Source organism: uncultured Murdochiella sp. (genome assembly GCF_902488755.1).
Taxonomy (GTDB): domain Bacteria; phylum Bacillota; class Clostridia; order Tissierellales; family Peptoniphilaceae; genus Murdochiella.
The window spans coordinates 1-57,671 of the sequence record NZ_CABTXF010000003.1 but is presented as its reverse complement, the minus strand read 5'-3'; the positions used below and the strand labels follow the sequence as shown (position 1 = coordinate 57,671).

Sequence of the window (57,671 nt, the reverse complement as noted above, 5' to 3'; positions counted from 1 at the left end):
GAGGTTAGCGGACCGGCGCGTCGGGGGTTATCGGTCGTGTATTCTACCGACACGCGTCCGTGCGCGACCTTGGAGCGGGCAGCAAAGGATTGTGATCTGTTGATTACGGAGGGAATTTACGGCGATCGGGAAAAGACCAAGGGCGCAGAAGAAAAATGTCACATGACGGCGTGGGAAGCCGCAGAACTCGCCGCGCGTGCCGGCGCAAAGGAAACGTGGCTCACGCATTACAGCCCGTCGTTTCGCAATCCGGCGCAATATGCAGACGAGATGGCGAGGAAGAATGCCTCCGTGCGCTTCGCCTCCGATGGTTGGAAGCGCATACTGGATTTCGAGGAAGATTGATTTTCATGTCGTGTGTTATTTCTGTTGTTTTATCTCGGCTTTTCCTAAGCACCAGGGAGAGTGCGTAAAATGCGGTGAGGCAGAAACAGACAATACACAACACGATGTGAAGCGGTAGCGATATTCCACGAAGCGCATGCGGAATACTCGATACCAAAGTAGGAACACCAAGAGAAAACGTCCATGCTATGCTCCTTTCATGGAGGACAAAGCATGAACGTTTTTTTTATTTCCATGGGATGGCTGTTGCCGGCGCTCATCGCGATGGGTGTGTGGGACGAGCGGTATCGGCGCATTCCCAACCGTGTTTTACTGGTGTTGTTGCTGCTCTATTTGGCGGCTTGGCCCGTTCTGGCGTATACGTTGGACAATGTTTCTATAGATGACTATCTGCCACTTTTTTTCAAGCGCCTTGCGGAAGCGGGCGGGGTGCTTCTTGTTTCCGGACTTTTTTCTCTTTGGCGACCGGAAAGTCTGGGGATGGGAGACTGCAAACTGATGGCGGTCGTTGTACTCTATCTCGGTTTCATGGAAGGCATCACGTTACTTTGGCTGGCGTTATTTCTCACCGGATTGCGCGGTCTCGTTCAACGAATCGGACAAAAGGAAAAAAAGATTCGGACATTGGCCTTTGCTCCGCAAGTTGCCGCAGCCGGTATTCTATACTGTCTTCTCCATTTGGCATGGAAGATACCATAGAAATGGGAATTTAACAGAGCCTAACAGAGAAACCGATGCCTCTTCTTACGATTGTCCCCATATATTCCTATACAACATGAATATGTCTTGCGCTATGATTTGCATTGCGTGCGAACCAAAAAAATGACACAATAGTTGCGTATGGTAACGCAAACTAAGGAGGCATTATGATCGAACTGCAAGGCATTACGAAAACATTCGGCGACAAAACCGCCGTTGACCATCTTTCTCTGACATTGGAACCCGGTACCATTACCGGTTTCATCGGCCCGAACGGTGCCGGAAAAACGACCACCATCCGGATGCTTTGCGGCATTCTCCGTCCCGATGAAGGCAAAATCACCATTAACGGCATTGATCTGCAGAAGGATCCGATCAAGGCGAAAGAACAGTTTGCGTATGTTTCAGATGACCCGAATCTATTTACCGCACTTAAAGGAACGGAATACATTAATTTTATATGCGATATCTATCGCGTACCGAAAGAAGAACGTGAAGGACGTCTTCTGGAGCTGTTGGATACGTTTGAAATGCGTGAAGCGATTGGCGATCGCATCTCTTCGTATTCCCACGGTATGCAACAGAAGATTCATATTATTGCGGCGTTAATGCACGAACCGAACATCTGGATTATGGATGAACCCATGACGGGACTGGATCCGCAAGCCTCCTTTCTCTTGAAAAAACGTATGAAGGAACATGCGGCGAAGGGAAATGTCGTGTTGTTTTCCACACATGTCCTGGAAGTGGCGGAGAAACTCTGTGATCGCATTGCCATCATCAATAAAGGGCAGATAAAATACACGGGAACACTCGAAAACCTGCAACAGCAGTATCCGAATCTGACGCTGGAACAAATCTTCCTGCGCGTGACGGAATCCCGTGTTTTGGCAGAAGATGGTCAAGATGCGCAAGACGGTGGAAATCATGCGACGGGGCAAGATGCACAGAACGAACAGGAACCGCAGGAAGGACAGGAAGCATGAGCCGTTTTTGGAGTCTGGTAAAAATCAACGTCATCCTGTCGCTTAACCGCAGCGGCCAGACACTCAACCGCAACAAAAAATCGAAAAGCAACGGCTTGTTAGGAACGATTGCGATCTTCCTTCTCGCTGGCGTAGCGTTCTTTTTTGTCGGTCTCTCGATGGCAAAAGAATATGCGCAACAGGGGCTGATGGCGCCGTATTTCGCTTATGGTTGTGTGATGGGTCTCGCGATGACGACGGCGGTAATCTTTTCTTTTGCCTCCTCAACGCTATTTTATTCGTCGGATGCGCAGGTTTATTTAGCCATGCCTTTATCACCAAGAGAGATTTTAGGCGCTAAGCTCGTCAGTCTCTTGTTGCAATCCTATTTGATGCAACTGCTCGTCTTTTTGCCGTTTGCTCTTGCCGGCATTATTACGGCATTTTCTGTGCAAAGCCTTTTAGCATGGACACTTGTCTTCTTTTTGTTGCCCGTTGTTCCGGTGTGTCTGGTGACCGTTGTCCTACTGCTGCTTTTACAAGTTGCTCCTTTTTTACGGAACGAAAAACGCTTGACGTTTTTTACCGGCATTATCACAATGATTGGTTCTATCGCAGTCTCTCTTTCCATGCAATTTTCTATGCGATTGGCGTATGTAGAAGGCATATCGCAGACGACACCGAAATGGCTTGATTTTCTCTTTCCCATCATCCGTTATGGACAGGATATGGCGTTTGGCGAAGCGCAAGCCGCTGTCGGTGCGTATGGCATGATGTTCCTGACCAGTGTTCTCTGGATGGGCGTGACGTTCGTACTGGCTACGAAATTGTACTTTCCCATTCTCCTTTCCTTGCGAGGAGCAGACCATGGCAAAGCGCTTTCTGCAGACGCTTTGCAAACCTCCACAAGAAAAGAACGTGGCGCATTGCTGAGCTTGGTTTCCCGTGAAGCCAAGGGTATTCTGCGTGTTCCTGTTTTTGTACTCAATGCGGTTATCATGCCCTATGTTATGATCGGGGTCATGGCAGGTGGTGGGATTGTCGGTTTTGCTCGCAGCGGACATTCTGCGGATTTGTCCATTCTCCGTGAGTTGTTTCTCGCCTTTGCCGATACGCCATCAACTGCCTTTAGTATTGGGATTATTGCCGGTCTGTCGATTGCTCTCTTTGGCACCATGGGAGCGCTTGTATCCACGACCATTTCGCGTGACGCGGCGCACTTGGATTTTCTTAAATCGATTCCGGTGCCGGCATTTACGCTTTTCATGGGCAAGTTCCTGGGCAGTGCAATCTTTGGGCTTGTGCCGATGGTCTTTTTGTGGGTTATCTGTTTTGCTCTGTTTCCGTTCGTACCGTTGGTGCATCTTACCCTGGTAATCGTGTCTCTTTTTGCCGGCTACGGAATGCTTATGTGGGATTTATGCCTCGACATCTATTCGCCAAAACTGAATTGGATGGATGAGTTAGCGGTAATGAAACAGAACAAAAATGTAGTCTTTTCCCAAATGAAGTCCTTTGCGTTGATGATGCTGGCGATTCCCTTAATAGCGACTGGTCATTTGCAGGCGGCAGGTGCGGTTTTTGTCGGATTTTATGTGCTCTCCGGCTTGGTCTTGACGATGTGGATGAAAGGAAAAGCCGATAAGTGGCTTATGCGTATCGGCGAAGGAAAATAGGAAAAGCTATAGGAAAGGTTGACACACTAAAAACGAAAAGGGGAGGAGGGGAAGATGCTTTCGGTAATTATTCCTGCATATAATGAACAAGCAGGATTGGCAGTGACGTTTAAGACGCTGGAACAGGTGCTTGCTTCCTTGGATATGCCTTTCGAACTCATTTTCGTGGACGACGGATCCGTGGATAAGACGTGGGAGGTTATTCAGCATCTTCAACCCGTTGACGGAAACAATCGTGTTCACGGCATTCATTTCAGTCGCAATTTTGGGAAAGAAGCTGCCATTTTTGCCGGGCTTGAGGCGGCTAAAGGGGATTGCGTCGTGGTCATAGATGCCGATTTGCAGCATCCTCCCGAAAAAATAGTGGATATGGTTTCGCTATGGAAACAGGGCTATGAAGTCGTAGAAGGCGTAAAGGAAGATCGTGGAGAAGAGACCGGCGTGCACCGTGGCTTTTCCAAGCTCTTCTATCGCCTGATCAGCCGTTTTTCAGGTCTTGATATGGCGGACAGTTCTGATTTTAAGCTGCTGGATCGTAAGGTGGTCGATGCCCTGAATCGTATGCCGGAGCGCAACACCTTCTTTCGCGCATTGTCTTTTTGGGCGGGCTATTCGCGCGCAACGGTACGCTATCGTGTGCAGGATCGCCAATTCGGCAAATCCAAATGGTCAACATTTTCGCTTGTGCGCTATGCGATGCGAAACATTGCCTCGTTCTCCGTTCTTCCTATGCAGCTGGTTACTTTTATGGGGGCTGTTTTCTTTATTTTTGCCGGCATCCTCTCGATTATTGCTCTTGTCCAGAAGCTCTCCGGTCGGGCTCTGGGCGGCTTTACCACCGTCATTATTCTTCTGATGTTTACCGGCAGCATCATCATGTTCAGCCTCGGCATTATCGGTTTTTACATTGCCCAGATTGCCGAAGAGGTTAAGCGACGTCCGCGCTACTTGGTGTCAGAGGAATATACGTCGGAAGAGTAAAAGCAGAGAAGGGTAGTGAAAGGTAAAATTTCGTGTTCCGGTGATAGTTTTTCTTATTGTAATTTGTGCCCCTCCTTTACGCTTGCTCTTCCACGTCACCACAGGGCTACGGCTGTAATTACAAAAAAGGAAGCGACGGTTTCTTGTCGCTTCCTTTTTGATTTACAGGGCGTGTTGCTTTCTTCGTGTTACTTCAACACCGACTTTTCCCAGCAGTCCGGCTTTTCGTAACCCATCAGTTCCACGACGGTTGCGGCGATGTTGGCGAGACCGGCGCGATTGGATACGGATTCGTCGAGCACCACGTCGTTGTCGGGACTGACAACGAGGAAGGGAACGGGGTTCAGGGAATGCGAGGTTTTTGGCTCGACCGTGCCCGATTTGGTTTTCTGGAGCATATCATCGGAGTTGCCGTGATCGGCGGTGATAAGAACGGTATAGCCGTGCGCAAGCGCGACGGGCACAACGCGGGAAAGGGCTAAATCGACACTTTCGATGGCGATTTCGGCTGAACGGAAAACGCCGGTATGCCCGACCATGTCGCCGTTGGCGTAATTGACACGCAAGAAACCGTACTGTTCGCTTTGTATGGCTTGCAGAAGCTGATCCGTCACTTCGGCAGATTTCATCCAGGGACGCTGGTCGAAGGGAACATTATCGGAAGGCACTTCCACCCAGGTTTCCAGCGTTTCGGAAACTTTTTCGGAATTGTTGCCGTTCCAGAAATAGGTAACATGACCGAATTTTTGGGTTTCCGCACAGGCAAATTCGTTGATGCCCTGGGAAACGAGAAATTCCGTCAAGGTATTCGTGATTTTGGGCGGATTGACCAGATAGTGATGTGGAATGTGCAAATCGCCATCGTATTCCAGCATTCCGGCATAATAGACCTTGGGACGGACACCGCGGTCAAAGGCGCTAAAGTCCTCGTCTTCAAACGCCATCGAGACCTCAATCGCGCGGTCGCCACGGAAATTGTAAAAAATCACGCTGTCGCCATCTTGCATGGCTCCGACGGGACGACCGTTTTCGCCAATCACAAAAGCGGGAAGATTCTGATCGACTTCGCCCGTTTCTTTGCGCAGCGTGCGGTAGGCATCCAGGGCGGAAGGGAAGAGCCGACCATCTGCCGTTTTTCCATGTACTTGGGCATTCCATCCACGCTCTACCATGGACCAATCCGCTTTATAGCGATCCATGGTGGTGGTCATACGACCGCCGCCGCTGGCAATCGCTGCGTGAAACGTGTCATCCTGGAGCGTAGACAGGAAATTTTCCAGTTGGGTGAGATAGGTTTCGCCAGACGTCGGCGGCACATCACGACCATCTAACAGCGCGTGAATAAAGACACGCTGAACGCCGGCAGCCTTTGCGGCGGTAATCATCGCCATCAGGTGATCCATGTGGGAATGCACATTGCCATCGGAAAGAAGTCCGATGAAGTGCAATGCACCATCATGAGAAAGCGCATAATCAAGCGTTTCTTTCCATGTATCCGAGGCAAACAAGGAACCGTCGGCAATCGACTGGTTCACGAGCTTTGCCCCCTGCGCATAAATTTGTCCGCAGCCGATAGCATTGTGGCCGACCTCCGAATTGCCCATATCGTCATCGGTGGGAAGTCCGACGGCTACACCGTGCGCACGAAGCATAATCCAAGGATACGTTTCGCGCAGTTGATCCAACACGGGCGTGTTTGCGGCTTTTACCGCATCCCCTTCTTCTTTATCAATAGGACTGATGCCCACGCCGTCCATGACGATAAGCACCACTTTTTTCTTTGGTGATTCCATATGTTGTGGATTCCTTTCTCTCTGTATCGCTGCGCCGCAACGCCAAAATGTAGCGCCTGTAGCGCAAAAACGCCGCGTCATAGCGCCAAAATGTTACACGCCACAGCGCCAAATCATTGCGCCGCGTTGGCACGGCACAGGACTTATTCGCCGATATGGGAATAGTAATGGACGTCATCCGTGTCGGCGTGAGATGCCAGATTATCTGCCATGGCTTGTGCAAGCGCACGCAGTTGGTTGAGCTCTTCTTCCTTTGCAGCGCTCTTCGCTTCGACAACGGGTTCTACAAATTCAAACGGTTGTTTTTCCAGCCACGCCTGCATCTCTTTTACGGCGCCGCCGCTCCAGGAGTAGTTGCCGACGATGCCCATGGTTTTATTCTGCATTTTGTTTTCGGACAAAATATCCAACAAATTGCGCATGGGCAGGAAGAGCGCATTATTATACGTCGGTGCGCAGGTGATGAAACCGCGGTATTTCCATATTTCTGTGGAAATAATCGACGGATGTGTTTTGGTAACATCAAAGAGATGAATATTTTTTACGCCTGCTTCCGACAGGAAGCGCGCCAGCATATCTGCCATGTGTTCGGTGTTGCCATACATGGACCCGAAAGCAATGACGACACCATTCTGGGAACGGCAGTTGGCAAGATTCGAATAGAGCGAAACAATATGCTCCGGATGCGTGCGCCAAATGGGACCGTGGACGGGGCAGATCATGTTGATGGTCAGACCTTCTACCTTTTTCAATGCTTTTGCCGCCATGCGGGAATACTTGCCTACAATATTGGTGTAATAGCGGCAGGCTTCCGCATAGACGCTCTCGATATCGCCGATTTCATCGTCGAAAATCTTGCCATCCAAGGCACCGAAGCCGCCGAAGATGTCCTGCGAGAAGAGAATGCCGTCGGTCTCTTCGTAGCTGACCATGGATTCGGGCCAATGGGTCATGGGGGTCATGTGGAAAGTCAGCTTGTGTTTACCAAGGGAAAGCGAGTCGCCCTCGCCGACGATAATGGCGTTTTCTTCGTCGATATCGTAGAACTGGTTGAGCAGCGTGAAGGTTTTTTTGTTGCCTACGAGCGTAACGTCGGGATAATAGCGACGAACCAGCGGAATAGTCGAAGAATGATCCGGCTCGACGTGATGGATAACATAGTAATCCAGCGTGCGGTCGCCGAGGGCAGTGCGCACTTTGGTCATGAAGTCATCCGCTTGATGCGCATCCACCGAATCGAGCAGGGCAGTTTTTTCATCCTTTGCCAAATAGGCATTGTAGGCAACGCCTTTTGGTAAAGGCCATTGGTTTTCAAAAAGGACTTTAAGACGATCGTTCACGCCGACATGGGTCAGCCAGTCCGTAATGGGTGTACAATAGGTATTCATGAATCCTCCTGTAAGGCGTATCGTTTTTGCATTTCTTCTTTATTGTAGTGCATAAGCCGAGGAAGGGAAAGACTGTCGCGCAGGAGCGAGGAAAAGTGATAAATCGGGTAACAAATACACGCTGCAGGATGGCACTTTTTGCCTTACGGGTATATGATGAGCCCATACCATAGAGAGAAGAAAGAGGAACTATGCTTTATCATGCAGGATTAGATGTCGGATCGACCACGGTGAAGGTCGTCTGTCTCGACGAAGAGGATCGAATCTGTTTTTCGGTCTATCGCCGGCATAAAAGTGATGTTAAGCGGACGGTGGAGCAGGTCATGCAGGAACTTGTCGATACCATCGGAAATCAAGCGATACAGCTTGCCGTCACCGGTTCCGGAGGCATGTTTCTGGAGGATTACCTCCACATTCCCTTTGTACAGGAAGTGATTGCGGAAACCAAGGCGATTCGCGCGCTTCTTCCCCATACGGAAGTGATTATTGAGTTGGGTGGGGAAGATTCTAAGATTACGTATCTTTCTGGCAGTGTAGAACAGCGCATGAATTCCATCTGCGCCGGCGGTACGGGTGCATTTATTGATCAGATGGCAAGCCTGTTGGATACCGATGCTTCCGGGCTGAATGCCATGGCGAGCGAGTACGAAAAAATCTATCCCATCGCGTCGCGCTGCGGCGTGTTTGCCAAGACGGACGTACAGGCGCTTCTCAATCAGGGTGCATCCCATGAAGACATTGCCATGAGCGTCTTCCAGTCCGTCGTTAACCAGACCATTTCCAATCTTGCCTGCGGTCGTCCCATTCGTGGCAACATCACCTTCTTGGGTGGACCTTTGCATTTTTTAGATCAGCTTCGTGTACGTTTTATCGAAACGCTTGGCAGTGAAAACAACACGTTTACTACGCCGGAGGACGGACAACTCTTCGTTGCCCGTGGAGCGGCGTTGCTTGCGCAAGAGGAAGCCGATGTCCAAGATTTGCAACGTATTGTGGATCGTTTTTCGTCGGGGAAAGAGCTCGTCACCGAAGAACGCAAGCTCATGGAACCGCTATTTATCTCTCCAGAAGAATACGAAGCCTTCCGTAAGGATCACGAGACGAATAAAGAGGTTTACGGGTCGCTTTCGGACTATCACGGGCCGACGTATTTGGGCATCGACTCTGGCTCCACCACCGCCAAAATGGTGCTCATCGGCAAAGAGAATCAAATTCTGTACACCCATTATTCGTCCAACCGCGGACGTCCGTTGGAGCATATTATTGCGCATCTGCAAGAGATTTATGCGCAGCTGAATGACGATGCTTATATTGCCTGCTCCGGCATTACCGGCTATGGAGAGGACTTTATTCGCGCTGCGCTTTCGGTGGATACTGGAGAAGTCGAGACGATTGCCCACTATACCGCTGCGCAGTACTACGACCCGAATGTCGATTTCATTTTGGATATCGGCGGACAGGACATGAAAGCCATGCATATTTCGGATGGCGTGATCGATTCGATTCAGCTTAACGAAGCGTGTTCGTCCGGCTGTGGATCGTTTCTCTCGACCTTTTCCGCCTCGGTAGGCATGAATATAGAGGAGTTCCAGCAGGCGGCGCTATTTGCCGAGAAGCCCGTGGATCTCGGCAGCCGCTGCACGGTATTCATGAACTCCAAGGTGAAGCAGGCGCAAAAAGAAGGCTCTGATGTGGGCGATATCGCCGCCGGACTCTGCTATTCCGTCATTAAAAATGCCATTCAAAAAGTCATTAAGGTGCGCGACCCGAAAACGCTCGGTAAAAATTTAGTCGTGCAGGGCGGTACGTTCTACGGCGACGCCATCTTACGCGCCTTTGAAAAAGTGACCGGCCGCCATGCGACACGCCCTGCCATTGCAGGCTTGATGGGCGCGATGGGGATGGCGCTCATTGCCAAAAGCCGTTCCACCGGCAAGAGCACCATCAAGACGGTACAGGAGCTGGCGGATTTCACCTATACACAAAAGATGGCGCGCTGTGGGCGTTGCACCAACAACTGCGCGCTCACCATTAATGTGTTTTCCGACGGTATGCGCTATATTTCCGGCAATCGCTGCGAGCGTGGAGCAGGTGTAGTGCGCAAGGAAAAGGGGTTGCCGAATCTTTACCAATACAAATACAACCGGCTTTTTCACTATTACAGCAGCATCGGCGAGGAACAGGCGAAATTCCCGACCGTAGGCTTGCCGCGCGTGCTGAATATGTATGAAAATCTGCCTTTCTGGCATACCTTCTTCAGTCGATTGGGCTTTCCGGTTGTCTTATCCGACGAAAGCTCACGCGCCATGTACGACAAGGGGCTGGCATCCATTTCGTCCGAAACGGTGTGCTACCCTGCCAAACTTGTGCATGGTCATATTGAAGACTTAGTAGAAAAAGGGGTACGCCTGATTTTTTATCCGAGCGTATTTTATGAAACCAAGCAATTTGAAAAGGCAGAAAATCAGATAAATTGTCCGGTGGTGATCGGTTTTCCGGAAGTCATCAAAAATAACGTCTCTGCGCTGGAAGAAAAAGGGGTGACGTACCTGCATCCGTTCCTGTCTTTTGCGGAGGAACGAACGCTTACCGAGCGCCTGACGCAAATCTTTCGTCGATTTACCGTGGACGGAGAAGTCATGGAGATTTCTCCTGCTGCCATTCGTCGCGCCGTTGGTGCTGCGTGGGAAGAGCAAAAGAATTATCATCGCGATATTCGTCGCGAAGGACAAGCAGCGTTGGAATGGATGAACGAACATCACGCAAAGGGTATCGTTCTTGCCGGTCGCCCGTATCATGTGGACAAAGAGGTCAACCATGGTATTCCGGAACTCATTAACGGTATGGGACTGGCGGTGTTAAGTGAAGATAGCATTGCGATGAACCAGCAGGATGTCTCTGAGGAATTGCGCGTGCTGGATCAATGGGTGTACCATAGCCGGCTTTATCGTGCGGCAGAATTTGTGACAAAACATCCGGATTTGGAGCTGATTCAGCTTAATTCTTTTGGCTGCGGACTGGATGCCGTCACATCCGATCAAGTACAGGAGATTCTTGAAAGCAAGGGGAAGCTCTATACGCTGCTAAAGATTGATGAAGTGTCCAATCTCGGTGCGGTGAAAATTCGCATTCGATCCCTTTTGCAGGCGCTCTCCGACAAGCAAGGGGAAGAAAAGCGTGCATTAACCGCACCGAAAAGAAAGGATTCTTATGCGCCTGTGAAGGCTCCGTTTACCAAACGGATGAAAAAAGAGGGGTATACCATCTTGGTGCCGAACATGGCGCCGGACCATTTCGCCATTTTGGAACAAGCGCTGGCAGGAGAAGGCTATCATTTCGATTTTCTCACCCGAGTCGATCCGTCGGTGATTGACGCAGGCTTAAAATATGTCAATAACGACTCATGCTATCCGTCCATTACCGTGATTGGGCAAATGCTGGAAGCGCTGGAAAGCGGAAAATACGATCCGGATCGCACGGCGCTTTTGATGACGCAGACCGGTGGGGCGTGTCGTGCCTCGAACTATGTTGGCTATATTCGCAAAGGATTGGCGGACATGGGGTATCCGCAAGTTCCGGTCATTGCCCTTTCTGTACAGGGGATAGAAGTATCCGAAGGATTTTCTCTCCGTCCCTCGCTCATCAATAAAGCCGGTTATGCGCTGGTAGCAGGGGATCTCGTCATGCGATGCGCGAATGCGACACGGTCCTACGAGAAAAACGCGGGGCAGACCGACCGTCTGAAAGACCGATGGATTGCACGCTTTGCGGAGTTTGTTGTGCGTCCGCATCGCTCACTGTTTAAGCAGCTCTGTGCCGATTGCGTCCACGAATTTGACACCGTGCCGCGTGTGGATCGGACATGCCCCAAAGCAGGCATTGTCGGCGAGATATTGGTGAAGTATTTACCGGAGGCAAATAACCACTTGCAGCAATTGCTGGAAGCGGAAGGGGCAGAGGTAATCGTTCCCGATTTAATGGACTTTATGGTGTACTGTTTCCGCAATGCGAAGCATAAAAGCGAGCTGCTCGGCAAAAGTAAGTTGTTGGGATTTATTTCCAGCGGATTGGGTGTTTCGGCGATTGAATACTATCGTAAACCGGCAAGAAAGGCGCTTCGTGCATCAAAGCATTTCCAAGAACCGCCGGTTGCCAAACAGATTGAACGCTATGCGCAGGAAGTGGTTTCGCTGGGACATCAGTATGGCGAAGGATGGCTTTTGGCAGGGGAGATGGTTGAGCTCATTGAACAGGGTGCGCCCAACATTGTCTGTATACAGCCGTTTGGCTGTCTGCCGAATCATATTACAGGGAAAGGGGTAATGAAGGCGGTGCGTGAAAAGCATCCGGAAGCCAACATTATTGCCATTGATTATGATCCGGGCGCATCGGAGGTGAACCAGGTGAACCGCGTTAAACTGATGATGAGATCCGCTTGGGATGTCTTAGGCGGAAGAGGAGACCGAAACGCAGCGAAGAAAACCGCCGTTTCCCATACAACGGATGTGGTAGGCGTGGATCCACCGGTCATTCTGCGACGCAAAGAGCAAAACGGGGAGGAGAATTATGCGCAAAGAACGCAAAGATGAACACATTGAACAGGTGTTGCGAACCGAACCGTATGGCGGTACGCTGTTGGATCAAGTCGTTTTGGAGCCGGTATCTTTTCCGGAGCTCTCGCTTTCTGAAATCAATACCTCGGTGACGTTTTTTGGGCGTACCATTCCGGTGCCGTTAATGATTAATGCTATGACGGGCGGTACTGACATGACAAAGGGAATCAACCGTGATTTGGCACAGATTGCCAAAGACTTTGGTTTGCCTATGCAGGTCGGTTCACAGGTGATTGCGCTTGAAGATTCGGCGGCGGTCGATTCCTTCCACATTGTGCGCGAAACACTCGGTCAGGATGGCTTAATCATCGGCAATGTTTCAGCGGGCGTTTCGGTGGAACAGGTTAAACGCGCAATGGAGATGATCGATGCGCAGGGCATTGGCGTGCACATCAATCCTTCGCAAGAGATGGCACAGGAAGAGGGCGACCGCGATTTTCGGGGACTATACGATAACCTTCGGCGCATTGCGGAGGCGTTTCCCGAAAAAGTCATCGTGAAGGAAGTGGGCTTTGGTATGAGCCGTCAGGACGGACGTCTTCTTCGTGATATTCCCGTGGAATACATTGATGTATCCGGTTCGGGCGGAACCAACTTTATGGAAGTGGAAGATCAGCGTTCCATGCGCCGCGACCTGACAGAGTTTTATTCGTGGGGCATTCCGACGGCAAAAGCGATCTGGAATGTACGAAAGGAATGCCCAAACACCAAGCGCATTGCCTCGGGCGGAATAAAAACAGCGACGGATGTGCTGCACGCTCATGTTTTAGGGGCGGACATGAGTGCGATTTCCGGAGAACTTTTGCGCTATCTTATGCATGGTTCCTTGGAATATGCAGAAGAGTATCTGCAAGGCGTGATAGATAATATTGCGATGGGGCTTCTGCTTCTGGGATGTCGGACGATGGCGGATTTGCACCGTATTCCGTATCTGATGGTCGGACGGCTGAAGGAATTAGTGGATGCGGAAGAGCGCACGGAAGGACGAAAGGGGAGAGCATGAGCGATAGAATGACGGTTTCTGCCGAATCGTCCGCGCAAGATAGCGCAGAGCAAGAAAAAAAAGAGAACAACGAGCAAACGGCGGGGAAGGGAAAAGCGCAACAAAAACGCAAGATGCCTGTATTTTATAAGGAACCGCACGAGAAGAGCCGTATCCGTCACGTGGTGGCGGTGATGTCCGGAAAAGGCGGCGTGGGCAAATCCATGATCACGACGATGTGTGCACTTGCGATGCAACAGACGGGACGAGAAGCGGCGATTCTGGATGCCGATGTGACGGGGCCTTCCATTCCTCATGCTTTTGGATTGGATGGGGGCTTGGAGCGTCGAAATGGCGTTCCCTACGCGCGACGCACGAAAAGCGGTATTCAGGTGGTTTCCACGAATTTGCTTTTGCCGCATGACACCGATCCGGTGCTTTGGAAAGGCGCACTCGTCGGCAGTGCGATTCAGCAATTCTGGACGGAAGTTGTATATGAAGATGTGGATTACCTTTTTGTCGATATGCCTCCGGGAACGGGCGATGTGCCGTTGACGGTCTTTCAGATGATTCCTGTGGACGGTGTGCTCATTGTTACTTCTCCGCAGGAGCTGGTCAGCATGGTGGTGGAGAAAGCTATTAACATGACGAAGATGATGAGCCTTCCCGTTTTTGGTATCATGGAAAATATGAGTTACTTTGAAGCGCCGGACACTAAGCGACGCTATGAAATTTTCGGCAAAAGCCGTATCGACGATGTCGCCAAACGCTATGACCTTCCCGTGCTGGCGAAGATTGCTATCAATCCGGGTTTAGCGACGTTAATTGATAGCGGTCGCGTGGAAGAAGCCGATACGAGCCCGTTTGCCCCAACCATTTCTGCCATTCTGGAAAACGAAGCCGAGTAGTGCGTTGTGCAAAAGACGAAACGGCTTCCGAAAACAATCGCGTTCTGCGCAAGGAGGAAAAATGAAATCCATAGAACAGCTTGCCATTCAAACCATACGCATGTTGAGCGTTGACCAAATCAATCAGGCAAATTCCGGTCATCCCGGTCTTCCACTGGGCGCGGCGCCCATGGCGTATACGCTTTGGACGCGGTTTTTACGGCAAAACCCAAAAAATCCGGCGTGGTCCAACCGCGACCGCTTCATTTTATCGGCGGGGCACGGCTCGGCACTGCTGTATAGCCTTTTACATCTTTCCGGATACGATCTTTCCCTTGCGGACTTGAAACAGTTTCGTCAGTTGGATGCGAAAACACCGGGACATCCCGAAGTACACCATACGCCGGGCGTGGAAGCCACTACGGGCCCGCTTGGGCAGGGATTTGCCAACGGCGTGGGAATGGCGATGGCGGAAGCCCATCTGGCGGCACGGTTTAACCGCGATGGGGAAGTGCTCGTGGATCATGACACGTATGTTCTTTGCGGTGACGGCGATCTGATGGAAGGGGTTAGTGCCGAGGCGGCATCCCTCGCCGGTCATCTGAAATTAGGAAAACTCATCGTCCTTTACGATTCCAATGCGATTTGTTTGGACGGAAAGACCGAGCAGGTCTTTACCGAAAGCGTGGCAGAACGCTTCCGTGCATATGGTTGGCAGGTGTTGGATGTTGCCGACGGAAACGACACAGAGGCGATTGCGGAGGCTATTCGGGAAGCACGTGCCGATAAAGAGCATCCGACGCTCATTGAAGCACACACTATTATCGGTTATGGATCGCCCAAAGCGGGCACGAACAGTGTGCATGGCGCACCGCTCGGAGAAGAGGCGACGGAAGCATTAAAACAGACCTTGGGTTGGGATTATCCCGCATTTACCGTTCCCGAAGAAGTGAAAGCTCATTTTGCGGAGGTTGTCGGAAAACGCGGTGAGCAAGAAGAACGCGCTTGGCAGGAGCGCTTTGACCGTCTGTCGGCGAAGAATCCGGAGCAGGCAAAAGCCTATGCCGATGCCTTTGCCGGAAAACTGCCGGAAAACTGGACGGATGCGCTGCCCTCCTGGAAAGAAGGCGATAAAGCCGAGGCAACACGCTCAACATCGCATACCGTCCTGCAAGCCATCGCGAAGGAGCTGCCCAATTTCTGGGGCGGATCGGCTGACCTCTCTGGCTCCAATAAAACACAGATTGCCGGCGAAGGTGCTTTTCGCGTAGAAGACGATGCCTATCGCAACATTTGGTACGGTGTGCGCGAGTTTGCCATGGCGGCCATCAACAACGGCATTGCCTTGCACGGCGGTACAAAAGTCTTCGGCGCTACCTTCTTTGTCTTTTCCGATTATTTGCGCGGCGCGGCGCGTGTCGCTGCTTTGTCCAAACTGCCGGTCATCTATGTCTTAACCCACGATAGTGTTGCCGTCGGAGAAGACGGTCCTACGCATGAGCCGATCGAGCAGTTAGCGAGCTGGCGCGCCATGCCGAACTTGGATGTTCTGCGTCCGGCGGATGCCAACGAGACCGCGCAGGCTTGGCGGCTCGCAGTAGAGAGCACCGATCATCCCACGATGCTCGTGTTAACCCGCCAGAATATTCCGGTACTGCCGACGACGGACGAAAAAGCGGAGGAAGGCGTTGCCCGTGGCGGTTATGTGCTTTCCCCGTCGAAAAAAGAGATACCGGACGGCATTTTGATGGGCACGGGTTCAGAAGTCCAATTGCTCATCGAAGCGCAGAAGATGCTTGGCGAAGACGGTATTGATGTTTCGGTGGTTTCTCTGCCGAGTACCGCGCGTTTTGACCGTCAGGATGCCGCCTACCGCGAGAAGGTGTTGCCTTCGGCGGTGCGCAACCGCTTGAGCCTCGAAGCGGCGACCACTTTCGGGTGGGAACGCTACGTCGGATTGGATGGTGTTGCCTTGGGCATTGATCGCTTCGGTTTGTCTGCTCCGGCGGAGGAAGTACTGCGTGAATTGGGTATAACTACGCAAGCGGTGGTCAAGGCATACCGCGACACGTTCACACGATAAGTCGCAGCCTCGCCGAAGGGCGAGGCTTTTACGTAGGAAAGAGGAAAACATGTCCGCATTACTGGAACTGAAAAACTTACATGTTGGTGTTGATCAGAGCGACATTTTGAAGGGCATCGACTTAACCATTAACCCGGGCGAAATTCATGTCGTGATGGGACCAAACGGTGCCGGAAAATCGACGCTTGCCAACGCCATCATGGCGCACCCCCATTATCACGTGCATCAAGGGGATATTCTTTTTGAGGGCGAGAGCATTCTCGAAAATAGCGCGGATGAGCGCGCCCGAAAGGGCATCTTTTTGAGCTTTCAAACGCCGCAGGAAGTGCCTGGTGTAAGCGTCGAGGATTTTCTGCGCACGGCAAAAGGGCAGCGTGAAGGAAAAACCCCATCGGTTCTGCAATTCAAGAAAGCGCTCGCAGAGAAGATGGAAGAACTGTCCATGGCACCGGAATACGCAGAACGCTATTTGAATGTCGGCTTCTCCGGAGGCGAAAAGAAAAAGACGGAAATTTTGCAGATGCAGGTGTTGGATCCGAAGCTTATTCTGTTGGACGAAACTGACTCCGGCTTGGATGTGGACGCTGTGCGCATTGTCAGTCGGGGTGTCGCCGATTTTCTGGATGACACCAAGGCGTGCCTCATCATTACGCATATCAGCGGTATTTTGGAATATCTGCATCCGGATTTTGTGCATGTGGTGATTGACGGCAGAGTCGTGAAAAACGGCGGCGCAGAATTGGCAGACCGTATTAACCGAGAAGGATACGAATGGATTCGCCGCGAGATGACCGAGGAGGTCACCGATGAACAGAAATGACGACGCGGCGCTGCGCCATGCGCGGCGAAAAGCGGAACGGGAAGCGCGTCTGGCGGCCGGTGAATTTCAGGCGGCGGAAAAATCCGACGTTAAGGAGCTGCCGCGCGGCGTGTACGACCAGAAGAATGCGTTTGAATACGATGTAAAAGTGGAGAATGGCTTGACGGCGGATATTATCCGAGAAATATCCGCCAATAAAGAGGAGCCGTCCTGGATGTTGGACAAGCGCCTCGAAGCACTGGAGATTTTTAACGCCTCAGAGAATCCGAATTGGGGACCGGATTTGCATGAGGTCGACATGAACCGGATTTCGACTTACGTGCGTCCCAAAGCACAAATGGCAAGAGATTGGCAGAATGTGCCGGACGAGATCCGCGACACCTTTACCAAGTTAGGCATTCCCGAAGCGGAGTTAGAGTCGCTTGCCGGCGTGGGCGCACAGTATGACTCCGAAGTGGTTTACCACAATATGCGCAGCTATCTTTCAGAACAGGGGGTAGTGTACACCGATTTTGAGTCGGCGGTGCGTGAGTATTCCGATATTATTAAAGCGCATTTCGGCAAACTCATTACGCCGCGTCTACATCGCTATGCTGCGTTGCATTATGCCGTGTGGTCGGGCGGATCGTTTGTTTATGTGCCGAAGGGCGTGGACGTGGATATTCCGCTGCAAAGTTATTTTCGTCTGAATGCGCCCGGAGCAGGGCAATTTGAACATACGCTCATTCTGGTCGAAGAGGGTGGATCGGTGCATTTTATCGAAGGCTGCTCCGCGCCAAAATACAATACGTTAAATCTCCATGCCGGCGCGGTTGAACTGTATGTCAAAGAAAATGCGCATCTGCGCTATTCCACGATTGAAAACTGGTCGCGAAACATGTATAACCTCAACACAAAACGAGCGCGGGTGGAAAAGGGTGGTTCCATTGAATGGGTTTCCGGGTCGTTCGGTTCGGCTTGTTCCATGCTCTATCCGTCAAGTCTCTTAGTCGGGGAAGGCGCACGCAGCGAGTTTACCGGCATCACTTTTGCCGGCAAGGGACAATATCTCGACACCGGCGCACAAGTGATGCATTATGCGCCGAATACCTATTCTACGATAAACTCCAAATCCATCTCCAAGTCCGGCGGTGTCGCCATCTATCGCGGTACGGTGGATGTCAACGAAAAAGCAAAAGGGTCGAAATGTTCGGTTTCCTGTGAATCGCTTATGTTGGACGCAGAAAGCCGTTCGGACACCATCCCTGCCATTCGCATCGCTACCGATGACGTGGATTTAGGGCATGAAGCGAAAATCGGGCGCATCGATGAAACAGCTATCTTTTACCTGATGAGTCGCGGCATTCCCGAAGAAGAGGCGAAAGCCATGATTGTGCGTGGCTTCGCTGAACCGATTGCGAAAGAGCTGCCGATGGAATATGCAGTAGAAATGAACAATCTGATCACTTTGGAACTGAAAGGAGCGATCGGATGAGCGTTCTTCATACGGAAGAGACACGAAAAACCAATATTCAACAAGATCGGGGAAGCGAGCTGCCCGCAAGAACTTGTCGGTGGCTCAAAGTCAACGATGTTCCGACCCAGATAGAAGAGTATCCGAAAACGGTTCCTTTTGAAGGCGTAACGACCGAAGGACTTACCGACGCGCAGCGTACAGAAGGAAAAGTCCAAGAGCAGAGCGGTGTCGATTTCGGCAACGTGGGACACGATGCACAGGGTATTTCTGAAGCCGTAGCAGCAAAAAATGCCCAGGAAGCGAACGTATCCTATTCGTGGGCAGTAGAAGATGGCGCAGTGCAAACCCTGCATTTTGCTCTATCGAAAGAAAATCCGGTTCTGCAGGATCGGCTGCAGCTGCGCGTACCGTGCGGACATTGCGCAACGGTCGTGTTGGACGTAAAAAGCGACGAGGATACAAAGGTCTCCCGAAACGGTATGCTGGATATCGCAGTGGAAGAGGATGCCGATTTACAGCTTGTGCTAATTAATCGGCTCAACAGTAACGCCATAAGCAACCAGCGTGTCGCCTTTACGGTCGCCGATGGTGGAAACCTTCGGGTTGCCCATGTGGAACTGGGCGGCGCACGAACGAATTATCATCTGTCCGGTGATCTGTTAGGTGTGGAAGCGAAGATGGAAGAATATGTCGCCTACCTCGCCCAAGAGCAGGAGAAGATCGATCTTTTCTACCATGTCCGTTTTCATGGTTTGTATACCGAAGGGGTAATTCGCGCAGATGGAGCGCTCCTTGATCAGGCGTACAAGTCTTTCCGCGGAACGTTGGACTTTTTAGAAGGTGCGCGCGGCGCGGTAGGCGACGAAGAAGAGGTCACGGTTTTGATGAGCGACGAAGCGCATTCGGTCGCGGTGCCGGTTCTCCTGTGCCACGAAGACGCTGTCGAAGGAAATCATGCAACTTCCGCCGGACGTGTCGATGAAGAGATGCTTTTCTATCTCATGAGCCGCGGATTGAGTCGAAGCGAAGCGGAAGGGATGATTGTAGAATCGCGCATGGCAGAGACGTTGGATCGTCTCCCCGATCCGGTTTTGAAGGAGAATATTCGACAGGCGATTCATGAGCGTTTGATAACGAGAAAGAGATAGGAATGAACGAACAGCAACGACAACTTTTGCGCCATCCGCATTTTTCGCTCGATACGGTGCGCCGCGATTTTCCGTATTTGGACGAAGAAAAGCCCGTCATCTATTTGGATAACGCGGCGACAACCCAACGTCCCCGTCCGGTTTTGGAACGGATGGAACAGTTTTATGCGCACGAAAACGCAAACCCTCTGCGCGGTAATCATCGACTGTCGCTTTACGCTACGCAAGCGTATGAGAAGGCGCGTGAACATGTTGCACGCTTTATCGGCGCTAAGCGTTCCAAAGAGATTATTTTTACGCGCAATGCGACCGAATCGCTCAACCTTATTGCGTATGATTATGCACTTCGCATCTTAAAGCCGGGCGATGAAGTGTTGATCACCCGCATGGAACACCATTCCAACTGCGTCAACTGGCAGTTTGCCTGTCAACAATCCGGCGCTACCCTGCGTTATATCGAGCTGGGCGAAGATTTTCAGCTGGATGAAGCGGACTTTGAAGCGAAGCTAAGCGAGAAGACCAAAGTATTGGCATTTAGCGCCGCTTCCAACGTTATTGCCACCCTTCCGCCGGTGAAGGCGATGATTGCTAAGGCACATGCCGTCGGCGCTGTCGTCGTGGTGGACGGCGCACAGTATGCACCGCACAGCCCTGTGGATGTGACAGATTGGGACTGCGACTTTTTTGCCTTTTCGGGACATAAAATGGGCTCTCCCTTTGGGATTGGCGTTCTGTATGGAAAAGAATCGCTCCTGGAGGCGATGTCGCCGTTTTTGTACGGTGGGGAAATGATCGAGTACGTCGAGGACATGTCCTCCACTTTTGCCGAATTGCCTTATAAATTTGAAGCAGGTACCATGAACGTCGGAGGCGCAGTGGGACTGGATGCGGCAATAACCTATCTCGAAACGATTGGCATGGAGAATATCGAAACCTATGAAAAGGCGTTAGCGGCGTATCTTGCTGAGCAACTGGAACATCTCGGCGGTGTAAGCATCTATCGTCCCCGACACCATGATTGCGGCACGATGGTCGCCTTTAATCTTAACGGAATACATCCGCATGACGTGTCAACGATTATGGATGCCTCAGACGTTGCCATTCGTTCCGGTCATCACTGCACGCAGCCGCTGCATCGCGGCTTGCATATCAGTGCCAGCTGCCGCGCCAGCGTCGCCTTTTATAATACGGTTGACGAGGTGGATGCGTTTATCGAAGCCATCAAGGAGGTGCGCCGTATAATGGGTGTTCCGGCGACCGAAACGCAAACGCCGTACAGTGAGGAACTTTAACATGGATATGAAACAAATATACACGCAAATCGTCATGGAACATGCCCGTGCGTCGGCGCATCGCCATGATTTAGCGGAGGCGACAGCGAGTGAACGCGGTCATAATCCGAGTTGCGGAGACGATATTACCCTGCATATCAAACGGGAAGAGAATCGCATTGAAGAGCTCTCTTTTACCGGACACGGCTGCGCTATCAGCCAGGCATCGACATCTCTTCTTTGCGAATTGGTCGAAGGAAAAACCGTGGAGGAAGCAAAAGATGCCATTGAAACGTTTTTAGCGATGATTCAGGGCGAGGAACAGGATGACGAGATTCTGGAAGAACAACTGGGTGATGCTGTTGCCTTAAAAGATATTTCACATATGCCCCAGCGCGTGAAATGCGCTGTTTTGGCATGGCGCACATTACGTGATATGTTGGAAAAGGAGAAAGAAGGAGAATGATGAAGAGGCAAACAAAGATAGGCATTCTGTGTCTCGCACTGCTCTTTGCGTTGAGTGCGTGTGGGAAGTCGCCGAATCCGGAAAGCAGCGCGAGTGAAAGCTCCTTACAAGTAGAGGCATCGGTAGTATCCTCGATGGAGGAAAGCGAAAGCGCCTCGCAGGAAGAGAGCATTTCTGACAGCGCAGAAGAATCCTCCGAGGAATTGACGGAAGAACAGAAAACGTATGAGAAGATTATTGCGACGTATCCTGCCATCACCATGCAGGATGTCAAGGACGCCATCGAAAGCAAGAAAGAGCTGCTTTTTTACGCCGGACGAGTCACCTGCCCTTACTGTGTAAAGTTTACGCCGACGATGCAGAAGATTGTCAGCGACAACGAGTTAGCTCTTTCGGCGCTGGATACGATAAAGGATCCGACTTTTCTTGATTTTGCTGACAAACACGGTATTGAGTACATTCCGGCGTTAATCTATGTGAAGGACGGAGAGGTGCATCCCGTAAAAATGAACGATCCGTATCCTCGCGCAGAGGTCGAAGAGGCGCTAAAAGAAGCAGGTGTTTCCCTAAAATGAATTTTCATTCATCGCGATGATTGATATTGCGCTTGAGTAGAAACGGAGAATGGGTTATAATTACGGAAATTGCGGAACGTTTTCAAAGAGATCCTTTTTCTTTGAAGGCGAGGAATCGGCGCATGTCGGTCGTCTTCAGCGTTTTCAAGACGGTAACCGCAGTTAAAGTCGTACTGTTGTAGGAAAGAAGAACCGGTAACCAAGGAGAGTAGGAGGAGAAAGATGAACAGCAAGAAATTTGCTGCCCTGGGTTTGGCCCTGTTATTGGGTTTAACCTCATGCGGAGCTCCGGCCAACAATGATTCACAAGCCGGCGGTGATGCTTCGGCAAGTGACACCTCGGGCGCAGGACAGACAGGAGAAGCGTTGGAATCGGCGGATAAGGAAATTACCTTGCCGACTGACCGCGAAGTGCAGACGCTGGACTACGTCGTTACAGCGCTTGCCACCGACCATGAAATTAATGCGAACTTGGTAGATGGTCTTATGGAGACAGACCATTATGGCAAATTACAGAACGCATTGGCGGAATCGGTTGAACCGAACGAAGACTTTAGTGTTTGGACTTTTAAGATTCGTCCGGGCGTTAAATGGGTCACCAACCAGGGCGAAGAATTTGCCGAAGTAAAGGCGGAAGACTTTGTAACCGGTGTTCGTCATGGCGCAGAATTCGCCTCTGCAACAGGAGATCTGTTAACGGGGTTGATTGATGGTTATTCCGATTATCTGAAGAGTGATTTCAGCGACGCTGCTTGGGAAAAGGTCGGCGTCAAAGCGCTGGATGACTACACGGTACAGTTCACTATGCAAAAAGGCGAAGATGGCAAGTCGATGTCGATTCCATATTTTCACTCTCTGACGACCTATACCGTTCTCTATCCGATTAACAAGGAATACCTTGAATCCAAAGGAAACGGCTGCAAACTCGGTGCGCCGAACAAAAAGGATTGCAAATTCGGTTCTAAGGAATTGGATTCGATTTTGTATAACGGACCGTTCATCCTGAGCGAGAATGTCGAGAAGTCCAAAGCGGTTTTGGTCAAGAATGAAGACTACTGGGATGCCGAACATGTTTACCTCGATAAGGTTACTCGTATTTTTGACGCTGGACAGGATCCCTATTCGACGATTAACGGCTTTGAAAAAGGCGTTTACTATTCGGCTGCGCTGAATCCGTCATGGGAGAATTTTGCGGATTATGCGAAAAAATATGAAGGAAAGACATCCTATTCGCTGCCGAATTCGTCGGTCTTTGGAATCGTGTTCAATTTTAATCGCAAGTCCTTTGAGCATACCAATTATGCGACAGACAAAGCAATGGCGGAAGCTACGCATAATGCGATCTTGAATGAGAATTTCCGTAAAGCGCTGCGCGCGGCGTACGATGTGAAGTCCTATTTGGGTGTCGGTATGCCGGAAGATTTAGCTATCGGAAGTATGCGCAACATCAACAATGTTGCCGAAGCGGCTGAGACTTCAGACGGAAAGAACTATTACGATTTGGTCAATGAAGCTTACAATAAAGACACGGGTGAAAACCGCAACCTGAACGATGGACAGGCTCCTTTCTATAGCAAGGAAGAGGCTATGAAATACATCGAAGCGGCGAAAGCAGAAGGCGTACAGTTCCCGATTCACTTGGATGTTATGGTCAACAGCTCTGCCGATACGCTGACGAAGAGAGCCCAGTCGATGAAAGATTCCGTCGAAAAGAATACCGAAGGCAACATCATCATCGAATTGATTTTACGTGATTTAGAGACCATCAAAGCGGTCTGCTATAACAATACAGATCCGGAGAAGATGGACTACGACATCTCCACCTACACCGGATGGAGCCCGGATTATCATGATCCGAAGGCGTTCGTTGATATTTATAACGCAAAGAACGGCTACTACCTGAAGTCAATGGGCTTGGGTGAAGTTGGCGAAGATGGCAAAATCGTCGATGAAGATATCAAAAAGCAAGTAGGTTTGCTGGACTACGATAAGCTGTATCGTGAGGCAGATGCTATTACGGACAATCTGGATGAGCGCTATAAAGCGTTTGCGAAAGCGGATGCCAAGCTGATCGAAAGTTGCTTCTATATCCCGACATCGATGCAGACACGTTCAATGCGTGTGACCAAAGAAGTGCCATTCTCAAGATTGATGGGCGCTTATGGTGTGTCGGAATACAAATACAAGGGTCTACGCACGCAGGCGGATTTGGTCACAACCGAACAGTATAATGCCGCCATTGCGGAGTTTGAGAAGAATAAATAAAGAGAAGAATGGAGAGGGAAGGGGATGAGAAATCTCATCCCCTTCTTTTCATAGTAAGGAGATAATATGGCAAGGTATATCATTACGCGTCTCATTAAATCCGTAGTCTCCGTTCTTGTCGTTGTCAGTTTAGTCGTGCTCATTGTTTTTGAATTGATTCCGAAGACGAAGTCTTTTACGCAAGACGGCGGCTGGCAAAAAATTTCGGGAAATGCGAAGACAATTTACTACTACGGAAAACTGGAATCTCTTGGCTATTTGGAATTTATTCCCAATAACAAGATTTTCAGCGATTTGAAACCGGAAGAAATAGGCAATGACAAAGAGGATAGTCCCGCACAAAAGAAAGTCATCGAGGATTTAGAGAAGCGTGGATTTACCGTAGAGACACTGGATAAGTTTGATGATCTGAGAGGGGAGAGAATTGCCTATCGCTATTACAATCCTCTTGAGCTGATTGGGAATTTCTTCGGTCGCTTAATTGTTCGCGACCATAAGAACTATATTCAGGACCCGGAAAATCCGGACTTGGAGCGCGGGTATCGCATTGAGAAAGACCATAATGGGCTTCCGGCGCTTGTCGGTTCCGGTACCTTGCATAAATATATGATTTACCTGGACGGTCATTTTCCGTTCATTCACCAGAACTTTTTTACGCTGAATTTTGGGGAATCTTTCCCTGTACAACCCGGCGTGATGACGTTGGATGTTATTACCGACGGGCAGGGTGTCGATAAAAAAATCGAGCAAACTTTCCCTACGGGTGTAAAGATGAAGTCGCCGCTGAATCAGCACACGCTGAAGTATAAGCCTAAGCTGACATCGATTGATACCAAACGCTTCAACGATCACTATGCAGATGGTAAGACGTTCAAAGAATCGATGTCCATGGTGCAGGTTTCTTATTTCTTCGGCATCATTTCGCTCCTCATTACCTATGGCTTTTCCATTCCGTTCGCGGTGGCTATGTCCAAAAAGCCGGGCGGATTGTTAGATAAAATCGGAATCGGTTACATTAACTTGCTGATTTCGGTACCTTCTTTGGCGTTTATTTTCTTCATGAAGTACATCGGGATCCATCTCGGCTTGCCGGATATGTTCACGCATCTGGGACCGCATGATCCTCGTTCGTACATCATGCCGATCCTCATTCTCGGTTTGCTGAGCACGCCTTCTTTAATGATGTGGATTCGCCGTTACATGGTGGACCAATCCACCGCCGATTACGTGAAATTTGCAAAGGCGAAGGGGCTTTCCGGCATTGAAATTTCGCGCCGTCACATTTTCAAAAATGCGATGATTCCCATTGTCAGCGAGATTCCGTACTCGGTCATCTTGGCGATTTCCGGTGCGGTGTTAACCGAAACGGTTTTCGGTATTCCGGGCATGGGCAAGATGCTGCCCGATGCGATTAATGCCGGCAACAACAATATGATTATCACCTTGACGTTTATTTTCACGGCGTTAGCGGTTGCGGCGGTCTTTATCGGCGATATTCTCATGACGATTGTGGATCCGCGTATTTCGCTGCAGGCGAAGAAAGGAGGCCGTTAATGGAGACGAAGAGTACCTCTGTACAAGAAACGAAGGCAACGGCTGTAGCCTTGGATTCGATTCCGGAGCTTCCGCCCGATGCGTTTGAACCGCATGTGGTTGACGAAACGGCTTCTGAACACATTGTCGCTCCCGCATATTCCTATTGGCGAAGCGTATTTCGTAAGTTTTTCTCCTCGAAAGTCGCCATCGTTATGCTCGTCATTATGCTGGCGGTATTCCTGCTGGCGTTTATTCAGCCGATGCTTTCCGGTTTTCACAACATGGACGCACCGAATATCAATAACCGCGCAGCATGGTACCAACGGCCTTCGTGGCAATATCCGTTCGGCACGAACGACATCGGACAGAATCTTTTTGATGCGGTTTGGGCGGGTGCGCGCACCAGTTTGTTCATCGCCTTCGTGGCGACGGCAATTGTTATGGTGATTGGCGTCATTGTTGGCATGTTTTGGGGCTTTTCCAAAAAGATTGATGCCGTGATGATTGAGGTCTATAACGTCATCTCCAACATTCCGTTTACGTTGGTGGTCATGGTCTTGGCATACACCTTCGGAGACGGTGTTTGGTCTCTGATTTTCGCCATGACGTGTACCACATGGATTAGTGTGGCGTACTTTATTCGCGTGCAAGTCATGATTATTCGTGACCGCGAGTACAACTTGGCGTCGCAGACGTTGGGCTCCAGCACGCCAAAGATTATCCGCAACAATATCCTGCCGTACCTGGTATCGGTTTTGATGACGCTTCTTTCGCGTTATGTACCGATGTTCATCTCCACGGAAGTGTTCTTGAGCTTCCTTGGTGTCGGTTTGACATCCGCCATTCCGTCTTTGGGACGTATTGTGCAAAAGAACGCGCTCTATATGACTTCTGCGCCGTATTTGTTCCTTATTCCACTCGCGGTAACCGCGTTAATCTCGGTTTCGCTCTATATTGTCGGGCAGACCCTGGCAGACGCCAGCGATCCTCGCAATCACATGGTATAGGAGGAACATCATGACCAATAACATCCTGTCCATTAAAGAATTGCAAGTGAAATTTAAGGTGCGTGACCGTGAATTGAGCGCGATTCGGCACATTTCCCTCGATATTGAAGAAGGCAAGGTTCTTGCCATCGTTGGGGAATCCGGCTCCGGAAAGTCCGTCTTTACGAAGACGTTTACCGGAATGCTGGAAAACAACGGGCGCGTCTCAAACGGTGAAATCTGGTTTGAAGGCAAAAACCTGATGGAGCTAAAGTCGGATAAAGACTGGGAAAAGATTCGCGGCAAAAAGATTGCGACCATCTTTCAGGACCCGATGACTTCTTTGGATCCGGTGCGTACCATCGGCTATCAGATTAGCGAGGTCATCATCAAACATCAGGGCAAGAGCAAGAAAGAAGCGAAAGCGCTGGCGATTGAACTGATGGGTCGTGTCGGCATTCACGATCCGGAAAAACGCTACGATGAATATCCGTTTATGTATTCCGGCGGAATGCGGCAACGTATTGTCATCGCGATTGCGTTGGCGTGCCGTCCGAAGATTCTTATCTGTGATGAACCGACGACCGCGTTGGACGTGACCATTCAGGCGCAGATTATTGAGCTGATTAAAGAGCTAGCGAAGGAATACCAGTTCACGACCATCTATATCACGCATGATTTGGGTGTCGTGGCAAAGGTAGCCGACAAGGTTGCCGTTATGTATGCCGGTCAGATTATTGAACATGGTTCAGCGGAGGAAGTGTTCTTTGATCCGCGTCATCCCTACACATGGGGATTGCTTTCTTCGTTGCCACAGCTGGGAACGGGTGAGCAGGATCTCTTTGCCATTCCCGGTACGCCGCCCTCTCTCTTTGAGACTATCAAAGGGGATGCCTTCGCACCGCGTAATAAGTACGCCATGAAGGTGGATTTTGAACTGGAACCGCCGATGTTCCAGGTTTCTCCTACGCATTATGTGAAATCGTGGCTTGAACATCCGGATGCGCCGAAGGTCGAGAAACCGGCGGTCATCCAGAATCTGCATGAGCGCATGGTGCAAATGACCTCGAAGGGAGGAGACTACAGTGACGACAACTATTGATAACACGAATCAGCCGCAAACAAACAAGTCGGAAAAGGATCGTGAAGTTCTCCTCGATGTACGCGGGTTGGAAGTGACGTTCCGCAATAACGGCAAAAAGTTTCGTGCAGTAAAAGATGTTTCCTTCCAGATTTTCAAAGGAGAAAAATTCTCTTTGGTCGGAGAATCCGGTTCCGGAAAAACGACGATCGGACGCGCGATCATCCGCTTGCATCCTACGTCCGCAGGCGAAGTGTATTTTAAGGGAAAAAAGATCAACGGTAAGTTATCGCGCAAAGAGGAACATGACCTCGTGCGAGATATCCAGATGATTTATCAGGATCCGGCCGCTTCTTTGAACGAGCGTGCTACGGTCGATCACATCGTCGCCGAGGGGTTGGATAACTACAAGCTGTATAAGGATACGACCGACCGTGCTAACAAGGTGGATCAGGCACTGTCTTCGGTTGGACTGTTGCCGGAACATAAATCGCGTTATCCGCATGAGTTTTCCGGCGGTCAGCGTCAACGTATTGGCATTTCGCGTTCCATCGTCATGCGTCCGGATTTCATCATTGCGGACGAGCCGATTTCGGCGTTGGATGTGTCTATTCGAGCGCAAGTGCTGAACCTCATGAACAAGTTCCGCGAAACCGAGGGCATTACGTATCTCTTCATCGCCCATGACCTTTCGGTGGTTCGCTATTTCTCCGATCGTATCGCCGTCATTCACAACGGTCGCATCGTGGAAATTGCAGAAACGGAAGAACTTTTTGCGCATCCGATGCACCCCTATACACGATCGCTCTTGCAGTCGGTTCCGATTCCGGATCCGCTGATTGAGAAGGAAAAGAAGCTGGTCACCTATGATGAAAGCACGCGCGATTTCTCCGGTGAAAAGCCGAAGCTGCGCGAACTCGTCCCCGGTCACTTCGTCTTTATGAACGACCGTGAAAAAGAGGAATACCTCATCTCCTACGAGAAGCGTACCAAAAATAGGTAACATTTACCGGATGGTACATTTGCCGCCGAAGCGTTCCGCTTCGGCGGTTTTTTATCGCTATAAGGAATTTTTCATGGCGTTCGAAATCAGGAAAATGGAGATGACTAATTTTCATACAGTATTTACCAACACATCATTTTTGCCGGAAATAAGGAATACTATATGAGGCGGAGAAAAAACGGTCTACCACAAGAAAAACGATAAATATCGGGATGGACTGCGTAACTTTTCATCCACTATTCTGACCTGCTGAATGGAGAACGAATGTCAAGCGCGCCGATTCTTTTTATTTATCCACAGGAATGTGGATAACTTGTTGATAAAAAAGGCAATAATTAGAGAAAAAAAGACTTTTTCCACCGGATTTTTCTTCCTTTGTCCACATATCCACAATTCGCATAGGGTGTATACTGAATGGGAAAAGAAACCATATTTATTCATTCGTTGCTATAGGGGCAAAAGAAGAAAGAAAATATGCACTTATTCATTACAGGAAAATTTTCAAAACAAGCGAACGTTTTCATGAAAATGGGGTAAACACGTGATAAACAGGAAGGGGGAAGTTATGAAGATTGTATATTACGGAAAAAACGTCACTTTGCGAGATAACACGAAGAACGACATCGACAAGAAAGTATCCCGCCTGAACAAATATTTCCAAGAGGACGTTGAGGCGAGAGTGACCGTGTCGCAGGAGAAATCCGGAATGCGGTGTGAAATCACCATTCCTATTCCGGCATCGGGAACCATTCTTCGTGCCGACCAGGTCGAGGACGAGCTGCTGGTCGCTGTAGATGACTGCATCAGCGCTTTGGTTTCGCAAATTCGCAAATATAAGACAAAATTGGAACGTCGCCGTTATGTGAAGAACGCTATCCGCTTTGCGGAGGTAGAGGAACCGACTCCCGAAGAAGCGATTCCGGAGGATGTGGATATTGCGCGCACAAAAGAAGTCGAGATCCTGCCAATGGGTGCAGAGGAAGCGGTTGACCAGATGGAATTGCTTGGACATGACTTTTTTCTCTATTTCGATATGGATCGCGATCGAATCTGCTGTGTGTATAAGCGTAAAGCGGGCAATTACGGATTGTTGATCCCCAAGAAGTAAGGGAAATATCGCAGCACAGTACGTGTAAAACAGAGAAGAATGCCAAGTCAAGGCACCGTTCACGGTGCGTGAAGCATCTGGGTAAAGGCAGAAAATAAGAAAAGGCAGCGCACCGGTTAGTGAACCGGCGCGCTGCCTTTCTTATATACTTTGCTTAGCTATTTTCGTGGACACGACAAATTGAATCAGCCGATTCCGCCGAGGATGGCACCTGCGATGAGCGCAAGTAACGCTGCAGCGCAGTAGAAATATTTGCCCAAGGGATAGAACCAACCGGCAATGGGTTTCTTGCTGCCTTCATTCACCGCTGTAAGCGCAGTTTCCTTTTTGAGGATCCAGAAGAACATCACACCTGCCAAGAGTGCGCCAAGAGGACAGAGGTAGATGGAAACCATATCCATCCATTGCGATGTCCAAGGCTGGATGAGTATGGCAACCACCGCACCGAGTATGCCGATGACGGCGACGGCTTGCAGACGCTTAAAGCGGAATTTCTCTTGCAGGAATGCAACCGGCGCCTCATAGAGATTGATTTGTGAGGTGACACCGGCAAAGAGAACGCAGATAAAGAAGATCATTCCGACGATGCGACCGCCGGGCATTCCGTTAAAAACGTTCACCAGGTAGACGAACATCAGTCCGGGGCCTCCCTTGACGTTGTTAATTTCGGATCCGAGCATTACCGCCATGGCAGGGATAATGACGAAGGCGGCAAGGTGGGCGGCTATGGTATCAAAGAGCGCAACATTAAATGCGGAGGAGGGGATGGATTCTTTTTTGGACAGGTAGGATCCATAAATGACGGAACCGTTTCCGGCAACGGATAGCGAGAAGAACGCTTGTCCAAAGGCAAAAATCCACACCTTCGGGTCGCCAAGACCGGCAGGATTTAAGGTGAAGATGAATCGATAGCCTTCGCCTGCTCCAGACAGCGTACCGATGTAGATCGCTAATCCCACAAAGAGGATGAAGAGTAGCGGCATCATAATTTTATTTGCTTTTTCAATGCCGCCGGCAACGCCAAGACTCATAATCGCAAGCGATACGAAGAGTCCGACTAACAGCCAGATTCCGTTTCCTACACCGAATAAACCGCCGGAAATCATCATGTGCAACGCTTCGCTGAAGGTTTCTGCTTCCGGCGCAATGGATCCAAATGAGCCGCCAATGGCGGACATTTCCGTTCCCAACGCATACAGTTCGCCGTTGATGCCCATCCAGCAATATTTGAAAATCCAACTCATGACGACAGTATAGCCAATGGCGAGCATGAGGGCGCCAATGATGGGAATGGCACCGAGCATTTCACCAAGATGGCGACTTCCGGTACGCTCTTTTGTCGCCATGCCGAAAGCGCCGACCGGACCGGCGGATGCCATGCGACCGAGCGCAAACTCTTCGATGATGCCTGTGGAGCCGATAAGCAGCACGAAGAGCAGGTAGGGCAGAATGAAGGTCAAGCCGCCATATTTTTGTACCAAAATCGGGAAACGCCATATATTTCCCATGCCCACGGCGGAACCGATGCAGGCGAGAATGAATCCCCAGCGAGAGGCAAATCCGTCGCGTTTTTCCACCGGAGCAGCATTTGTTGTGGTATTTGGGTTTGTCATAAGACACCTCTAACTATTTCTTCGTCATTTTCCTTTATTTTTCTTCATTCGGATAGGGTTCAAGGAAGGCGTGGAAGTGGCGCATCGGCAAATTGTGTCCCCAGGTGATGCGCATATTCGGGATGCTTTCTCGATCTTCATACAGCTGCTTGACCGCGGCAATGACGTAATCCAGATGTTCCTGCGTCAGACGGCTGCGGTCGATGGCAAAGCGTACGACGTTGGCTACTTCGGCTTGCTGTTCCGGCGTTTTCAGGTCATATTCCATAGAGAAATCGCCCAATTCCGCCACGCGGATGCCGTAACGACGGATGAGCTCCAGCGAGAAGCCTTCACCGGCAAAGGATTCATGGTCACGCTTGCCGTCAAAGAAAGTATCCATGTTGATGTACACGGCATGGCCGCCTGCCGGCAGGACGACACCTTTTACACCGGCGTTGTAGAAGCCCTGTGCCAAATATTCCGCTTGTTTTACGCGCTCATCCATATAGTAAAAATTGCAGCTTTCATAGAGCCCGACCGCCAATGCCATAATGTCGCGTCCGCTCATTCCACCGTAAGAGTCGTTTCCATAGCAGGAAATCTGTTTGACTTTTAGTAGTACGCCGACATCGGTTTTCACCGTTCCATCTTCGTTGAAGTCGCAGAATTTTTGCCAGAACAGTCCTTTGTCACGGAAGGCAAGCATACCGCCCATGTTGGCGTGCCCGTCTTTCTTGGCGGACATGGCAAATACGTCGCAGTATTGGAACATTTCTGTCGTAATCTCGGCTATGGACTTGTCGGCGTATCCTTCTTCATTCATCTTAATGAAATAGGCATTTTCCGCCCATCGTGCCGCATCGAAAACAACAGGAATATCGTAGGAATGCGCGACTTCGTTAATGGCTTTCAGGTTTGCCATGGAGACCGGCTGGCCGCAAACGGGGTTATTTGTGATGCAGCAGAAGACCAAAGGCACATTTTCCGGACCTACGCCTTCAATGAGTTGTTTTAACTTTGCAATGTCCATATTCCCTTTGAACGGATTCTTTTCATATTTTCCGCCTTCAGGCACTTCCCACAGCAGTTCCTTATTGTATAGATTGCGCGGAATGGATCCCATCTGTTTGATATTTCCCTCGGTGGTGTCGAAATGACCATTGGATGGAATGGTGAATTTCTTTCCGGGATGGCGTTGATTCAGAATGTTACGCACGATTTCCATCAATACCGACTCGGCAGCGCGTCCTTGCTGGATGATAAAGCTGTTCGGGCGTTCCATTTGTGCCGCTCCGCCATTAAAGAAGTTGCCTTCGTACTCTTGCAGATAGACTTCGTCCATCATTTTTTCGACATCACGGCAGTCCGTGCGCACCAGATCCAGCACCTTCTTCCAGTTCTTTTCTCCACCGCGTTCAAAAATATCGCGGAACGTATCCAATAGCACATAGTAACCGGTGTTGCGTCCATACGCTTCATCCCCAAGGAAGAGTGCTGCCCACTGGGTATTGGTCATTGCCGTCGTGCCGGAATCGGAAAGCATATCGACGCTGAGCATTCCCGAAGGAAAGGCGAATTCATTGTAATGGGTGGCTTTTAGGGCTCGTTCGCGCTGTTCGATGGTCACTTCCGGCAAATCACGAACAACGTACGAAAAATGGTGTGGTACAGGAACGGCTAATTCATACTTTTTCATGGATAATACCTCTTGTTTCCATAATGCTTATTTCACGTGATGCAATGCTTATTCTACGTGATGCAATGCTTATTTCTCGTGATGCGCATGACAGGGCACGCAGAAAAGATGGGAATCGATTTCCCTTTATTAAGCAATTCCTCCTTTCTAAGATGGTTTTGACCATGTTTCACGATTTCATTTTAGACCATCTGAAATTCCTTCGTCAATGAAACCATCAGGGCGCAAAGCACCGCGTCTCTTTGCCGCCCGCTTTTCTTCATCCCTTCTATTACGGGAATTAAGGATGGGATTTACAGGAATTAAGTATGGGTTGTCGAAACGGCGTGGGGCTTTGCGATAAGTAGGTTCTGTGGTGCGGAGAAGGATGACTGTTGAAGTAGAGCGCCGCTGGAAGTCGGGATGGCGGCGCAGTTGAGGCGGAGCGCCGCTGGGAATGGAGATGGCGGCGCAGTTTTATTCATAAATGTTGCCCCTGGCAAACGCTGAAAAATGTAATTTGCCAGGGTCATGCATCCCAGTTCCGACCCTGGCAAGGTTGAAAAAATCGCATTTGCCAGGGTCAAATTTCGCACTGAACCCCTGGCAAACGTCAAAAAACCGTATTTGCCAGGGTCGCGCAGCCCCATTCCACCCCTGGCAAAAGTCAAAAAACCACGTTTGCCAGGGTCGCGCAGCCCCATTTCGCCCCTGGCAAACGTCAAAAAAACCGCATTTTCCAGGGTCACACATCCCTGTTCCACCCCTGGCAAAAGTCAAAAAACCGCATTTGCCAGGGTCGCGCAGCCCCGTTCCACCCCTGGCAAGAGTCAAAAAACCACATTTGCCAGGGTCAAATTTCGCACTGAACCCCTGGCAAGGTTGAAAAAACCGCATTTGCAAGGGTCACGCACCTCCATTTCACCCCTGGCAAACGTCAAATAACTACATTTGCCAGGGTCAAATACACCACAACAACCCCTGGCAAACGCCAAAAAACCACATTTGCCAGGGTCGCGCACATCCTCGGCATAATCGTATAGTCCATTTTCGCTCCACAACCAGATTAGCCAGAGTCGCACGCAAGTCAATCACCCCAATCGCCCTTGGACAATGCCCATAATCCCTCTTGTCCCAATCGTTACTAGCCCGCCTTTATCCCCAGCTTACCATGTTAGACAAAGCCGAAAATCGTCTTTCATCAGAGCTGTAGAAAGAGGAATCGATAAACATTCGCCATTTCGCCCAGAACGACTTCGCCCAGAACGACTTCGCCCAGAACAACTTCACACAGAACGACTTCGCACAGAACTACTTCGCACAGAACGACTTCGAACTTCTCCAAAGTCTTTACACGAATGGCCGCTAAAATGCTATGATAGGAGTGTTGTAAAGCAACGTACAAGGGAGTAGATATGGGATTATTTGATTTTTTAACGAAATCCTTCAGCGACAAGGAAATTGATAAAATACGTCCTCAAGTGGACGCGGTGTTGGCGTTGGAAACGGAGATGAAAAACCTCTCGGATAGCGCTTTGCGGGAAAAAACGGAGGAGTATAAAAAGCGTTATCAGGATGGCGAGACGCTGGATGTGCTTTTGCCGGAGGCATTTGCCACGGTGAGAGAAGCCGCGTGGAGAGTATTGGGCATGAAGCCCTATCCCGTCCAAATTATCGGCGGTATTATTTTGCATCAGGGACGCATCGCTGAGATGAAGACCGGAGAAGGAAAAACGCTCGTAGCGACGATGCCGGCATATTTGAATGCGTTAGCGGGCGAGGGTGTACATATCGTCACCGTCAACGACTACCTAGCACAGCGCGATGCGGAATGGATGGGAAAAGTTCACCAATTTCTGGGGTTGAGTGTAGGCGTGGTTTTGCAGCCCATGGAACAAGATGAACGTAAACATGCCTATAATGCCGACATTACCTATGGTACCAACAACCAGTTCGGCTTCGACTATTTGCGTGATAACATGGCGATTTATAAATCGGGTGTGGTACAACGTAAATTGCATTATGCCATCGTCGACGAAGTCGACTCCATATTGATTGACGAGGCGCGTACGCCGTTGATTATCTCTGGCATGGGCGATCCGTCCACCGAGATGTATTCGCGTGCAGATGTGTTCGTGCAGACCTTGGAAGGACGTGTGCTGGATCCGAACGAAGAGCTCAATAAACTGGATTCGCTTTTGGAAGAACATAAGCTCGAAACGGTTGATTATGTTGTGGATGAAAAGCGTAAAACCGCGAACCTTACCGAACAAGGGAACGGAAAGGCAGAAGCCTATTTCCATGTAGAGAATATCTCCGACCCGTCCCACATGGAGCTGATGCACTATATTAACCAGGCGCTCAAAGCCAGAACCACGATGCGCCGAGATATTGACTATGTGGTGGACAACGACGAGGTCAAAATTGTTGACGAGTTTACCGGTCGTATTATGGAGGGCCGTCGTTATAGCGAAGGTCTTCATCAGGCGATTGAAGCCAAAGAAGGTGTAACCATCAAGAGTGAGTCGAAAACACTGGCGACGGTTACTTTCCAGAATTTCTTCCGCATGTATGAAAAACTCGCCGGCATGACCGGAACGGGTCTTACCGAAGCGGATGAATTTAGCGAGATTTATCATATCGATGTTATTGAAATTCCAACCAATAAGCCCATTGCTCGCGTTGACCGCGAAGATGCGATCTATGCCCGTGAAGAGGAAAAATTCCGCGCCATCGTGCGAGAGATTCAGGAAATTCATGCCACAGGGCAACCGATTCTGGTCGGTACGGTAGACATCGAGACTTCGGAGAAAATCTCCAAGATGCTCAAAAAAGTCGGCATCAAACATCATGTCCTCAATGCCAAGCAACATCGTCACGAAGCGGAGATTGTCGCGCAGGCCGGTCGCTTCGGCGAAGTGACCATCGCGACGAATATGGCAGGTCGTGGTACCGATATTGTTTTGGGTGGTAACGCCGAGTGGATGGCGAAGAAGAAGATGGAAAAAGAGGGCGATAGCGCGGAGCTCATAGAATGGGCCGACAGCTTCCGCCATGTGGAGCCCGAAGAAACCTTTCCGGCAAATAGTGCCGGCGAAGAGAGTGAAGAAGAGGTCTGGATTACCGGACGTGAAATTCTGGATGCCCGGGAAAAGTTCCAACGCCTGAAAAAAGAATTTTCTATTGAAACCAAAGAAAATGCGGAAAAGGTGAAAGCCGTCGGCGGACTGTTCATTCTGGGAACGGAGCGCCACGAGGCAAGACGTATTGATAACCAGCTGCGCGGTCGATCCGGACGACAGGGCGACCCCGGCACATCCCAATTCTTCATCTCACTGGAAGATAAGCTCATGCGTCTTTTTGGCAGCGAGCGGATGCAGAAATTCGTGGAATCGGGTGCCTTCCCGGAAGATGAACCTCTCCAGGCGGGTATCCTGACGAAATCCATTGAACGCGCACAGAAGAAGGTGGAATCCAACAACTTTGCTACGCGCAAACAAGTGTTGGACTACGACAACATCATGAATATGCAGCGTAACACCGTCTATACCGAACGAAATCGCGTATTAAACGGAGAAGATATGCGCAGCGAAGTCGTCGAGATGATTCACGGCGTAGTTTCGGATGCGGTTGATAGTTTTTGCGGAGAAAATCTGCCACCGGAGCAGTGGGAGATGGAAGGGTTGTTTACCTATCTCAACAGTGTTTTCTTGCCAAAAGGGGCAGTGGCTATTGGACAACTGCAGGGCATGACGGCACAAGACCTCAAGGATCAGCTTATGCACATTGCGGATGATCTCTATGCTCGCAAAGAAGAGGAAGTCACGCCTTCGATAATGCGTGAAGTGGAGCGCATGGTGTTATTGCGTGCGGTGGATACCAAATGGATGGATCACATTGATGCGATGGATCAGCTCCGCAAAGGAATTGGTATCCGCGCGATGGGCAATGAAGATCCGGTACGTGCCTATGCTAACGAAGGCTATGACATGTTTAATGCCATGAATGAGTCTATTCGGGAAGAAACGGTGCGTATGCTGTACCATATTGAACCGCCGAAGCGTGAAATCGTGCGCACAGCTGTTGCTACGCCGACCCGTGCGATTGGCGCGGGCGATGAAGCGGAACCCGAAAATCGCACCTTTGTGCGCAAGAATAAAAAAGTAGGACGAAATGATCCCTGCCCGTGCGGCAGCGGTAAGAAATACAAGAACTGTCACGGAAGGTTTGACAAATAAGGCTTCTCGGCGGAAAAGGCACACGATAGTGTGATAGTGTTGCCATAATGCGGTAAGAGAGCGACGAATGGAGGCAAGGAAGCCAAAAAGTCGTCCGAGCATGAGGAGGAAGTATGGAATTATATGAAATGCGGCAGCATCTGGAAACTGTCCGGGTGCATTTGAGTGAGTTAAGGAGCTCTCTTTGACATTGCCGGTTTAGAAGCATCGGTTCAGCAACTAAATCAAAAGACGACAGAAGCGGATTTTTGGAATGATTCCGACGCGGCACAGAGCGTCATGGTCGAGTTGAACGGAAAGAAAGCGAACGTTGATGCGTATCGCGAGATTGAAACGGCGTACGAGGATTTGAACGGACTGGTGGAACTTTTCAACGAAGAGGAATACCAAGAAGAAAAAGAAGATTTGACCAAAGCGTTGACCGGTATGGAAGAGAAGCTGGCGGCGCTTTCCAAAAAAGCATTGCTTTCCGGAGAATATGACGCGAATGACTGTTTTCTTTCCATTCATGCCGGTTCCGGCGGAACCGAAGCCATGGACTGGGCAGGAATGCTTATGCGTATGTACGAGCGCTGGTTCCAGACCAAGGATTGGAAGGTGACGTTAACCGACATCAATACAGAAGAAACCGGTGGCATTAAGTCGGTGCAATTTGAGATTAAAGGCTACGATGCCTACGGCTATTGCAAAGGCGAAAAGGGTGTACATCGCTTGGTGCGCATCTCGCCATTCGACTCACAAAGCCGCCGACATACCTCATTTGCCAGTGTGGATGTATATCCGGTCTTAAAGGATACGGGGGAAATTGAGCTGGACGACAAAGACATCAAGGTGGATACCTATCGTTCGTCCGGGGCGGGCGGACAGCACGTCAATACGACCGACTCCGCTATCCGCATTACGCATTTGCCGACCGGCGTGGTCGTCACGTGTCAGAATGAACGTTCCCAGATTCAGAACCGAGCCAAAGCGATGGAGATGCTTATCGCTAAGCTCGTGCAGATTAAAGAAGAAGAACACCGCGAGAAGATTGAGGACATTCAGGGATCGTACAAGCAAATTGCCTGGGGGTCTCAGATTCGTTCCTATGTGTTCCAGCCGTACACGCTGGTAAAAGACCATCGCACCGGTGAAGAGACCGGAAATATCGAGAAGGTGATGGACGGCGATTTAGATCCGTTCGTAGAGGCGTACCTAAACTGGAATGCCCAGCAGGAAGCGAAGGGAGAATAACATGAGAATGAAACGCTTCTATATGCCGACGCTGCGTGAAGTGCCGGGGGATGCGGAAGTCCCCAGTCATCAGCTGCTTTTGCGTGCAGGTATGATCCGCAAAGCCGCTTCGGGCATTTATACGTATCTGCCCCTGGGATACCGCGTCGTGCGAAAAATTGAAGAAGTGGTTCGACAGGAGATGGATCGGGCGGACGCACAGGAAATTCGCATGTCCAATTTGCAGCCCAAAGAAATTTGGGAAGCCTCCGGTCGCTGGGATACATTCGGCCCGGAAATGTTCAAATTGACGGATCGTCATGATAAGCAATTCGCCCTTGGTCCGACGGCGGAGGAATACTTTACCGATTTGGTAAAAGAAGAACTGCGCAGCTATAAGCAGCTTCCGCTCAATCTGTATCAGATTGGCTGGAAGTATCGCGATGAGAAGCGTCCGCGTTTCGGCATCAATCGCTCCTGTGAGTTTCTGATGAAGGATGCGTATAGCTTCGACATGGACCAAGAAGGACTGGAAGCTTCCTATCAAGCCATGTGGGATGCCTATGTGCGCGTTTTTGACCGTCTGGAAATCAATTATCGTGTCGTCCAAGGCGATTCCGGCGCTATGGGTGGCCGTGTGTCGCATGAATTTACAGCGCTTTCCGAAATCGGTGAGGGCGTTATCGTTTACGCCGAAGGCGGCTATGCCGCGACGGATGAAAAGGCTTCTATGCAAAAGCCGTCGTATCCGGCGGAAGAACCCTTGCCGGTTGAGCAACTCGATACGCCGAACGTCCATACCATTGAAGAGTTGGAAAACTTCTTGCATATTCCGGCGCATAAGATGATGAAGGCGATTTGCCTGCGCGTTAGCGGCGAACCGGTATTCGTCTTTATGCCGGCGGAGCGTGAACTCAACATGTCCAAGCTCATCGCTTATTTGCAGAAGCCGGAGCATGAAATCGAGATGCTCGACGAGGAAACCATTATGCGCGTGACGGGTGCGCCGGCAGGATTTACCGGTCCGGTGGGGCTTCCCGATACGGTGCGCATCATTGTGGATGCGGCGGTTACTACGCGCGCGAACCTCGTCTGTGGGGCGAACAAAGCGGATACGCACCTGAAGAATGTAAACTTCGGTCGTGATTTTGACGGCGAGATTGCGGACGACCTTTGGATGGTGGCAGAAGGTGACCTCGACCCCGTTCATGGCAATCCGTTGCAGTTTGCCCGTGGCATCGAAGTGGGCAACATCTTCCAATTGGGAACGAAATACGCGGATGCCATCGGTGCAACGGTATTGGATGAGAACGGCGTTGCCCGTCCACTCGTGATGGGTTCCTACGGAATTGGCATTACTCGTGTGGTGTCCGCTCTCGTCGAACAGAATCACGATGAAAAAGGCATGATCTGGCCGCTCATCGCTGCCCCGTATCATGTGATGATTACCGTGATGAAAACCAAAGATGACACCCAGATGCAGCTTGCCAACGAGATCTCTTCGCGACTGGAAAAAGAAGGCATCGAAGTGCTTCTGGACGACCGTGACGAGCGTCCGGGCGTGAAATTCAATGACCGTGACCTTATCGGTATCCCGCTGCGCATCACCGTGGGGCGCAACGCCGCCGATGGCATGGTAGAATACTCCACGCGCCGTGAAATGACCAATGAAGATGTGTCGGTGGATGAAGCTGTTGCGCGCGTTATTGCCGCCATGGAGACGCTACAGAAGTAGCTGAAATTTGCGGGTGGAATCTTATAAATAAAAAGGAGTTAACAGGGACTATTAATTAGGGTTTTATTTTCTTAAAATTTAATCGGCATGAAGGTATTAACCTTTGTGCCGATTTTTTGATGTCAATTTTCCCTATAGAGTTTCAAAAAGTCCGTCTAAAGAAATATATAAAGACTACGTTGTAAAACGTGGTATAATATTATAGAAAAACTATATAAAGTGAAACAAGCTAAAGAGGTGCAATATGGGATTTTCCTATGATAAATTATGGAAAAAATTAATAGACGAAAAGATGAATAAACTTGACTTACAAAAAGCCATAAATACAACTCCGCGAACCATAGCAAAAATGGGGCGGGATGAGAATGTTAGCATGGTAATACTTGGTAGAATTTGTAGGTATTTTAAATGCGATATATCCGAGATATTGGAATATAAGTTATAAGGAGATTCTCTAAATGGCAAAGAAAAAGAATCAAAGCAATAGATTAACTTCTCAACACAAAGAGTCGCATGGTGTTATTGGTATATTTGGGGATGAAGCAAAAAGACATGACTTGTCAGTTGGACAAATATCAAAAATAGTATTAGAAAAATTAGAAGAAAAATATCCAGAATTAACTTTTAGATATAGAAGTAGCATACGTAAATCAGAAATTAATAAATCTTTACAAAAAATAGATAGCGAGCTTGGTCAAACATTATTCTTAGAAAACTCTAGAATAAAACCGGATGGAGGAATAATAGAGGTAAGAGATGATGAAAATAATTGGAGAGTTGTTTTAGTATCGGAAGCTAAATTTCAAGGTAAAGACATAGAAAATATTAAGAATGGAAATCTAGTTGGCAAGAACAATAATCAAGACTTAATGGCTGCGGGAAATGCTATAGAGCGCTCGCATAAAAATATTTCTGAAATAGCTAATTTTATGCTATCTGAATCACATTTTCCATATGTTATTTTTTTAGAAGGATCAAATTTTTTGACTAAGACTATTGAAGTAACAAGACCCGACGGAAGAATAGTTGTTTTAAATTATAATTCTGGAATATTAAACCGATTAGATCGGTTAACTGCTGCGAATTATGGGATGCCATTTAATACGAATCTTTGTATAAACAAAATTATCAAAAGTGATGATAAATCATTTATGCTCCAAGCTGCTTCAATGTACACAAAAGGGGACGGTAGCAGATGGTCTAACGAAGAAATGTTTAATATTTTAGTTGATATCGCAGACACATCTTTAAAGATGTTAGGGAGAGATATTTTTGAACAAATAACGAATAATCGGGGAGATTAAGTATTGATGAGAAATAACAATAACGTTCATTTGAGAAAAGCGAAGAAAAACAAAAACGACGAGTTTTATACGCAAATGATCGACATTGAGAGAGAATTAAAGAATTATAAAACTAAATTTAAAGGAAAAACCGTTTATTGCAATTGTGACGACCCAACTAAAAGTAACTTCTATAAATTTTTCGCCAAAAACTTTCATGAATTAGGTTTAAAAAAAATAATATCATCTTGCTATGTCGAGAATGATATTAATATTTTTAACTACCATGATAAAAATAATTATAGTGGATTTTACTATGAATTTTCAGGCGGAAAAGAAGAAAAAATGATACCAAATCAATATGATGTTAAATATTTTAAAGGCGATGGAGATTTTAGAAGTCAAGAAAGTATCGAGATTTTAAAGAAAGCGGATGTTGTAGTAACAAATCCACCATTTTCTCTCTTCAGAGAACACATTGAACAAATAATAAAGTTTAAGAAAGAATTTCTTGTAATTGGAAACATCAATGCAATTACTTATAAAAGTATTTTTAAATTAATACAAAATAATGAGGTCTGGATGGGCATTAATATGGGACGTGGCATATCTGGATTTATAGTCCCAGAGCATTATGAATTATATGGGACCGAAACTAAGATAGATGATGAAGGTAACAGGATAGTCTCGACAAATAATAATTTATGGCTAACAAATTTAGATAATGAAAAAAGGCATATAGATATACCGCTGACTCAAACATATAAAGGAAATGAAGAAAAATATCCGAAGTATGATAATTATGAAGGAATAAATGTAAATCGAACAGTCGATATTCCTAACGATTATGATGGAGCCATAGGTGTTCCGATTACATTTCTTCATAAATTCAACCCAGATCAGTTCGAAATATTAAAATTTAGGAAAGGCAATGATAATAAGGATTTATCAATAAATGGTAAATGCCCTTATTTTAGAATTCTTGTAAGAAATAAAAGAATATAGAGAATGATCTTTTATAAATCTAAAGGCTGTGAGCATTGAATTCACAGCTTTTCCTTTTGCCACCAAAGGCTCTCTGAATCATTTTTTCTAAAATCCCTAATTCAATGACCGTTAACGGCTCCTTTTTTGTTTCGTTTATTCGATTCTGTTTCGCGTTACGGAATCAGCAGGCTGATCGTGTAACTCACCAGATTGGCAAGTACGGCATAGCGAACGGGATGCTGTTCTTTCGGCAATTTTCTGCGGTAGAGAAAAGCTTCGATGCCGAGGACAAGAGCTTCCAGGGGAAGCAACAAGACAGGGCGCATGACCTGCATGATGCCGGTTGTCCCCAGTCGGAAACCGATAAACCATAAGCCGAGATGGAGAAGCGCCTGCGTGCCGAGATTCACAAGGGCGATGTAGCGAAGTGCCACCGCCTTTCGGATTCCTAGCAGGTAGGCGACGGCGAGCTCAATCAGGATCGTGCCGACGATCAGCGCCAAAAGCTTCGGAACATCCGCCAGATAGTCATAGCGGAACTGAATGTCGGTGATGCGGTCTTCTTTTACAGTGACAGTATACTCATTTTGTAAAGCGTGACGCGTGAGCGGCGCACTCAGCAAAAAATGATCCGCTTTCTCGTCATAAAGGAGGATGCGAAACGTTTCCGGTGGATAGTAGCCCCAACGAAAATCGCGAGGAGCCGCTTCCGCTACATAGCCTAAAAAATAATAGTCTTCGGGAAGTGTAAACTGCTGAAATTTTTGTTGAATGGCATCCGGCGCATCAGTGGTCCAGACTGTATTCGCTCTCCATGGACCATACTCTGCAGGGGAAGATAACAAGGTTGCGTAGTAGCGTGTGTCCGATCCGGTGATATGCACCGAAACGTATGGCTTAGGACCCATATCGGCGTGGGATAGGGAAGGACAGAGCAGAAAGAGAAGCAGCAACACAACAAAAAAGCGACGTTTCACGGCAACCTCCTTTTCCGCATTCTTAAGATTATTATATCCGTTTTTTTAGGATCATTATAACGGAAGGGGAACATGGAGAAAACCGAAAACGTCGCAGTTTCTTAGTTTGTTCAGGCGCGCGCATTGGAAGCATCGGTTCGCTGCTTCATGGGCAGGGCAAGAGTTCCCGACTTCGGCAGGCGCAGCTCAAATTGTCCGACCACAAAGGATGAGATGAGGGTCGTAAGGAAGGACCACAGCAGGTTTTGCGCCGGCAGATAGACAAAGAAGGACAACCCAAGAACCACCGCATCGCTGATGAAGTACGCTCCGCTTAACGACAGCGACGTGCGCTTTTTGAGGATTAAGGCAAGGCAGTCGTCGCCACCGGCAGCGCCGCCTCGGGTAACAACAAGACCGCATCCTGCACCCAGGAGCAATCCGCCGACGATGGCTGCCAGATAAGGTGCATTTTCAAGGGACGGCAAAACCGGACCGATCGCGGAAAAAATCTTCAAGGAAGTGGCATAAGAAAGTGTTGAGAACACAGCCTTTTTCAAAAATCCCCGTTCCAAAAGAAGAATGCCTAATCCGTAAAGGGTAAAGTCCAAAACAATGCTCAACATGGCAGGATCCAGCCCGAAAGCCTTATTCAGCAGGACAACGCCACCAAGTACACCGCCTTCGGTAATTCGGGACGGCATATGGATGTTATAGAGGGCAAAGGCCATTGTCAGATTGCCCAGAACCATTAAAAAAAGATCCAACACGGATAAGTTCATCCACGCCGCAAATCGGCGCAGTAGCTGCATGGGCTGATTTCTCCATGACTTTTTCGACAAGCATTTCATAAAGACACCTCGTTTTCATGGACACGGTGTCTTCCGAACCAAAAAAAGATTGCCTTGGCCGTGAGAAGACTCCGTGCTGTACAATCGTGTGGTGTTTGATGCTATTGTTTGCCATTCTTTCTTGTAAGAACTCTGTCTGCCTCGCCGTTTAATGATTCATCGTGCCACATCAGACAACGTATGAACCCGCTCACAGCAAGGTGCGCAGATAAAAACTACCGCTTAGCGGCACCCACAGGATATTACTATTACTAAAGCATCGTCAGTATAGCATAAAAAGAAGTGCGCTGCAGAAAAAAAGAACATGTTCGTTTCACAATTATGGCGTATACTCATACAATCCTTTTTGCCGAGAATAAAAGTTGCGGAAAAAGGGTAACACCATCAAGAATCGATAAATGGAAAAGAGGTGTACAGTGAATCCGGACGGAAGCAATAAGAAACGACCGATAATTTACTATTATCTGGCAGTATTTGTGGTGCTGTTGATTATTCAGCTCATCATCAGCCCGATGATTACCGAGTCCCGCATAAAAGAAGTGTCCTATTCGACTTTTACGAAGTTGGTGGAAGAGGGACAGGTAAAGAAAGTGCAAAAGAGCGCAACCGGTTATACCTTTGTGGTGAACGACAAAAACGGGACTGCCGTCAAGATGAAGACCGGCCCGTGGGAAAGCGATACATTGACCGAGCTCCTGGATAAGAAAGGTGTGGAATACAGTGCGGAAATACCCACTACACCCAATCCGATTTTGGGATTTTTGATTACCTTCCTTATTCCCTTGGCTCTTCTGTGGTACATGGGTCGCCGCATTATCACCCAGATGCAGGGTTCCGGCGCAATGAGTTTTGGCAAGTCGAATGCCAAGGTGTATGTGAAAGCCAAGAGTGGCAAGAGTTTCCACGATGTTGCCGGACAGGATGAAGCGAAGGATTCCCTGTTGGAAGTGGTGGATTTTCTGTCAAACCCTGCAAAGTATCGCGAGATTGGTGCGGTATCGCCAAAAGGGGTTCTTTTGGTCGGCCCTCCGGGAACGGGGAAGACGCTTTTAGCGCAGGCGGTCGCCGGTGAAGCGCATGTGCCGTTTTTCTCCATCTCCGGATCGGAATTTGTAGAACTCTTTGTCGGCATGGGTGCGGCGAAAGTAAGAGATCTTTTCAAAGAGGCAAAGAAAAAAGCACCTTGCATTGTTTTTATTGATGAAATAGATGCCATCGGCAAGCGTCGCGATACCGCCGGAATCGGTGGAAATGACGAGCGTGAGCAGACGTTGAATCAATTGTTAAGCGAAATGGACGGCTTTGAAGGCAACAGCGGCGTGGTGATTTTAGCAGCGACGAATCGTCCGGAAATCCTTGACCGTGCGCTTACGCGTCCCGGCCGCTTTGACCGCCAAATTCGTGTAGAATTGCCGGATATTCGCGGACGAGAAGACATTCTGCGCGTTCATGCCCGAAAGATTAAGACCGACGCACAATTGGATTTCCGCCAGGTAGCCAAAATGACTGCCGGTACATCCGGCGCAGATTTAGCCAATATTGTCAACGAAGGTGCCCTTAGAGCCGTCCGCGAAGGTCGTAATGCGGTAACGACCGAAGATTTGATAGAGTCGGTGGAAACGGTGATTGCCGGACAGCAGAAAAAGAATGCGGTCATTACCGATCGCGATAAAAAAATCATTGCGTATCACGAAGTCGGACATGCTCTCGTTGCCGCCATCCAGAAGGGGACCGCGCCGGTCACAAAGATTACGATTATTCCGCGTACTTCGGGTGCCTTGGGCTACACGATGCAAGTGGACGAAGAAGAAAAAGTCATCATGACGCAGGAAGATATTTTTCGCGAAATTGTCACGTTTACCGGTGGCAGAACAGCGGAAGAATTCGTGTTTCAGACCAAGACGACCGGAGCATCCAACGATATTGAACGGGCGACACAAATGGCACGCGCCATGGTTACTCGTTTCGGCATGAGCGAAGACTTCGATTTTATGGCGCTGGAAACCGTGAACAGTCCTTATTTAAGCCAGGATACGTCCTTGATGGCGGCGGATGCTACGGCTGCGGAAGTCGATAGCCGCGTCGCGGAGATTCTGAAAAAAGCGCATCAGACCGCACGGAAAATTCTGGAAGAGAACGAAGAGGAAATGCACGTCATTGCCGCATTTCTTTTAGAGCGCGAGACGATTACCGGCGAAGAATTTATGGAACTGCTCAATAAGACGCGCAGGGAAAATGGAAAAACCACTTTACCGGAACAGTCTGCTGCGGATGCGGACAATGCCGCCTCCGAGGAAGGCTTTTCCTCGGAAGAGGTGGATTTGTCGGTGGAGCAGTCGATTGCGTCGCAACCGTCCGATAGCGCAGAACAGGAGGAAGAATAATGGGCGGAAAAGAGATTCTTTATATTTCCGGACATCAAGTGCCGGATACCGATTCCATTTGTTCGGCGATTGCGTATGCCGAATTGAAGAATCGTACTACCGATTACGATGCCATCCCCATTCGTTTGGGCGACGTGAATCAGGAAACGCAGTTTGCGCTGCAGTATTTTGGTGTAAAAGCGCCGGCGTTTCGTGATACCATGCAGGCTCAGCTTTCGGAAATCGAGATTGATACGAGTTATGGCATTTCACCGATGACTACGCTTGCGCGTGCGACCCAGATTATTCAAGAGAATCATCAAAACTCGCTTTCCATTGTGGACGATGACCAAAAGCTCATGGGGGTCATTTCTCTTTCCAACATCACCAATTCCTATGCCACGATATGGAATGATAATATCTTGGGACGATCGGATACCCCGCTGGAAAATATCGTGGAAGTCTTATCCGGACAGGTCGTCTATCTGCCGGAACATCCCCGTGAGCGAACCGGATCGATTCATATTCATGCCATGGATCACATTAACGAGGTGATTGGGGAAAATGACATTGTCGTGGTGGGCGATCGCGAAAAAGCACAGGAAGAAACCATCCGCATCGGGGCATCGGTGCTTATTTTGACGAATAATGCGCATTTGGCGGAAGGCATGGAGGAATTGTGCAAGACGTATCGGGTAACGGTGCTGCGCACGCCCAATTCCACGTATTCGACCGCGCGTCTTTTGCCCCAAGCCGTTCCCGTGCGGTTCCTGATGACCTCTGAGGGATTGGTGACGTTCCATCGTTCGGAATATCTTGATGAAGTGCGTGAAATTATGGCGACAACCCGTTTTCGTTCGTATCCGGTGCTGGATGGACAGGGGCGTGTCGTGGGTTCCATCAGTCGGTATCACTTGATTAACACGCCCAAAAAGAAAATTGTGTTAGTGGATCATAATGAATCGACCCAATCCGTTCCGGATTTGAACCGCGCGGATATTCTGGAAATCATCGATCACCACCGGGTAGCGAATGTGAATACACCGGGGCCGATCTATTTTCGGGTGATGCCGGTGGGTTGTACCTCGACGATTGTCTCCCAGATGTACTTTGAACAAGGTGTTCGTCCCTCTCGGACGGCAGCGGGCATGATGTGTTCGGCGATTATCTCCGACACCCTTTTGCTTCGTTCCCCGACGACGACGGCGCTGGATCGCTTGGCACTGGAACGTCTTGCCCCCATCGCTGGCATCAACATTGAAGAGTATGCCATGGAAATGTTTCGCGCAGGGACAGACTTAACCGGCAAAGATCCCATCGATTTGTTGACCGGTGACGTCAAGCCGTTTGATATTGAAGGCTCTAAGGTCAAGGTGGCGCAAGTGTTTACGTTAAACAGCGAGAGTCTGGTGAATATGGAAAAAACACTGATGGAGACCATGCAGCAGCTTCGCCGTCAGCAGGGGTTGGATACCTATCTTTTGGTGGTAACGGACATCTTTGCGGAAAACTCGCTTATTTTTGTGGATGGCGAACACGCCGAAGAAATTGCCGAAGAATTTCATCAACCGTTGAAAAACAACAGTTTCTTGGGCGTGGGCTTGCTCTCGCGAAAAAAGCAGTTAGTGCCTAAGCTGACCGCAGCGATCGGACGGGCGAAGGAGAAGACGCGATGAATCATTTTTCGGATAGAGAACCGATGGGAGAGAAAGGAGCCGCCGAGGAGCACCGGTTTACGACGCAGGTGCTGCCTGCCGTGAAGGCTTCTGCTCCTGCCATTACAGAAGCTGCCGAATGGATTCGTCGAGGAGAGATCGTTGCTTTTCCGACAGAAACGGTCTACGGATTAGGCGCAGACGGTCTTAATGAAGAAGCGGTAGCAAAGATTTTTGCCGCGAAGGGGCGTCCCCAAGATAATCCGCTGATTTTGCACATTGCTACATTAGATATGTTAGATACCCTGGTAAAAGAGGTTACTCCGGCACAGTACAACGCTTTGCAGCGCCTCTGGCCCGGCCCGATTACGTTTATTTTTGAAAAATCGGATCGGGTTCCCGATCGGGTGACGGCAGGGGGATCGACCGTTGCCATTCGCATGCCGACCAGCGAAGTGGCGCGATCGCTCATTGCGCAAGCGAAAACGCCGATTGCCGCTCCTTCCGCCAATCGCAGCGGAAGACCCAGTCCGACGACGGCGTCGGATGTTTTAGAGGATATGGATGGTCGTATTCCGCTTATTCTCAATGGCGGTGCTTGTGATATCGGCGTGGAATCGACGGTCGTGGATGTAACGGAAGAGCCTGCCGTGGTGCTTCGTCCAGGTTATTATCCGCCCAGTATGCTGGAAAAGTTTTTTCCCGGCGTACACATCGATCCCGCATTGGACCTGATGAATAACCCTTCGCCGGTCACGACAGAAATGCAGGCAACGCCTGATGCAGGCGTTGCGCCCCCCAAGTCACCGGGCATGAAATATCGGCACTATGCGCCGTCCGCAGAGGTGACCATCTACATCGGCGAGGAAAACGCCGTAGAGTCTCGCATGATTAGCGACTTTTATTCCCTTGCCGAAAAAGGAAAGAAAGTCGGCTTTATGGTGTTTGCCGAAGCGGCGAAAGAACTTTCGCTGCTGCTTCCGCCGGAAGAAGCGGTGATTCGTTCTCTCGGAACAGAAGGAAGGATTGATACCATGGGGCAGCGCATTTTTCAGCTGCTGCGTGAATTAGACCGTCATCATTGCGACGCTATTTTTGTCCATGGAATTGAGCCGGTGGGATATGGCGTGGCGATTATGAACCGCTTGATGAAAGCGGCTGGCGGAAAGAGCATTTATGTGTCGTAAAGCCTCGTTTACGGGTTTTATTCTACGGGGGATTCTGTGGTAGAATAAAAAAAATGCCCGGAAAGGGGGACGAGATGGGAAAACTGGTTGTATTAGATCATCCATTAATTCAGCATAAGGTATCCATTTTGAGGGATAAAAATACCGGAACGAACGAGTTTCGTCATCTGGTGCAGGAAATTGCTCTTCTTGAGGCGTATGAGGCTTTGCGAGATTTGCAATTAGAGGAATATGCACTGGAAACACCGATGGAGTCGACTACGGGATATCGACTGACCGGCAAGAAACTTTGCATCGTTCCGGTTTTGCGTGCCGGCTTGGGAATGGTAGATTCTTTCCTCGATATCGTACCGACGGCAAAAGTGGGGCATGTCGGTCTTTATCGTGATCCCGATTCGCATTTGCCGGTGCAGTATTACCTCAAGCTGCCACAAGATGTCGCTAATCGTGATGTGTTTGTCTTGGATCCCATGCTGGCAACGGGTGGATCCATGGTTGCCGCCATCGACTTTTTGAAAAAAGCGGGATGCAAAAAAATCACGGCGGTCTGTATCATCGGTGCGCCCGAAGGCGTAAAGACGGTGCAGGAGAGCCACCCGGAGGTAGATATTATCATGGCGGCATTAGACCGCGAACTGAATGAGAACGCCTATATTCTGCCGGGACTGGGGGATGCCGGCGATCGCCTTTTCGGCACAAAGTAAGGAGTTTTTATGGAATATATACGGGTGCGCAATCGCGGTCCGTTAGAAGGGCGTGTGACCATCAGTGGCGCTAAAAATGCAGCGCTGCCCATACTTGCTGCGTCTTTGCTTGGCACAGAAGAGATTGTGTTAGAGCAGGTGCCACCGCTAAAAGACGTGGAAGTGATGGTGGATGTGCTACGTGCGCTGGATGTCAAGGTGGAATATCTTGATGCGGAAACCATTCGCATTGATGCTTCACAAGTGAACAAAACAGTAACGCCGGGCGAGTTAATGAACCGTATGCGGGCTTCTTTTGTGGTAATGGGTCCCTTGCTCACTCGTCTGGGGCGTACGTTCACCCAAATGCCGGGAGGTTGTAACATCGGGAAACGACCGGTGGATCTGCATTTGAAGGGCTTTAAGGCGCTCGGTGCGGAAATTGACGAAGAACCGGATGCCGTGGGCGCAAAAGCACCGGACGGCGGTTTGGTAGGCGGAAAAGTATACCTGGATTTTCCCTCCGTGGGTGCGACACAAAATATCATGATGGCTGCCACGATGGCGCGTGGGGAATCCATTATTGAGAATGCGGCGAAAGAGCCGGAAATTACGGATTTAGCGAATTTTCTGAATAAGATGGGGGCAAAAGTACGCGGAGCCGGCACCTCTACGATTACCGTACAAGGGGTAAAGAAGCTCCACGGCGCACGCCATGTGATTATTCCCGACCGCATTGAAGCGTCTACCTTCATCGTTGCCGCAGCGATGACCGGCGGTACGGTGGAAGTGCAGAATGTGCTTTCTGCGCATATCCGCCCGATTTTGGCGAAGATTCAGGAAGTGGGCGTTCGTATCGAAGAAAATGACGATGATACGATTCTCGTTCAGTCCACCGGCAGGCTCAAAGCGACCAAGATTCGCACGCTTCCCTATCCCGGATTTCCGACGGATGTGCAGGCGCAATTCATGGCACTAATGTGTATCGCCAAAGGACAAAGTCATGTCGAGGAGACCGTCTTTGAAAATCGGTTCATGCATGTGGATGAGCTGAACAAGATGGGGGCGCTCATCGTGACCGATGGCAATGAAGCGGTTATCCGCGGCGTGGAGCATTTAGTCGGCGCAAAGGTGAATGCTACCGATTTACGTGCCGGTGCGGCACTGGTTCTTGCCGGATTAGTTGCAGACGGAGAGACGCAAGTGCATAATGTGTTCCACTTAGACCGCGGCTACTATCGCTTTGAAGAAAAACTCAAAGGATTGGGCGCAGACGTCGAACGTTTTGTCGAATAACAACGAGGTGCGCCAGCTGCTTCATGCGTTTCGGCGTTCACGAGGTCGCCGATAAAGCATCTTTTAGGAGTGCATCGAAAAGAGGTGTTCTATGCAAATTAAGGGGACGGTTTCCACCGTACGCTTTCATAAGGACGAGAGTGGGTGGACCGTCTTTGTGCTGTCCACAGAGGACGGTCCCTTAACGTGCGTAGGCACTTTTTTTTCGTTGACGGAAGGGGAAGATTGGGAATTGGAGGGCGATCTCGTTTTTCATCCCAAATATGGCGAACAGCTGCAGGTGAAATTGGCGCGCAAAGTGGAGCCGACGACGGCGGAACAGCTCATACGGTATCTTTCGTCGGGGGCGGTTCCGCATATCGGGAAAAAACGGGCGACGCAGTTGGTGGAAGAATACGGCGTAAACGTGTTAACTATTTTGCGCGAGGAGCCGGAAGTGTTGCTTTCGCTTCGCGGCATAGGGCCGGTGAAGGCGGCAGCGATTCAGGAAGCGCTGATTGCGCAGGAAGCCTCTTCACGCACCATGATGGCGTTGCAGAATTTAGGTGTGGGGCCAAAAACGGCACAGGAGATTATGCGCGTTTTTGGTTTGGATGCCGTAGAGAAAATCAAAGAGAATCCTTATATTTTGGTTGAGCGAGTTGAGGGGATAGGCTTTCTTACGGCAGACGCGATAGCGAAGAAGATGGGCATAGCAGAGGATTCTCTTCTGCGCACAAAAGCCGCTATTGCTTTTTTTTGTGAACATGCCGCACTTTCGGATGGAGCTTGCTATGTGACCGATGAGGAGCTGGAACGCGGCTTGCGGCATCTGCTGGGGCGTGTGCCGGAGACTCTTGACGAAGCGATTTTTTCGTTGACGGTGGACGAACGTGTCGTGCGAGATGCCGCTAAAAAACGGCTGTACCTGCGTCGTTTTGATGTGGCAGAACACGATGTGGCGATGCGTCTCGTTTTGCTTCGAGAAGATGCAGGCGAGCCGTTAACGGTGGATTATCCGGCGATAGAAGAGAAACTCGGACTGGTGGCGGATGACTTGCAGAAAGCTGCTATTGCACAGGCGGCACAGGAACGGGTTGTTGTGATTACCGGCGGTCCCGGTACAGGAAAAACAACGATTGTGCGAGCCATCTTAGAGCTGTTTGACCAAAACGGACTGGTGAGCGCCCTTGCGGCACCGACGGGACGCGCAGCGAAGCGATTGGAACAGTCAACAGACAGAGAAGCCTTGACCGTGCATCGTTTGCTGGGCTATCGTGGAGGAGAAGAGATTTCCGGTCCAAGTCGCAATGCAGAGAATCCGCTGGAAGCCGATGCGGTGATTATAGATGAACTGAGTATGGTGGATCTGCCGTTGATGGCACATTTGACCGACGCCCTCAAGGATTCGGCGCGTCTTGTATTGGTGGGGGATGCCGATCAGTTGCCGTCGGTCGGCGCAGGAAACGTCTTGCATGATCTTATTGCCTCCGGCGTGATTGCGACTGTCCGACTGGAACACATTTACCGGCAATCCGAACAATCCGGTATTGTACGCAATGCGCATCGTGTGCGACATGGGGAAATGCCGGTAGCGAACGAAACAGGCGGCGACTTTTTCTTTTTGCCGACGAAAAATGTGCGCGATGCAGCGGATTTGATTGAAGATTTGGTTACGCGTCGTCTTCCCGACTACTATGGGCTTTCGCCGTTTCAGGATATTCAGGTGCTTTCGGCGATGAAGAGGGGGGAGTGCGGTGTAATTAGCCTAAACGCCCGTCTGCAGCGTGCGTTGAATCCGCCTCGCGAAGCGAAACGAGAATGGGATGTTGGCGATAGACATTTTCGCGAAGGCGATGCCGTCATGCAGGTAAAAAACGATTACGATTTGGCATGGACGACGGCAACGGAGGAAAAAGGAGAAGGCGTTTATAATGGCGATTTTGGCGTGCTTTCTGCGATTGATGAACAGGGAGCGTCTTTTGAAGTCGATTTCGAGGGTCGCCGGACGCACTATGAACCAAAACAATTTCACGAACTGGACTTGTCGTATGCCGTCTTCTGCTTGAAGTAACAAGGATCGGAGTTTCCTTGCGTTGTGATTGCCGTTGTGCCGGGCGCGCCGATGCTCTTAACGCGCAATATTCTGTATACCGCTATGACACGCGCGCGAAATTTGTGCCTTTGCGTTGGGGATAGGCAAACCCTCAAGCGTATGGTGGAGAACAACCACATCCGACGGCGCAATTCTTCGTTGGATGAACGGCTGAGCCAGGCGTTGGCATTACGTCAGGAACTATTTTAAGGAGGAAGGGTGTCCTTTTTGTTTGTGGAGAAAGATCGCTGTCCTTTTTGTCATCGTCCGGCAAACGGGCGGTTCGGTCTGTGTCGCGATTGCTTGGACATGTTGGAAGCGCCGGGCGCGTGTCACCGTTTTTCTTCCACAGACGATGTTCCCTTTTATGCCTACAGTGCGCTGTTTTATAATCGCTTTTTGCGCCACTACTTTGGAGCCTATAAGTTTCACCAAAGAACGGCGTATGAATTTGTTTTTCAACATCTTTTGAGTGCCTATGCGAAACAGCATCCCTTGCTTTCACGGGCATCTTGGGTATCGTATATTCCACAGCATCATCGCCGGGAAGTGCTTCGCACATCTAATCCGGCAAAAGCACTTGCGGAGTCGGTTTCCTCTGCGCTTGCTATTCCGCTGCTTCCACTGTTGCAAAAAGATTCTTCACGCAAGGCGCAGAAGACAATGGCGGCCTCGGAGCGACTAAGGAATGTGAGAGGGGCGTTTTCCTTATCTCCTTCTGCTTTGCGCACTTCGCCATTTGGCGTGGGCATTGTCTGTGACGACTTTATCACGACAGGAAATACACTTTGGGAAGCCTTGCAAACTCTAAAAGAAGCGCAATGGTATGCCGTGGGGCTAACATTGGCGTGCGTCGACTTTCCAACCGAAGAAGAAAACGAAGGTGGCTGGTTACAACAGAAGGAGGAAAGATGAAAACGGTCTTGGTAGAACCGCTGGCAATAGCGGAAGAACGTTTGAATGCGCTGTCTGCGCCGCTTCGGGAGAACGGCAATCAATTCGAAGCCTATACCACGAAGCCGAAAACAGAAGAAGAATGGCTTTCTCGTATTGAGGGCGCCGAGCAGGTTATCTTGGCAAACACCCCTATGCCGGAAAGCATCCTGGACAAGACTTCCGCCCTTCAATATATCAATATCGCCTTTACCGGAACGGACCATGTGCCGGTAGAAAAAGCGCGCGCTAAAGGGATTCGTGTCACCAATGCCGCGACCTATTCGGATGAAGGTGTTGCAGAGTTAGTGATGGGTATGACCATTTCTCTTCTTCGTCATCTCAAAGAATGTGATGGCGAAATCCGTCAGGGAGGAAAGGCGGCCGATTTTTGCGGAGGAGAGATTGCCGGTCGAACGGTCGGGATTATCGGAACCGGTCGTATTGGAACGCGTGTAGCACAGCTGTTTCATGCCTTCGGGGCGCGACTGATTGGCTTTAATCGTTCGCAAAAGGAGGCGCTAAAAGCACTTGGTCTTACCTATCTTCCGCTCGAAGAGGTGCTTCGGCAAGCGGACATTCTTACGCTGCATCTGCCGAGTACGCCGGAAACACGCGATTTTCTCACCGCCCGTCATTTTGCTTTACTGAAACCGAGTGCGATTCTTCTTAATTGTGCCCGTGGAGCGATTGTCAATTCGCACGATTTGGCGGAAGCCCTGAAACAAGGGAAACTTGCCGGTGCAGGCGTGGATGTTTTCGAGGAAGAACCACCCCTTTCTTCCGACGAACCGCTTCTTTCTGCTCCGCATGTTCTTCTTACGCCGCATATCGCGTATTTTACACAGGAAGCGATGGAAAAGCGTGCGAAAATTGTTTTTCGTAACGCTTGCGCCTTTTTAGACGAAAAGAACCGAGAATAATCCGTTGCTGCTGCCAAAGTCGGTGGTTTTTCTTTGAGGCATCGTTTCGTAACACTTTTTTGTTCTTCGTCATGGCGTATCTCGTTTGGGGAAATCAAACGGCATTCTGCACGAATCCGCTATAATGGGAAGGAACAGGAAGGAAGGATCGATGACGAAGAGAAAACACCCGGTGGTGGACGTGCGTATTGAAGAGTTAGCGTATCCGGATCGTGCAAGTGGCGTTGTGCTTTCGCCCGTGCCGCATGATCCTGTGGGAGAGATGCTGGAGATTCCCGTAGATCATAGCGGACGAAAAGGAATAGCCCCCATGCGGATGAAGGGAGGACTTCCCGGACAAGTTTGGCGTTGTCGCGTGAAGCGTTCGCATGGTGGCGTGCGCGAAGTTTTGCCTTTACAACTGCTTTCTCCATCCCCTATGGAACACTATCCCTCCTGTCCGCAGGCGGGCTTCTGCGGCGGTTGCAATTACCAGACGATTAACGTGGAAACCGAGCTTCTTTTGAAAAGTCGGCAACTGCGTGCATTGTATGCGCCATTGGGCGTATCCTCGTCGATTTCTTTGTATCGCAGTCCAATCACCGAAGGATACCGCAGTAAGATGGAATACACGTTTGGGGACAGTACGCCGGGCGGACCGTTGACGCTTGGTCTTCACCGTCCAGGTCATTTTTACGATATTTTGCCGACCCCACTTTGCAACATTGTGCCGGAGGATTTCAATTCTTTGCGCAAAGCCGTGGAGCGTTTTTGTCGTGAGCGTGCGTGGTCGTTTTATCATCGTGCGACGAAAACCGGTTATTTGCGCCATTTAGTACTTCGTGCCGCCTTGACGACGGGAGAACTGATGGTCAATCTTGTGACCACCTCGGAACATGAGTGGTCTGCCATGGATACCTCGGAATTTTTGCGCCTTCTGCACAATCTTTCTCTTTCTCTGCCTATAGTCAGCGTTTTTCATACCACTAACGACAGTGTCGCGGACGTTGTTCAAGCGGATACGCTTACCCTCTTGGAAGGGCGTTCGTATCTTGAGGAGCGCCTTTTCGATCTCACGTTTCATGTGGGACCATTCTCTTTCTTTCAGCCCAATGTGCAAGGCGCAATCAACCTTTATACGAAGGCGCTTGACCTTGCTGGCGATTTACGTGGCAAAACGGTCTACGACCTCTATTCCGGCACCGGTACACTTGCCCAAATTGCCGCAACGCGCGCCCAGCGTGTGGTCGGCGTGGAGATTGTGGAAGAAGCCGTCGAGAAAGCGCGAGAGGCTTCCCAGCGCAATCATCTTGCCAATGTGCGTTTTGTTGCTGCCGATGTCTTAGACGAGCTTAACCGCCTCGCCGACCTCGGCGATCGTCCCGATGTTGTTCTTCTCGATCCGCCTCGCCAAGGCATTCATCCCAAAGCCATCGCCCATATTCTTTCGGCTGCTCCCGAACGCATCGTTTACATCTCCTGTAATCCCACCACGCAGGTTCACGACCTTTCCCTTTTCACCGCCGGTGGTTACCGCATAGAGCAAGTGGTCGCTTTTGACCAGTTTCCGCGGACGAAGCATGTGGAGTGCATAGCGTTGATACAAAGAGTGAAATCGTGAAAATCCTGCATTTTAAGCAGTTTTACAAACATTATGTATTTGTAGAAGACGGAGAGGGAGGACGAAAAAAAGTCTTAAAAAATTATATGGATGTGAATGTTTGCATTGATATGGTGTGTGGAGATACAAAGAATGTTTTTGAAAGTGAGGAATAAGAAATTATGAGATGGATAATAAAAATAATCTTATTCCCAATTAGCTTGGTGTTAAGTATCCTCACAGCATTTCTGACATTTCTACTTGGTATCGGAACAGCCCTACTATATTTGCTGATGATGTTTTGTATATTTGGAGCAAT

Annotated in this window: 44 protein-coding genes and 1 pseudogene (1 of these 45 running past the window's edge); 37 read left to right on the top strand and 8 right to left on the bottom strand. The window is 49.6% G+C overall.

Annotated elements, in window-relative coordinates; all coding sequences use genetic code 11:
• From RDL68_RS00790 to RDL68_RS00770, 5 genes are all read left to right on the top strand, one after another.
• A protein-coding gene (locus RDL68_RS00790) for a ribonuclease Z (protein ID WP_308539762.1) crosses the window boundary here: on the top strand, window positions 1–345 show its final stretch. The gene continues 558 nt to the left of window position 1, outside the view; 345 of the gene's 903 nt are visible here — the last part of the coding sequence; its start codon lies off the left edge, out of view; the stop codon is at window positions 343–345.
• A 213-nt stretch (window positions 346–558) separates the two neighbouring features.
• Complete coding sequence (locus RDL68_RS00785; protein WP_308539761.1) at window positions 559–1,044, top strand: A24 family peptidase; 486 nt, start codon at window positions 559–561, stop codon at window positions 1,042–1,044.
• A gap of 167 nt (window positions 1,045–1,211) precedes the next feature.
• Window positions 1,212–2,030 (top strand): ABC transporter ATP-binding protein, encoded by an 819-nt coding sequence (locus tag RDL68_RS00780; protein ID WP_308539760.1) that lies wholly within the window; start codon window positions 1,212–1,214, stop codon window positions 2,028–2,030.
• A complete protein-coding gene (locus RDL68_RS00775) occupies window positions 2,027–3,685 on the top strand; it encodes a hypothetical protein (protein ID WP_308539759.1) in 1,659 nt (552 codons plus the stop codon). Before RDL68_RS00780 ends, RDL68_RS00775 begins: the two co-directional genes overlap by 4 nt.
• A 54-nt stretch (window positions 3,686–3,739) precedes the next feature.
• Window positions 3,740–4,666, top strand: coding sequence for a glycosyltransferase family 2 protein (locus RDL68_RS00770; protein ID WP_308539758.1), 927 nt, complete (start codon window positions 3,740–3,742; stop codon window positions 4,664–4,666).
• A 188-nt stretch (window positions 4,667–4,854) separates the two neighbouring features.
• Here RDL68_RS00770 and gpmI read toward each other — a convergent pair whose 3' ends face one another.
• Window positions 4,855–6,459 carry a 2,3-bisphosphoglycerate-independent phosphoglycerate mutase gene (gene gpmI, locus RDL68_RS00765; protein WP_308539757.1) on the bottom strand — a complete coding sequence of 535 codons (1,605 nt, stop codon included), beginning with the start codon at window positions 6,457–6,459 and terminating at the stop codon, window positions 4,855–4,857.
• 143 nt (window positions 6,460–6,602) lie between these two features.
• Entirely contained in the window at window positions 6,603–7,847 is a 1,245-nt protein-coding gene (locus RDL68_RS00760; protein WP_308539756.1) for an FprA family A-type flavoprotein, read from the bottom strand.
• A 191-nt stretch (window positions 7,848–8,038) separates the two neighbouring features.
• On the opposite strand from RDL68_RS00760, the gene RDL68_RS00755 reads away from it, so the two are divergent.
• From RDL68_RS00755 to hpf, 16 genes are all read left to right on the top strand, one after another.
• Complete coding sequence (locus RDL68_RS00755) at window positions 8,039–12,436, top strand: acyl-CoA dehydratase activase-related protein (protein WP_308539755.1); 4,398 nt, start codon at window positions 8,039–8,041, stop codon at window positions 12,434–12,436.
• Complete coding sequence (fni, locus tag RDL68_RS00750; protein WP_308539754.1) at window positions 12,414–13,463, top strand: type 2 isopentenyl-diphosphate Delta-isomerase; 1,050 nt, start codon at window positions 12,414–12,416, stop codon at window positions 13,461–13,463. The genes RDL68_RS00755 and fni overlap by 23 nt, the downstream gene beginning before the upstream one ends.
• Window positions 13,460–14,350, top strand: a complete 891-nt coding sequence (locus tag RDL68_RS00745; protein ID WP_308539753.1) for an Mrp/NBP35 family ATP-binding protein — start codon at window positions 13,460–13,462, stop codon at window positions 14,348–14,350. Before fni ends, RDL68_RS00745 begins: the two co-directional genes overlap by 4 nt.
• A 61-nt stretch (window positions 14,351–14,411) precedes the next feature.
• On the top strand, window positions 14,412–16,412 hold the full coding sequence (gene tkt, locus RDL68_RS00740) for a transketolase (RefSeq protein ID WP_308539752.1): 2,001 nt from the start codon (window positions 14,412–14,414) through the stop codon (window positions 16,410–16,412).
• Between the two features lie 49 nt (window positions 16,413–16,461).
• Window positions 16,462–17,232, top strand: coding sequence for a Fe-S cluster assembly ATPase SufC (gene sufC / locus RDL68_RS00735; protein WP_308539751.1), 771 nt, complete (start codon window positions 16,462–16,464; stop codon window positions 17,230–17,232).
• Entirely contained in the window at window positions 17,219–18,706 is a 1,488-nt protein-coding gene (gene sufB, locus RDL68_RS00730; RefSeq protein WP_308539750.1) for a Fe-S cluster assembly protein SufB, read from the top strand. The genes sufC and sufB overlap by 14 nt, the downstream gene beginning before the upstream one ends.
• Window positions 18,703–19,836 carry a SufD family Fe-S cluster assembly protein gene (locus tag RDL68_RS00725; RefSeq protein WP_308539749.1) on the top strand — a complete coding sequence of 378 codons (1,134 nt, stop codon included), beginning with the start codon at window positions 18,703–18,705 and terminating at the stop codon, window positions 19,834–19,836. Before sufB ends, RDL68_RS00725 begins: the two co-directional genes overlap by 4 nt.
• 2 nt (window positions 19,837–19,838) lie before the next feature.
• Window positions 19,839–21,128 carry a SufS family cysteine desulfurase gene (locus RDL68_RS00720; protein ID WP_308539748.1) on the top strand — a complete coding sequence of 430 codons (1,290 nt, stop codon included), beginning with the start codon at window positions 19,839–19,841 and terminating at the stop codon, window positions 21,126–21,128.
• A gap of 7 nt (window positions 21,129–21,135) precedes the next feature.
• Window positions 21,136–21,573 carry a Fe-S cluster assembly sulfur transfer protein SufU gene (gene sufU, locus RDL68_RS00715; RefSeq protein ID WP_374042583.1) on the top strand — a complete coding sequence of 146 codons (438 nt, stop codon included), beginning with the start codon at window positions 21,136–21,138 and terminating at the stop codon, window positions 21,571–21,573.
• The gene (locus tag RDL68_RS00710) at window positions 21,570–22,148 is read left to right on the top strand and encodes a thioredoxin family protein (RefSeq protein WP_308539746.1); all 579 of its coding nucleotides are present in this window, start codon (window positions 21,570–21,572) and stop codon (window positions 22,146–22,148) included. Before sufU ends, RDL68_RS00710 begins: the two co-directional genes overlap by 4 nt.
• Before the next feature lie 222 nt (window positions 22,149–22,370).
• Window positions 22,371–24,413: an ABC transporter substrate-binding protein gene (locus RDL68_RS00705; RefSeq protein ID WP_308539745.1), complete on the top strand. Its 2,043-nt coding sequence runs from the start codon at window positions 22,371–22,373 to the stop codon at window positions 24,411–24,413.
• A gap of 66 nt (window positions 24,414–24,479) precedes the next feature.
• Window positions 24,480–25,967 carry an ABC transporter permease gene (locus RDL68_RS00700; protein ID WP_308539744.1) on the top strand — a complete coding sequence of 496 codons (1,488 nt, stop codon included), beginning with the start codon at window positions 24,480–24,482 and terminating at the stop codon, window positions 25,965–25,967.
• On the top strand, window positions 25,967–26,956 hold the full coding sequence (gene oppC / locus RDL68_RS00695; protein ID WP_308539743.1) for an oligopeptide ABC transporter permease OppC: 990 nt from the start codon (window positions 25,967–25,969) through the stop codon (window positions 26,954–26,956). The genes RDL68_RS00700 and oppC overlap by 1 nt, the downstream gene beginning before the upstream one ends.
• Before the next feature lie 10 nt (window positions 26,957–26,966).
• Window positions 26,967–28,037 carry an ABC transporter ATP-binding protein gene (locus RDL68_RS00690; RefSeq protein ID WP_308539742.1) on the top strand — a complete coding sequence of 357 codons (1,071 nt, stop codon included), beginning with the start codon at window positions 26,967–26,969 and terminating at the stop codon, window positions 28,035–28,037.
• Window positions 28,021–29,019: an ATP-binding cassette domain-containing protein gene (locus RDL68_RS00685; protein ID WP_308539741.1), complete on the top strand. Its 999-nt coding sequence runs from the start codon at window positions 28,021–28,023 to the stop codon at window positions 29,017–29,019. The genes RDL68_RS00690 and RDL68_RS00685 overlap by 17 nt, the downstream gene beginning before the upstream one ends.
• Window positions 29,020–29,584: 565 nt before the next feature.
• Window positions 29,585–30,127, top strand: a complete 543-nt coding sequence (gene hpf / locus RDL68_RS00680) for a ribosome hibernation-promoting factor, HPF/YfiA family (RefSeq protein ID WP_308539740.1) — start codon at window positions 29,585–29,587, stop codon at window positions 30,125–30,127.
• Window positions 30,128–30,312: 185 nt separating this feature from the next.
• Here hpf and RDL68_RS00675 read toward each other — a convergent pair whose 3' ends face one another.
• The 4 genes from RDL68_RS00675 to RDL68_RS00660 all read right to left on the bottom strand — a co-directional run bounded on the left by RDL68_RS00675 (window position 30,313) and on the right by RDL68_RS00660 (window position 34,802).
• Window positions 30,313–31,740: a sodium-dependent transporter gene (locus tag RDL68_RS00675; protein WP_308539739.1), complete on the bottom strand. Its 1,428-nt coding sequence runs from the start codon at window positions 31,738–31,740 to the stop codon at window positions 30,313–30,315.
• Window positions 31,741–31,774: 34 nt separating this feature from the next.
• The gene (locus tag RDL68_RS00670; protein ID WP_308539738.1) at window positions 31,775–33,418 is read right to left on the bottom strand and encodes a tryptophanase; all 1,644 of its coding nucleotides are present in this window, start codon (window positions 33,416–33,418) and stop codon (window positions 31,775–31,777) included.
• A gap of 302 nt (window positions 33,419–33,720) precedes the next feature.
• Window positions 33,721–34,146 (bottom strand): hypothetical protein, encoded by a 426-nt coding sequence (locus RDL68_RS00665; RefSeq protein ID WP_308539737.1) that lies wholly within the window; start codon window positions 34,144–34,146, stop codon window positions 33,721–33,723.
• 452 nt (window positions 34,147–34,598) lie between these two features.
• Window positions 34,599–34,802 (bottom strand): hypothetical protein, encoded by a 204-nt coding sequence (locus RDL68_RS00660; protein WP_308539736.1) that lies wholly within the window; start codon window positions 34,800–34,802, stop codon window positions 34,599–34,601.
• Between the two features lie 10 nt (window positions 34,803–34,812).
• Here RDL68_RS00660 and secA point away from each other — a divergent pair, with 10 nt between their 5' ends.
• The 6 genes from secA to RDL68_RS00630 all read left to right on the top strand — a co-directional run bounded on the left by secA (window position 34,813) and on the right by RDL68_RS00630 (window position 42,870).
• On the top strand, window positions 34,813–37,635 hold the full coding sequence (secA, locus tag RDL68_RS00655; protein ID WP_308539735.1) for a preprotein translocase subunit SecA: 2,823 nt from the start codon (window positions 34,813–34,815) through the stop codon (window positions 37,633–37,635).
• A 113-nt stretch (window positions 37,636–37,748) separates the two neighbouring features.
• A protein-coding gene (prfB, locus tag RDL68_RS00650) for a peptide chain release factor 2 (RefSeq protein WP_374042582.1) occupies window positions 37,749–38,868 on the top strand; the annotation gives its coding sequence in 2 pieces (ribosomal slippage) (window positions 37,749–37,808 and window positions 37,810–38,868; 1,119 coding nt in all).
• Between the two features lies 1 nt (window position 38,869).
• The gene (locus RDL68_RS00645; protein WP_308539733.1) at window positions 38,870–40,582 is read left to right on the top strand and encodes a proline--tRNA ligase; all 1,713 of its coding nucleotides are present in this window, start codon (window positions 38,870–38,872) and stop codon (window positions 40,580–40,582) included.
• Window positions 40,583–40,826: 244 nt separating this feature from the next.
• On the top strand, window positions 40,827–41,027 hold the full coding sequence (locus RDL68_RS00640) for a helix-turn-helix transcriptional regulator (protein WP_308539732.1): 201 nt from the start codon (window positions 40,827–40,829) through the stop codon (window positions 41,025–41,027).
• Between the two features lie 13 nt (window positions 41,028–41,040).
• A complete protein-coding gene (locus RDL68_RS00635; RefSeq protein WP_308539731.1) occupies window positions 41,041–41,886 on the top strand; it encodes an EcoRI family type II restriction endonuclease in 846 nt (281 codons plus the stop codon).
• 6 nt (window positions 41,887–41,892) lie between these two features.
• Entirely contained in the window at window positions 41,893–42,870 is a 978-nt protein-coding gene (locus RDL68_RS00630; protein WP_308539730.1) for an adenine-specific methyltransferase EcoRI family protein, read from the top strand.
• 155 nt (window positions 42,871–43,025) lie between these two features.
• Here the strand turns inward: RDL68_RS00630 and RDL68_RS00625 are convergent, their stop codons facing one another.
• Window positions 43,026–43,829 (bottom strand): hypothetical protein, encoded by an 804-nt coding sequence (locus RDL68_RS00625; RefSeq protein WP_308539729.1) that lies wholly within the window; start codon window positions 43,827–43,829, stop codon window positions 43,026–43,028.
• A gap of 110 nt (window positions 43,830–43,939) precedes the next feature.
• Entirely contained in the window at window positions 43,940–44,620 is a 681-nt protein-coding gene (locus tag RDL68_RS00620; protein WP_308539728.1) for a YitT family protein, read from the bottom strand.
• Window positions 44,621–45,057: 437 nt separating this feature from the next.
• On the opposite strand from RDL68_RS00620, the gene ftsH reads away from it, so the two are divergent.
• The 10 genes and pseudogenes from ftsH (at window position 45,058) to rlmD (ending at window position 57,373) form a co-directional block, all read left to right on the top strand.
• Complete coding sequence (gene ftsH, locus RDL68_RS00615) at window positions 45,058–47,043, top strand: ATP-dependent zinc metalloprotease FtsH (RefSeq protein ID WP_308539727.1); 1,986 nt, start codon at window positions 45,058–45,060, stop codon at window positions 47,041–47,043.
• Window positions 47,043–48,698: a putative manganese-dependent inorganic diphosphatase gene (locus RDL68_RS00610; RefSeq protein WP_308539726.1), complete on the top strand. Its 1,656-nt coding sequence runs from the start codon at window positions 47,043–47,045 to the stop codon at window positions 48,696–48,698. Before ftsH ends, RDL68_RS00610 begins: the two co-directional genes overlap by 1 nt.
• The gene (locus RDL68_RS00605) at window positions 48,695–49,864 is read left to right on the top strand and encodes an L-threonylcarbamoyladenylate synthase (protein WP_308539725.1); all 1,170 of its coding nucleotides are present in this window, start codon (window positions 48,695–48,697) and stop codon (window positions 49,862–49,864) included. The genes RDL68_RS00610 and RDL68_RS00605 overlap by 4 nt, the downstream gene beginning before the upstream one ends.
• Before the next feature lie 74 nt (window positions 49,865–49,938).
• Window positions 49,939–50,568 carry a uracil phosphoribosyltransferase gene (gene upp, locus RDL68_RS00600; RefSeq protein WP_308539724.1) on the top strand — a complete coding sequence of 210 codons (630 nt, stop codon included), beginning with the start codon at window positions 49,939–49,941 and terminating at the stop codon, window positions 50,566–50,568.
• Window positions 50,569–50,577: 9 nt separating this feature from the next.
• Window positions 50,578–51,843, top strand: coding sequence for a UDP-N-acetylglucosamine 1-carboxyvinyltransferase (gene murA / locus RDL68_RS00595; RefSeq protein ID WP_308539723.1), 1,266 nt, complete (start codon window positions 50,578–50,580; stop codon window positions 51,841–51,843).
• Window positions 51,844–51,934: 91 nt separating this feature from the next.
• Complete coding sequence (locus RDL68_RS00590) at window positions 51,935–53,896, top strand: AAA family ATPase (RefSeq protein ID WP_308539722.1); 1,962 nt, start codon at window positions 51,935–51,937, stop codon at window positions 53,894–53,896.
• A gap of 12 nt (window positions 53,897–53,908) precedes the next feature.
• Window positions 53,909–54,127, top strand: a pseudogene (locus RDL68_RS00585) (ATP-binding domain-containing protein); the annotation flags it as partial.
• Between the two features lie 9 nt (window positions 54,128–54,136).
• Window positions 54,137–54,832 (top strand): hypothetical protein, encoded by a 696-nt coding sequence (locus tag RDL68_RS00580; RefSeq protein ID WP_308539721.1) that lies wholly within the window; start codon window positions 54,137–54,139, stop codon window positions 54,830–54,832.
• Window positions 54,829–55,773 carry an NAD(P)-dependent oxidoreductase gene (locus RDL68_RS00575; protein WP_308539720.1) on the top strand — a complete coding sequence of 315 codons (945 nt, stop codon included), beginning with the start codon at window positions 54,829–54,831 and terminating at the stop codon, window positions 55,771–55,773. Before RDL68_RS00580 ends, RDL68_RS00575 begins: the two co-directional genes overlap by 4 nt.
• A 151-nt stretch (window positions 55,774–55,924) precedes the next feature.
• Complete coding sequence (gene rlmD, locus RDL68_RS00570; protein WP_308539719.1) at window positions 55,925–57,373, top strand: 23S rRNA (uracil(1939)-C(5))-methyltransferase RlmD; 1,449 nt, start codon at window positions 55,925–55,927, stop codon at window positions 57,371–57,373.
• The last annotated feature ends 298 nt before the right edge of the window (window positions 57,374–57,671 follow it).

Coding starts and splice junctions, on each gene's coding strand:
- RDL68_RS00755 (WP_308539755.1), top strand. CDS start 8,039: ATGCTTTATCATGCAGGATTAGATGTCGGATCGACCACGGTGAAGGTC.
- fni (WP_308539754.1), top strand. CDS start 12,414: ATGCGCAAAGAACGCAAAGATGAACACATTGAACAGGTGTTGCGAACC.
- tkt (WP_308539752.1), top strand. CDS start 14,412: ATGAAATCCATAGAACAGCTTGCCATTCAAACCATACGCATGTTGAGC.
- RDL68_RS00770 (WP_308539758.1), top strand. CDS start 3,740: ATGCTTTCGGTAATTATTCCTGCATATAATGAACAAGCAGGATTGGCA.
- RDL68_RS00575 (WP_308539720.1), top strand. CDS start 54,829: ATGAAAACGGTCTTGGTAGAACCGCTGGCAATAGCGGAAGAACGTTTG.
- murA (WP_308539723.1), top strand. CDS start 50,578: ATGGAATATATACGGGTGCGCAATCGCGGTCCGTTAGAAGGGCGTGTG.
- gpmI (WP_308539757.1), bottom strand. CDS start 6,459: ATGGAATCACCAAAGAAAAAAGTGGTGCTTATCGTCATGGACGGCGTG.
- RDL68_RS00640 (WP_308539732.1), top strand. CDS start 40,827: ATGGGATTTTCCTATGATAAATTATGGAAAAAATTAATAGACGAAAAG.
- secA (WP_308539735.1), top strand. CDS start 34,813: ATGGGATTATTTGATTTTTTAACGAAATCCTTCAGCGACAAGGAAATT.
- RDL68_RS00610 (WP_308539726.1), top strand. CDS start 47,043: ATGGGCGGAAAAGAGATTCTTTATATTTCCGGACATCAAGTGCCGGAT.
- hpf (WP_308539740.1), top strand. CDS start 29,585: ATGAAGATTGTATATTACGGAAAAAACGTCACTTTGCGAGATAACACG.
- RDL68_RS00725 (WP_308539749.1), top strand. CDS start 18,703: ATGAGCGTTCTTCATACGGAAGAGACACGAAAAACCAATATTCAACAA.
- RDL68_RS00645 (WP_308539733.1), top strand. CDS start 38,870: ATGAGAATGAAACGCTTCTATATGCCGACGCTGCGTGAAGTGCCGGGG.
- RDL68_RS00780 (WP_308539760.1), top strand. CDS start 1,212: ATGATCGAACTGCAAGGCATTACGAAAACATTCGGCGACAAAACCGCC.
- RDL68_RS00675 (WP_308539739.1), bottom strand. CDS start 31,740: ATGACAAACCCAAATACCACAACAAATGCTGCTCCGGTGGAAAAACGC.
- RDL68_RS00710 (WP_308539746.1), top strand. CDS start 21,570: ATGATGAAGAGGCAAACAAAGATAGGCATTCTGTGTCTCGCACTGCTC.
- oppC (WP_308539743.1), top strand. CDS start 25,967: ATGGAGACGAAGAGTACCTCTGTACAAGAAACGAAGGCAACGGCTGTA.
- sufC (WP_308539751.1), top strand. CDS start 16,462: ATGTCCGCATTACTGGAACTGAAAAACTTACATGTTGGTGTTGATCAG.
- RDL68_RS00690 (WP_308539742.1), top strand. CDS start 26,967: ATGACCAATAACATCCTGTCCATTAAAGAATTGCAAGTGAAATTTAAG.
- upp (WP_308539724.1), top strand. CDS start 49,939: ATGGGAAAACTGGTTGTATTAGATCATCCATTAATTCAGCATAAGGTA.
- RDL68_RS00630 (WP_308539730.1), top strand. CDS start 41,893: ATGAGAAATAACAATAACGTTCATTTGAGAAAAGCGAAGAAAAACAAA.
- RDL68_RS00635 (WP_308539731.1), top strand. CDS start 41,041: ATGGCAAAGAAAAAGAATCAAAGCAATAGATTAACTTCTCAACACAAA.
- RDL68_RS00605 (WP_308539725.1), top strand. CDS start 48,695: ATGAATCATTTTTCGGATAGAGAACCGATGGGAGAGAAAGGAGCCGCC.
- RDL68_RS00775 (WP_308539759.1), top strand. CDS start 2,027: ATGAGCCGTTTTTGGAGTCTGGTAAAAATCAACGTCATCCTGTCGCTT.
- ftsH (WP_308539727.1), top strand. CDS start 45,058: ATGGAAAAGAGGTGTACAGTGAATCCGGACGGAAGCAATAAGAAACGA.
- RDL68_RS00760 (WP_308539756.1), bottom strand. CDS start 7,847: ATGAATACCTATTGTACACCCATTACGGACTGGCTGACCCATGTCGGC.
- sufU (WP_374042583.1), top strand. CDS start 21,136: ATGAAACAAATATACACGCAAATCGTCATGGAACATGCCCGTGCGTCG.
- RDL68_RS00785 (WP_308539761.1), top strand. CDS start 559: ATGAACGTTTTTTTTATTTCCATGGGATGGCTGTTGCCGGCGCTCATC.
- RDL68_RS00700 (WP_308539744.1), top strand. CDS start 24,480: ATGGCAAGGTATATCATTACGCGTCTCATTAAATCCGTAGTCTCCGTT.
- rlmD (WP_308539719.1), top strand. CDS start 55,925: ATGACGAAGAGAAAACACCCGGTGGTGGACGTGCGTATTGAAGAGTTA.
- RDL68_RS00705 (WP_308539745.1), top strand. CDS start 22,371: ATGAACAGCAAGAAATTTGCTGCCCTGGGTTTGGCCCTGTTATTGGGT.
- RDL68_RS00620 (WP_308539728.1), bottom strand. CDS start 44,620: ATGCAGCTACTGCGCCGATTTGCGGCGTGGATGAACTTATCCGTGTTG.
- RDL68_RS00745 (WP_308539753.1), top strand. CDS start 13,460: ATGAGCGATAGAATGACGGTTTCTGCCGAATCGTCCGCGCAAGATAGC.
- sufB (WP_308539750.1), top strand. CDS start 17,219: ATGAACAGAAATGACGACGCGGCGCTGCGCCATGCGCGGCGAAAAGCG.
- RDL68_RS00670 (WP_308539738.1), bottom strand. CDS start 33,418: ATGAAAAAGTATGAATTAGCCGTTCCTGTACCACACCATTTTTCGTAC.
- RDL68_RS00720 (WP_308539748.1), top strand. CDS start 19,839: ATGAACGAACAGCAACGACAACTTTTGCGCCATCCGCATTTTTCGCTC.
- RDL68_RS00590 (WP_308539722.1), top strand. CDS start 51,935: ATGCAAATTAAGGGGACGGTTTCCACCGTACGCTTTCATAAGGACGAG.